Below are 43,649 nucleotides of genomic sequence, written 5' to 3'. Positions count from 1 at the left end.
ACCGTATCTCGATTGCGGTAGCGGGCTTTGCCCAGAACGATCTCGACATCACCTTCCAATCCAATCTGCTGACCGTCACCGGCAAGAAGCAGGAATCCCCGACAGAGGGCTACCTGCATCGCGGTATCGCAGGTCGTCCGTTCGAGCATCGCTTCGAGCTGGCCGATCACGTGCGAGTGAATGGGGCGGACTTGAATAATGGTCTGCTGACGATCGAGCTTGTTCGCGAAATACCAGAAGCCCTAAAACCGAGGAAGATTTCGATCCAGAGGACGCCTTCATTGACGTCGGTAGGTCCAGCACAGATTGAAGCCCAAAAAGCGGCTTGATCCTGAAGTTCGGTCATTGGCTCAGGGCGCCATTGCGATGGCGCCCGTCAACATTCCGGGTAGGGAAGGAGAGAATGATGAAACCCGATATGTTCAGAGAACCCGTCAACATTCTGGTCGGCTTGGGCTTTCCTGCCGAGGTTCGCAACGTGATGGACGCTTACCGGCACCTGACTGAGTGGCCGTCCTCGCTTAGGGACACGGCACACTCTGTTGCTCTGAAGGCATGTCAGCCGGCGCTTCAAGGAGACATCGAAGCAGAGACGGCCCGTGGCCTCTTTGCAGCATTCGCCGCCAAGCATGATCTGCTGGCTCCTGAAACACCGGCGATTGCTGCCTCGCGCGCGCGAGCCGACCGCGACCCCCATGTGCAGTGAGGTGATGTCATGGAAAACGCCATATTGAAGGAGGCGGTCGACCGTGCATTTACCTTGGGGCCGGCGGTATTGATGCAGGGCATGCACTTTCGACGCCCGAGCGATGTTGTGGCTGCGCGATCTCTTTCGCAGGACGACAAACGAGCGATCCTGGCCGCGTGGGCGTCCGATCTTTATGCGGTAGACTCGAAGCCGGCTCTTCGCTGTTTGCCCGGGACGAGCGAAACCGTTTCAATCGACGAAGTTCAGGCAGCACTTCGCGAACTTGATCGGCGGGGCCTGTCGTAGCGGTCCGGGTGCGCTGGGATGGGGCGAGAACCGGCTAAGGAAATCTAGCTTCATCGCCATGACGTCCATGATGCAATCAGGTGGGCGTTGTCCAAGAGGACTTTCGAGGGGAGCGGCGTTGTTGCACGTAAAGCGGGTCTTTGCGGTCGCGCATTATATCCTTTATTTGAAAGCCGACGAGCGAAGAGCGCGCTGAGATATTTGAGCTCTTCTAGTCTGATCGGCTTACTCCAACCAGTTGTACAGGGCCGGAGTTTTGGAGCTCCTGTCCCGGCAAGGTGGTGCCTGTTCCGATATTGTTACTCATTTTGCTTGCGAGACCCGACTTGCCGATCAAGATTCCCGATACGCTTCCAGCGTTTACTACCCTCGTTTCCGAGGGCGTGCGCGTCATGACCGAAACGGTCGCCGTGCGCCAGGACATTCGTCCGCTGCAGATCGGGCTTCTCAACCTCATGCCGAACAAGATCAAGACCGAGGTGCAGATGGCCCGCCTTGTCGGCGCTTCGCCGCTGCAGGTGGAGTTTTCGCTGATCCGGCTCGGCACGCACAAGGCGAAGAATACATCCGAGGAGCACCTCCTCTCCTTCTATCACACCTGGGAAGAGGTGAAGGACCGCAAGTTCGACGGGTTCATAATCACCGGCGCGCCGGTGGAGCAGATGGACTACGAGGATGTGAGCTATTGGGACGAGATGCGTCAGATCTTCGACTGGACGCAGACCAATGTGCATTCGACGATGAATGTCTGCTGGGGCGCGATGGCGGCGATCTATCATTTTCACGACGTGCCGAAACATGCGCTCACCGAAAAGGCCTTTGGTGTCTATCGTCACCGCAATCTTGCGCCGGCCTCGGTTTATCTCAATGGCTTTTCCGATGATTTCCAGGTGCCGGTCTCACGTTGGACGGAGGTGCGTCGCGAGGATGTTGAGAAGAAATCCGATCTGGAAATTCTGATGGAGTCCGACGAGATGGGTCTCTGCCTCGTGCACGAGAAGAAGGGCAACCGTCTCTACATGTTCAACCATGTCGAATATGATTCCACCTCGCTGGCGGACGAATATTTTCGCGATGTGAATGCCGGTATCCCGATCAAGATGCCGCATGACTATTTTCCGCATAACGACGATACGCTGACGCCCCAGAACCGCTGGCGCAGCCATGCTCATCTTCTGTTCGGCAACTGGATCAACGAGATTTATCAGACTACGCCTTACGAAATCAGTAAAATCGGTACTCTGTAGTTGCCGCAGGAGCTTGCCCGGCTTGCTTTCTGGGCTAAGGTGTTGGTTTCTGCGCGGAACTGACGGTCCTTGTGATGGCGGCGGCGGCATTTGTACTCCGCGTAAGCTTGTCTGTCTTCAGACGATTCATCTAGGCGCGTTCTCCGGAAAGTGACTGCTTCCACAATCGCTTTCTCCGTCCGGCTCATGGCCAACGGCTCGATTGATTGTGCGTAGCTGACGAAAGACGGTGTACAACAAAACTAAGCGGGTTGCGACATACCTGCTAAAGAGGCGTGACGCTGACATTGGTCATCGTTATGTAACTTGTGATGCAGCCGACAGGGGGGATTACTGCGTGGACTTCATGAAGCTGCTGAAATCGCTTGATGAACTACTCTACGAGCTCGTGTCGTGGCTGTTATTTTATCCCGTGACGATGTGGCGCTCCCTGATGAGGCCACTTAGAATGATGCGCTACGCAGACACCGAATTGGCGGACCGTCCGGAAGACCAGTACGAGGATAGCCTAAGTCCGCCGCTCTTCCTCCTGATTACCCTATTGCTGTCCCAAGGACTTTCTAGCGCTATTCCCTCGGTCATCGATCCCTCAGCAGCCATGAAGCAGCTTGGATCGGCTTCCAACCTTCTTATTGCCCGAGGTGTGATTTTCGGGATATTCCCGCTGTGCATGGCGGGAACGATTCTGCGGTGGAAAGCGGTCAAGATGACACGTAACTCCCTCCGACCGCCATTCTTCAGTCAGTGTTATGTCGCTGCCCCTTTTGCCTTTCTGTTGGTGCTGGGCATCGACCTCATAGGTGTCCCTGACGAGAAGGGAGTGACTGCGGGTATGTTAGCGATGGGGGGTGCCTTAACCTGGTATATTCAGGCGCAGGTCAGATGGTTCATGCACGATCTCGAAGTCGGGGTTTTGAAAGCTTTGATCGCGGTCATTTTTGCAATGCTGGTCGCCGTCGTCTCAGCTCTCCTGGTTGCAGTCGCGATCACCATGACTGCTAAGGACATCGCCCCACAATAGTTTTGCAGTCCGCTGGGACGCAGCGCGCAAATAAATGCCGACTTCGTGGTCCATTTCGCGCACAGCTAGATGTGGAACCTCAATAGGTTGTCCCGGTTGAGACCGAGGCGACTGATTGGTGTTTTTGATTTTAACCCGCCGTGTCCAGTTTAGCAGATGTGTTTTGCGTATCACTGATGATGGATTTGCGCGTGCATACGCTGAATAGCCCCGAGTTTCGTAGACACCCCGGGTTAGATTTTCTGCTGCCTCTCGAACTCGACGGGCGACAGCATTCCGTTCCTGACGTGCTTGCGTTTCGGGTTGTAGAACATCTCGATGTAGTCGAACACATCCTGGCGCGCTTCATCGCGTGAACGGTAGACCCTGCGACGTATCCTCTCTCGCTTCAGAAGATTGAAGAAGCTCTCAACCACGGCATTGTCATGGCAGTTGCCGCGACGGCTCATCGAGTGAACCAGATTGTGGTGCTTGAGGAACGAGGCCCAGTCCATGCTGGTGAACTGCGAGCCCTGGTCCGAGTGTATCAGCACCTTTTCCTTGGGCTTGCGTCGCCACACGGCCATAAGCAGAGCCTGGAGAACGACATCGGTGGTTTGGCGGCTCTGCAGTGCCCAACCGATCACACGACGCGAATAGAGATCGATGACAACGGCGAGATAGGCGAAGCCCTCGCAGGTTCGAATGTAGGTGATGTCCGTCACCCAGGCAGTGTCTGGAGCCGTCACGTCGAATTGCCGGTCGAGCGTATTATCGACGACGACAGACGGTCTGCCACCATAGATGCCGGGACGGCGTTTGTAGCCGATCTGCGCCTTGATCCCGGCGAGACGCGTCAGACGCGCAACCCGGTTCGGGCAGCACATCTCGCCCTGATCGAGAAGATCGTCGTGCAGCTTGCGATAATCGTAGACCTTGCCGCTTTCTTCCCATACCTTCAGGAGCAGCTCGGTCTGTCGCTTGTCCTCGTTGGCTCGCCTGCTCAGCGGGTTCTTCAGCCAAGCGTAAAATCCACTCGGCTGAACCCGCAGGACACGGCACATCGTCCGCACCGAAAACTGCAAGCGATGCAGGGCAATGAACGCGTACTTCACTTTGCATCCCTGGCGAAATACGCGGCCGCTTTTTTTAGGATGTCTCGCTCTTCGGTGACGCGAGCCAGTTCCTTCTTCAGCCGCCTGATGTCCTCGGCCTCGTCGTTGCCTTTGGCGTTCGACGCGGCAAACTTCTTCTTCCACTCATACAGGGAATGCTGGCTCACGCCGAGGCGCTGAGAAACCTCCGCAACCGGATAGCCTCGCTCCGTGATCTGACGCACAGCGTCGCGCTTAAAATCTTCGCTGAAATTCGATTTGCTCATGATGCTCTTCCTGCCTCAAAATTAGGAAAGAAGGTGTCTACAAATCTAGGGGCTATTCAGGGTCTTGGTCTGTCCATGGTATACGGCTTCGTCAAGCAGACCGGGGGTCATGTGAAAATCTACAGCGAAGTTGGGCAGGGAACCACGATCAGGATGTACCTGCCGCGTTCTTCCGGCCAGGAGGATGTGCAAGTCGCGATAATCGACGGTCCCGTCGAAGGCGGCCCGGAGACGATTCTGGTGACTGAAGACGACGAGGGCGTTCGCGCGACTGTCGTCGAAATGCTGCAGGAGTTGGGCTACCGCGTCCTGAAGGCTCCCGATGCCAGCGCTGCCCTAACAATCCTGGAAAGCGGCATGCCCATCGACATGTTGTTCACCGATGTGGTTATGCCGGGACCCTTGAAGAGCGCTGAACTCGCTCGCAAGGCTAAGGAGCGGCTTCCTAGCATCGCTGTCCTCTTCACGTCCGCCTATACCGAAAACTCGATCGTCCACGGTGGCCGGCTCGATCCCGGTGTTCAGCTTCTCTCAAAACCCTATACCCGAGAGGCTCTGGCGCGGAAGATCCGCCATTTGCTGAATAACGAGAAGCAGGTGGCGCTGTCTGCCGAGAAATCGGAAAACATTGACCCCGACCCCCGTGACAACACTGGCGATGCGTCAAGTGAGCAGGCTGCAAGCCGGCGCGTGCTATTGGTGGAAGACAATGCGCTCATTCGCATGTCAGACGCAGATATGCTCGCCGATCTGGGATATGAAGTGCTGGAAGCGGAATCGGCCGAAGAAGGGTTGCAGATCTTGGAACAGGCTGGGGTCGAAATCCTGGTGACTGACCTCGGTCTTCCCGTCATGTCCGGTGAAGAGCTGGCTCGTGAAGTGCGCCGCCGCTGGCCGCATATCGGGATCGTCTTTGCGACCGGCATGAACGAAGCGCCTTCTCTGGAAGACGGACCGGCTGCCGTGTTGCTCCGAAAGCCGCACGGACCGGACGAGCTCAAAACTGCGCTAGACGCCGTCTTGCCATTGACTTGAATGATGGACGCGATGCTTGGCATTGCGCTTGCGGGTGGCCGCCGCTTTCTTTGCGAACGCCAATCTCTTGACCGCGGCGCATGACGCGGCCGTCAAAATCCACCCATGTCGCCGACCTTTCGCTGTCTGGCACCCGCATCTGGCAGGAATGTCTTTAAGGGACAAAATTATTGAACCTGGGTTATCGCGCCGTTCGTGTGCGACAGCGTTAATCAGTCTGTCGATGATTTTCGACGACTACGACGAGGAGAATGCGGCGCCTCAAAATTTCCGCGGGCGTCTGGAACTAATAATCCGACAGCCTATTTGGTACGGTATCAGACAAATGTGTTTGAGGGCTTGAAGCAGGGCCATTTCTCTCCAACCGAAAAGAGACAGCCCGTGCATTCTGAACCCGTCACCGTTCTCGTCGTCGAGGATGAGGCCCTAATCCGTCTTGCTATCGTCGACGAACTGGAAGTAGCCGGCTTTCAGGTCTTCGAAGCTGATAGTGCGGCAGCAGCAATCGCCATCATCGAACACCATACTGATATCCGGATGATCTTCACCGATATCGATATGCCAGGTACGATGGACGGCTTAAAGCTTGCGGCATTCGTTCGCGATCGTTGGCCACCAAACAAAATCATTGTCACGTCCGGCAGGGTCATCCCGGGCACTGGTGAGTTGCCGCCCGACGTCCCCTTTCTTGCCAAGCCCTACGACTTTGATCTCGTCATTCGGTCGATACACGCGGCAATGAACGAGTAAGGTAGTGCCTGCACCGTTCACTAATTGCTCATGTAGCGGCCCGTCGCCTGGTTAGCGGATGGAGGCACGACACGCGTGGGATGAGGTCGACGTCTGGATATTCGTCTGAAACCTTTGGTACACATAGGACATTGGGTCGGCCGCCTTCGTTTTCCTCTAAACGCCTCGGACTACATGTGCTTGAGTTTACAGCAACCTAAAGTGGCGCGTGCGCTCATCAAAAAACTAAACGTTGACGTCAATCGGTTTGCACCCTATATCTGCTGCATCGATCTTTTGCTTGCCGAGCTTGTCTACGGCGTGATTGGCACCGCGTTTTAAGCGAACTTCTCTTTCAAAAATAGTCGGTTCATACCCGCGCGGCATCTCCTTCGCGGTCCCTCAATCTATGCTTTGAAAGGGTTCATCATGACCACTGGCACAGTAAAATGGTTCAATTCCACCAAGGGTTTTGGTTTTATCCAGCCCGACAACGGCGGCGCTGACGCCTTCGTTCACATCTCGGCCGTCGAGCGCGCAGGAATGCGCGAGCTCGTTGAAGGTCAAAAGATCGGCTTCGAACTTGAGCGCGACATGAAGTCGGGCAAGATGTCGGCCTGCAATCTGCAGTCCGCTTAATGATATCTGCTTCCCGTTGACCACGGATGTACTGGCATCGCCGGAAGCACTTATCAGTCTGAGGCCAGGCGGCTTGCCTGGCCTTTTTAATTTGGTCGAACGACCGACGATGGAGGAATCCATGACGGAAACATACAGCAAATCTCGCCAGCAAGCCGAACTCGCCTTCGGCAACGTTCAATCCCGATTCTTTTCCAAGAATAACGCACTGGAAGAGTTGCAGTCGGAAGAACACGCGCGCGAGGCGAAAACGTTACGGCTCAGAGAGGCGAGGCTTGCGAAAGAGCAGGCTGAACGGATGTCGGCAACCGCCGCGCTTGTCAACAAACACGCCAAGGCGCGCTGACCGCGCCATCGGCGCTTAAGGACAAACTGTTTGAGAAACTTTGGAACACTGAACTCGCTGACCGACGATCCGCTGCTGCTACGGCGAAAGCGGCGCTCCTCGGCGCTTACCAGGCAGCCAAGACCGCCAACGACCCAGCGCGGGCTGCAAAGCGGGCTGAGCGCACCGCGCTTGTTCAAGCGCGCGACTTACGCCGTATGGAACGAGACCGTCTCAAAGTTGAGGAGCGTAATCGACGCGACGCCGATGCGGCCGAAAAGCAGGCCGCTATCGAGGCTGCTGCCTTAGCTGAGACCGAAGAACGCGCGATCGCTGAGAGCGCAAGAATCCGACGTGTCGTTGAGGATGATGCTGCCCGGAAGGCCGAGCGTGATCGCCGCTATGCAAACCGCAAGGCTCGGCAGAGCCTAAATCGCCAGCAGATTAAACTGGGTCACGTCCCGGCTTGACGAAGCGACCGCTCCCGTGAGGGCACGCATCAGGGGTATACTATGTCACCAGACAAAAACGAACTGCAGGCGATCAATACGGCCTGGCAGATTGCGATCCAGGAAATCCTGCGGATGGTGATACGCGATATGTACCATGGAAGCGGCGAAGAAGCTTTCAAAACGCATATCAAACGGATCGAAGAAGCCGCGGTCGATAGCATTCGGACGGACTTGCGGCTTCGTGGCACCGACGAGTGGACTGAGGTTTTGGTCAAAGAGCGGGCGAGCAACTTTGTTACGACGCTGCTGACATCCTTTACCTACGATCGGGCCTGATCGCTAACCCTTAAGGTAGCAAGTAATCAACGCGTCCAGGTGCAGCCATCACGCCGGAACAAAAAACGGCTTGCGATCGAGCTGTGGTTGCGGGAACGCACTTAGAACAACGCCACGCGTGGCTCGTTTGGGTGCCGGGGCTATGAGTATCAGACCTTTCGTATCAAGCAGATCGTAAGCGCTTTCGCGTGTCGATCAGCAACCGTAAGGAACCACATTCAGTGATCGAAAAACAAGATTTCTCCGTTAGTTCAAATGGCGACCGGTGGTCGCTTAAGAAGCATCAGGTCTCGGGTGAAACGGTGGGGCTGCACGAAGCGAACGCGCCTTCAGGCGGACAGGTATAACCCGCATTCCTGTGGCGGATTTCCTCAATTGCAATGTTGGCAAGCCCGGATATGAAGCCCTGCTACAAATATTGGGTCAATCGCACCCGAGGCAGGAAAGCCAGCTCAGCCAGGATCAGGGTGAAACATCCTCGTATGCGACCGGGATGCGTTACCTTAATCTCGGTGGAAGACGCCGGGCGAAAGTAGACGACAATATCGTCAACACGCGCTCTTGGGAGAGTGATCCTTCCGAAGCAGAAGCTTTTTGGCAATCCAATGTTGAGACACTCGACGAAAGAGGTCGACGCGACGTTGCACTGCACCTGCCGAGCATCAGCGAACGATAATCGTTCAAGGGATGGACTGACGCAGAGCCGAGAGCAACCTCTTTCCCTGGAGCCTAAGCCTTAGCGGCGATCGAGCTTCAATCTGTAATCTGCGTAGGCCGCGATAAAAGAAAATCTGGCAATCTCGGCATCGCAGCGATATCTGAGCGCACTGTTGCAGTCAGCAATCGCAGCTCGGAAGGGTGCTCCGGTTTGATGGCGAAAATTTTCATGAAGAAATTTGAGAGCCGCTCTTGGCCCAGTGATGGGCTTATCGAGCAGGCCATCTTGAACGAAGACAGCAAACTCCCACTCGAGACCGAAACCTACGGGGATTACGGAGTTCAAGAGCTTCCCTTTCCTGCGGGTTCGAATGGCCGAGAGTTGCAAACGTTCAAAGCGCTGAACGCTGCTGTTTAAGCTGCAATCGAATATGGCGCCGGGATTTCTGGGCTGTTTCGAATAATTCCCGCGCGAAATCAGGAGATACGCGACCGTTCAGACGTCATTGATGCTGTTTGCTGCAGCAGCAAACGAGCGATCTCTGATCGTGACCCAGCTCGCGCCCATCATCGACCTGTGCGCTTCCATCGGTCCGAAGATCAGGCGGCCATCAAAATCCACCGGCTTATCCCAGTAAACGGTTCGCATTTTTGTGCTCCCAAAAATACCTATGTAGCGCGCCAATGAGCTAAGGCGAAAATTAAGGCAAAGACCTAACTTTACACGACCGTCCTGGTAAAATTTCTAGCGCAAGCGACTGCCGACGATGAGGTACAGGACTTCCGGCCGGCGGTTGCCTAAGGCCGGTTCGACTATCCAAACGCACTGCGCGTCCGGTCGAGGTGCAGTATGTGCCAAGAACAGATCATTGCCGTCACGACATGATGAAAAACCCCTACGACGTCACGCTTGTCGTGGCAGGTGACTTATGGCTGATCGATCGTACCACGGCCGCCAATACCCGGCTTTCGGGTGGTCTGGCCGTTTTGCCGTCGCCTTGAAGAAAAGCTGGTAGTGCAGACGGGGTTCTGCTCACCTTTCGATTCATGCTAAATGCCAGGTGAAAGCGGTCGATTGATCGTGTGCGCATTGAGGGACAGCGAATGGGATGGAAAACACCAAAATTCGTGTGAATGGCTATAAAGTCATCGAAACCGATGGTCCCACGTTCAAAGTTTACGATGGATCTGACCAAGTGGGTGAGGATTTCCCATACTCTGGTGAAGCTGCGGCTTTTGCTAAGTCTCTTCCCGCGCGTGATGTCCCGGCACCAAGAAACCCTATTCCAGGATTTTGAATCTCCCCGCATGATCCCGCAAAACGTCGACATTTGTTTCTTGCGTGTCGAAGAACCGCCAAGCAAATGAACTTGATTTCCGCAGACTCATTGCAAGGGTCCTAAGTGATTGAATTCCAAGTACCTAGCGAAGTTGATGAGTAGGTCGATCGTTCGATTCCGCTCAAGGCGTTAATGACACCCCGCAGTCAAAGGATTGACAGATCCAATATATCCGTTATTCTGGATATATGGAAAGCAACAGCGCAATAGCGGCCCTTGCTGCCTTGGCACAAAACACTCGCCTCGAGACATTCCGCCTGCTCGTGCGGCACGAGCCGGAAGGCATTCCGGCTGGCGAGCTCGCCCGGCTCCTAGATGTCCCGCAAAACACGATGTCGGCGCATCTTGCGACGCTGTCCCGTGCAGGGTTGGTCATGAGCGAGCGCCAGAGCCGATCGGTCATCTACCGAGCCGACCTCGACGGCCTGCGCGACCTGACGCTTTTCCTGCTGAAGGATTGCTGCGGCGGTGCGACGGAGCTTTGCGCTCCCCTGATCGCAGAGCTGACACCATGCTGCGCGCCGGAAGCGAAGCCATGTCGAACGTGATCACATTGCGCGAAGTGGCCGGTGGCGACGCATGTCTGCACGAGGCGCTCCGTGCCGCGGATCTCCCGACCGATGACATTGAAGACGATGGGCGCGCCTTCTTCGAAGCAGTCTCTGGCGATGGCCAAATGATCGGATATGCCGGCCTCGAGCCCTGCGCCGGAGATTACCTGCTGCGGTCTGTTGTCGTTCTTCAGGCACATCGGTGTCATGGGTTCGGCCGCTCCATCGTCGAGGCAACACTGCGAGACGTCGAAGGCGATGTCTTTCTAGCGACGACGAGTGCCGCGCCGTTTTTCTCCACCATGGGGTTTGCCGAGGTGCGGCGGGCTGAACTGCCGGCCGCCGTGCTCGCGACCCGTCAGCTTTCCTCCATCTGCCCCGCGTCGGCGACCATCATGAAGCTCACCAGGCCTCCGACCTAACACGGACCACGACCATGACTGACAAGACTTATAACGTGCTGTTACTCTGCACGGGCAATTCGGCACGCTCTATTCTCGCCGAATCCATCCTCAACAAGGAGGGCGGCGGCCGTTTCAAGGCCTATTCGGCCGGGAGTCAGCCGAAGGGCGAGGTCAATCCTCACGTTCTGAAGGAACTGGAGACGCTCGGGTACCAATCGACCGGCTTCTCGTCAAAAAGCTGGGATGTGTTCGCCGAGCCGAGCGCACCGGAGATGGATTGCATCTTCACGGTTTGCGACAGCGCCGCCGGCGAAGCCTGCCCCGTCTGGATCGGCCATCCGATGACAGCTCACTGGGGCGTCGAGGATCCGGCCGCTGTCTCTGGCCTCGATATCGACAAGCAGCGCGCGTTCGCGCAGGCGGCCCGCTTCCTCAAGAACCGGATCCTCGCATTTGTAAACCTGCCGCTATCGTCAATCGATCGGCTAGCGCTGGAGACAAAGCTCCGCCAGATCGGTGCGATGGAAGGTTCGACCTCGCCACAGGGAAAGTCGGCCTGATGTCCACTTTCGAACGATACCTGACCATCTGGGTCTTTCTCTGTATTGCCGTCGGCGTTGCCCTCGGCCACCTGATGCCCGGCGCTTTCCAGATCATCGGCGGCGCCGAGATCGCCAAGGTCAACATCGCCGTCGCGATTCTGATGTGGCTGATGATCATCCCGATGCTGCTGAAGATCGATTTCCGATCGTTGGCGCAGGTTGGCTCCTACTGGCGCGGGATCGGCGTCACGCTGATCATCAACTGGGCGATCAAACCGTTTTCCATGGCATTGCTGGGATGGCTGTTTGTCGGCTGGCTCTTCCGGCCCTATCTGCCTGCAGACCAGATCGACTCCTATATTGCGGGGCTGATCATCCTGGCGGCGGCGCCTTGCACGGCCATGGTCTTCGTCTGGTCGAACCTGACACGGGGCGATCCGCTGTTCACCCTGTCGCAGGTCGCTTTGAACGACGCGATCATGGTAGTCGCCTTCGCCCCGATCGTCGGTCTGCTGCTCGGTCTCTCAGCCATCACCGTTCCTTGGGCGACGCTCGTCCTGTCGGTTGCGCTCTATATCGTCGTGCCCGTCATCATCGCCCAAATACTGCGCAGCCGCCTGACGGTCGACGGTACAACAGGGGCGCTCGACCGTTTACTTGCGAAGCTACAGCCTTTGTCGCTCGTCGCGCTGCTCGCCACCCTCGTGCTTCTGTTCGCCTTCCAGGGCGAGCAAATCATCGCCCAACCGGGCATCATCGCGTTGCTGGCCGTGCCGATCCTGATCCAGGTCTATCTGAACTCCGGAGTGGCCTATCTTTTGAACCGCATGGCAGGCGAGCGCCATTGCGTCGCTGGACCATCGGCACTCATCGGTGCCAGCAACTTCTTCGAACTTGCGGTTGCCGCTGCCATCAGTCTCTTCGGATTTCAGTCGGGCGCTGCACTCGCCACCGTCGTCGGCGTCCTGATCGAGGTGCCGGTCATGCTGTCCGTCGTCTGGATCGTGAACCGCTCCAAGGGTTGGTACGAGGCATCGCCCGCCGTTTCCCGCAACACCATCATCGAAAGGCCCTGACCATGGACGCCACCATCTATCACAATCCGGCGTGCGGCACGTCTCGCAACACTCTGGCCCTGATCCGCGCCGCCGGGATCGAGCCCACCGTCATCGAATACCTGCAGAACCCACCATCGCGCGAACAGCTGGCGACGATGATCGTAGACGCTGGCCTGACTGTTCGCGAAGCCATCCGCGAGAAGGGCACGCCTTATGCCGAACTTGGCCTCGATAATCCGGACCTCACCGACGATCAGCTGCTGGATGCTATGGTCGCCACCCCGATCCTGATCAACCGGCCGCTCGTCGTTACGCCGCTCGGCACCAGGCTCGCGCGCCCATCAGAACTCGTTCTCGACATTCTGCCGGCAGATGCCTTCAAGGGGGCATTCACCAAGGAAGACGGCGAACAGGTCCTCGACCAGGAAGGAAAGCGTATTGTCTGAGACATTTCCAGCTCTGCACGACGACTTTCTTCAGCCTATTTCGCCAGAATCGCTGCGGCCGGCATTCTCGACACACAAGCCCAGAATCCTGATCCTGTATGGATCGCTCCGGGAAGTATCCTATAGCCGTCTTCTCGCCTTCGAAGTGCGTCGTCTGCTTGAACGGTTGGGATGCGAGGTTCAGATATTTGATCCAGCGGGGTTACCGCTCCCGGATGAAGCGCCTGTCAGTCACCCAAAGGTCCAGGAACTCCGTGATCTTTCCCAATGGTCGGAGGGCCAGGTCTGGATCAGTCCGGAACGCCACGGCGCGAAGACCGGCATCATGAAGTCGCAGATCGACTGGATCCCGCTGTCGCTCGGCTCCGTCCGCCCCACCCAAGGCAAGACGCTGGCGGTTATGGAGGTTTCGGGCGGCAGCCAGTCCTTTAACGCCGTGAACCAGTTGCGCATCCTCGGCCGCTGGATGCGGATGATCACCATCCCCAATCAGAGCAGTGTGGCGAAGGCGTATCAGGAATTCGACACCGACGGCCGGATGAAGCCGTCTTCCTACTATGACCGCGTCGTCGATGTCTGCGAGGAACTGGTGAAGTTCACCATCATGACCCGCGATGCTTCGTCCTACCTGACCGATCGCTACAGCGAGCGGAAGGAAGGGGCGGCCGAGCTGGAAAAGCGGGTTTCGCTCAAGTCGATCTGACGGATCAGGCCGTCGCGGCGGCAGGCTGCCGGCAGGACGCTGCCACCGCGACGAATGCCACGATGTTGACGGCACCGAGACATGCATTTCCAATGAGCGACAGGCTCAGGCCCAGGTTCTCCATCGCCGCCGCGAACGCGAAGGGCGCTCCGGCTCCGAGCGCCAATCGAGCCGCCGCCATCTTGCCTGTGATCGTGCCATACCCATCCGATCCAAACAGATAGAGCGGCAGGCTTCCCTGCGCGATGCTGTTGATGCCGGAACCGAGCCCGAGGCAGATTGCGAACGCGACAGCGCCCGGCAACCAGTCACCCGTCGCCAGCAGGATCAGAATGCCGAAAACGATCAGCACCGCCGACAGGACAGCGAGTGCCGGCGGCGACAGGTTCTTTCCGAAGACCATGTTGATAAGGCGGCTCGCGACCTGTGCCGGACCGAACAGGGATCCGATCACCACTGCCGCGGCACCCAGCCCGATCGACCCAAGCATCGGCACCATATGCGCGAGGATTGCGGCAAGCGTGAATCCGAGAAGCGCGAAGGCAAATGACACCATGGGCATCGTGGGGGATTGCCCCGATGACCGCCTCGCGAGGCCGGGCGGCCGTATCCGCATTCGATCCGGTCTTGCCGACGCGCATGATCCAGAAATGCAGAGGCATGCAGAGGAACAGGTTCAGCGCTGCGAAAACCAGATAGATCTCACGCCACGACATCCATCCGGAAAGTGCGGCCGAGATCGGCCAGAAGATGGTTGATGCGAAGCCGCCGATCAGGGTGAGATAGGTGATGCTCCGGGAGGCCGAACGGGGATCGCTCTCGACCAATGTCGCGAATGCCGCCTGATACTGCACCATCCCTGATGACACCTCGAGCAGGATGATGGCTATGGCGAATACGGCGACCGAGGGCGACCAGGCGCACAGAGCGAGCGTCAACGCGGCAAGAACCGAGCCTAGCGTCATCATGGTGGCGGCGCCGTTCCGATCCATCTGCTTGCCCAGGAAAGTGGCCGACAGACCGCCGATGAACAGCGAAACGGAGAAGACCCCGAACACCTGGGAAAGCGAAAGGCCCAGATCTACGGCCATGCCAGGAGCGAGAATGCTGAAGCTGTAATAGAGAGTGCCGTAGCCAATGATCTGAGTGATGCCGAGAGCCGAGACGATACCCGCGCGAACCTGTCGACTATGCACTTGCTACCTCGTCATCCGGGCTGCAGCATCCGTCACTCTTCTCGACATTCTCCCGGATCGCAGGGTGTCCGGCGCAGCAGTCTTCCATCAGGAACTTCACAAGACCGGCAAGCGCGTCGTAGCTGGCGCTGTAGATTATCGAGCGGGATTCCCTTCGCTGGGAGATCAACCCCGACCGCTCCAGCTCTTTCAGATGGAAGGAAACATTCGTGGCTGAAACGCCCATGCGCTCGGCGATCACGCCTGCGGCCAGCCCTTCAGGCCCGGCCACGACCAGCGCTCGGACAATGGCAAGGCGCGTCTCTTGTGATAGCGCCGCGAATGAGGAAAGGGCTTGACGTTCATCCATAGTTCAATATTCCTTGAATTATTGGATGGAGGGATAACCTACATGAACGCGATCGACAAGACTGTTTCTACAGACATCAACCTTGGCGATCTTCTCGCGGTGCTCGCGGTGGCGCCTGACGCCCCGTTGGTCTTCAGTTATGAAGGCCGTCCGGTCCGCCCTGGCTATCACGTCACCGAGGTGAAGGCGGGGCAGTTCTCGGCGCTCGACTGCGGCGCCAATCCGGAAGCCTGGTCGGAGATCTTCGTCCAGCTCTGGGATATCGACGAAGACGGTCGGACCCACATGCCGGCCGGCAAATTCTCGGCGATCATCCGCAAGGTAGCAGACCATGTGCGGCTCGAGCCGACGGCAAAGTTGACGTTCGAGGTTAGCGATAGGGAGAGGCCGATGGCGCTCTACTGCGCTGCCGCGCCACGGCTCGTCGCTGGCACCTTCGAGGTTTTCCTTTTCGCTCGGCCGGCGAGCTGCAAGCCGCGCGATCGCTGGCTGGCCGAGGAACAGGCGAAGTCAGCCTGCTGCGGGTCGACAGCCAGTGCATCAACGTGCTGCACGTAACTATGGTCGTTGATTGATGACGTGATCTTCTTTTCGATCCGCAGCGGATTCAGCTGCCGAGTTTTATCAGATTTCTCTCGTCGTAATAACAAGTCGATGGTTAGATCCCGCTCAATAGCATACCACCCTTGATGATTCGGCTTACATGAACGAAAGAACGGTCACCCTATTCGGTCTCACGAAGCTGCCGCTGGAGTTTCTCTAGAGGCGCGCGAAGCTTAACGACTAAACCTGTTTCCAGGTAGTCGACAAAGAGTTCACCAAAACTCGCGAGGCTCACCTGATCAGCCTTGACCCAAAACCTATTTTCCTTGGCGGGACGACTTTTGGTCCACCGCTTTCTGCCCATGTCGCCTCGATGAAGGGCTCGCCGGCATCCTTTATTACAGTCCAACGCATCGTGATAAGACCGTCAGCATTCGACAGGGCGCCATATTTTCGAGCGTTGGTGCCGAGCTCGTGTAGAACTAGCGATATTGCCAACGCTGCTTGTGGATCGAGTTCGACGTGGGGTCCACTCGACAGGAAACGTGGGCTCCCTTCCAATCCAAGACTGGAAATCGCACTCTCGACAATTGACTTGAGATCTGTGCTGGACCAGTTTTCGTGCATCAAAATGTCATGCGCGCGCGAGTATGCAGAAATGCGGTCCTGCAGCGTCGAGGCCACTTCAGCCACCGATTTTGCACCACGCAGCGACTGTGTGACAATCGACTGAAGCACGGAGAGAGTGTTCTTCAGGCGGTGGTTGAGCTCGTGCATCAGCAGCTTCTGACGCTCCTGACTGTGCCGCTCTTCCGTGCGGTCCCGTAAGATCTTCAGGAAGCCCTCGGGCTTACCGCCGTCGGAGCGCAGCACCATCATTTCGCCGGAGGCCCAAAACTTCGAACCGTCTTTCCGCAGATGCCAGCGCTCGTCATTTCCGCGGCCATGCTCCAGAGCGTCGCGCATCTCCCGCTGGGGAATGGCGTTCTGCTGGTCCTCTTCTGTAAAGAACACCCCTGCCGGTTGGCCCAGCATCTCTTCTTCGCTCCAACCCAGAATTCGGACAGCTCCCTCGTTCCAGATTGTCACCAGACCATTGAGATCCATCGAGACGATTGCATAGTCGATAGCGCTGTAGTACCGCCTCGAGAAACCGCTCGCGCGACGTGGAGTGACGCTTGGTCGTGTCCATGATTTCCCCCGAAATGCTCGTGTCGACGTGCTTATATGAGCAAGACTGGTCGCATCACAAGACAATATGTAACGGATTATCGCGTTCTAGCGGCCGCAAACCGATATGCGGGCGCTTGTGTCGGCTATGTTCAAAAGACAGATGTACGAGGCCTACACAAACGCTTTACGTCCAGGATATTCGCGAAAACCATTATCGGGGTCCACCCTTCACTCTATCCCGATTTTGATGCGGGGCAGGGGGGCGATCAGCGTCCAGATGATTGCGTCCTCAGTCGCGTTCCATGTGCTTGTCCCGCCGAGAGCGGCCGCAACGATGCGTTTCAAAACGAGGGAACCGAATCCATTGCCGCGGGCCAGGAGATCTGGCTCTCTGACACCAGTCTCGCGCCAGATCAATTTGAACTGCTCCCCGTCTGGATCACCCGAGACTGTCCATGACAATTCGACATCGGATAGCTCCGTTCCGGAGAACTGCACGTGGTTGATGACCAACTCATGGAGGGCCATGCCAATGTTCAACACCGCATTTGCGTCGAGCAAGATTTCGGGTCCGGAGCATGAGAACGCGCCACTTGTGTCGAATGGTCGGACCTGATGCGATATCAGCGCCTTTAGGTCTACGCCTGCCCAATCGACCGAAGACAGCAAGTCCTGAGAGTGCGAAAGCGCCATAATGCGTTCCCGAACGCGTCGCTCAAACGCTTTGATGTCCAGTTCGCGCGCCGCGGACTGAGCAATCACCGAAAGAATGACGGCATACTGATTTTTAATGCGATGATTGATCTCGCGCATCAACAGCTTCAATCGACGCTCGTTTTCCTTGCTTTCGGAAATATCGCGGGCAATCTTTGAGGCACCAATAATCCTGCCGCGCTTGTCTCTGATCGGCGAAATGGTAATGGATACAGGGACGAGCGGCCCGGCTCTGGTGTTGCGGAGTGTCTCAAAGGTCTCTATCTGTTCGCCCAGCTTTATGCGTCGGATGATCTCGACTTCCTCGTCGTGACGATCGTCGGGTTAGGATGTAGATCGAACGTCCTATGGCTTGTGCGGCTGTAAAACCGAAAAGTCTCTCGGCAGCCTTATTCCAACTAACGATCGTCCCGGACAAATCTTTGCTGATGATGGCATCGAAAGAGCTGTCCACAATGGCTGCGAGGCGAGCTTCGCTGTGATTTTTACGGCGCCGCCTATTGGTCTTCTGCTCAAACATGTGCATTCCCGCGTCACGCCAAAACAATAGTGGTGCAGGTCATTGGGTCAAGGGTCGGTCGATTTCAGATTTGACTGGACGCAAAACTACTCAAGTCCGCTTCCGTTCAATCCAGGCAGAAATTTTCTTCCGACGTCATCTTAGCTCGGTCCAACATGGCGCCGTTGGACCAGCGCGAGCGTGAAGCATTAAGCGTCCGTACAAGATCTTACCGCGCTGCGCTTGGGTTTGAAGGACCAAGCCCTTAGCCACGTTCGGTCGTCGGAGGGAGCGATTACCCAGCCGGTAGCTGAGAGTAGACGTGTTTGCGAGCAGTGCGATGTGGCGAATGTCCTATACGGGCGAACCAGACAGGGGGACTTGGACATGCTTGGCCGAAAACTGCGCCAGTTTGCGTGCGTCTGTGGCATTGAGCGGTTTCGAGATTTGATAACCTTGCACAAAGCGCCCGCCCAGATCGTGGATCGTCGCCAATTCCGTATCGTTTTCAACACCCTCAACGATGCATTCGAGGTCCATATCGTGTGCCATCCGTATGAGCGATTTGACGATTTTCGCGCTCGCCAGGTCACCATCAATGCCTGTGACAAAACTCCGGTCTATTTTGATCTTCGTCAGTGGCATAAGATGAAGGTGGGTCAAGCTCGAATACCCTGTCCCAAAGTCGTCTAAAGACACGCCTACACCAATAGCTATGAACGCTTGCGCTGTTGCCTGAGCTCGCGCAAGATCGGTCATCAAGGCTGTCTCAGTAATTTCCAGATCGAGCCGATGCGGCTCGATCCCGCTGCTGCCTATGATCGCAAGCAGCCTCATCGCGTTGTCACTCGATGTAAGGTCTCTAGCTGAAAGGTTGAAAGACAGGCGGATGTTGCTTGGCCATGTTCGGGCCTCGCGTAGGGCCATCGTCAGGAGGAGGCGACTAAGGTGGTTAATAGATCCGAGCCGCTCCGCTGCGGGAATGAATTCCGCAGGTGATACAATCCCAAGTGTCGGATGCGTCCAGCGCGCCAAAGCCTCAAAGGCTACGACCATGTTGAGATGGATATCGAAGATCGGCTGAAAATAGACCGTAATGTCATTATCAATTGATCCGTCGCGCAGGGCCTGCTCTATGACAGTCATTCGTGACAGGCTTTCGTAGTGCGCCTGTGAAAAAATGACGACACTGCCCGGTACTTCACGCTCGGCTTGGTAGAGAGCAAAGTCAGCCTGTTCGTATAGGTAACTTTCCGCATCGATACACAGATCACTGCGTGCCATGCCGATTGAGCCACCGATCTGAATAATCGTATTCGAAATTGAAAATGGCTCTCGACAACAATTGCAGATTTTCTCCGCGAGTTTCTTCGCAGCCTGCGCCTCGATCTGCGTCAAAAAAGCAAATTCATCGCCGCCAACACGCGCGATTAGTGCCTCGCCGCGGCAAGCAAACGAAAGACGAGAGGCTAGCTGAACCAGGAGTTCATCACCGAAGCGGTGGCCGTAAACGTCATTGACCAGCTTGAAGCCATCAAGATCGATTATACCGACATGGGTGGGACTGAGTTGTTCTTTGGGCTGGCAAATCGCTTCGTCTAATTTGGCGAAAAAGAAACGTCTGTTGGCAAGCCCGGTAAGGCTGTCCAAGTTGGCAAGCTTTCTGTTCTCGTCGCTCAGTGCTTGTGTTTGCTTCTGCTCTTCGATTAGATCCAACTCACGCTTTTCCAGGACGTTCTTTTTCGTCTTCAGCTCCTCGCGTGAGACAACCAGATTGGTGAAATCCCGATACTGAACCCAAAGAACCATCAGCATCGCCATCGAAACAAGGCCCACATCTATCGCCATCGCTATAAAGATGTAGTTTCCGGTGAGACCGAAATAGGCGATGAACACCACGTTGACGACTAGGGTCACGGCCATAGCCGCAGACACAAGATGGGTCAGACAGAAGATGCAGCCAATGACAGTGATGCCCATGTAGAATGCAACATGGCTCTGCATGAAATTGTCGCCGTAAGGAGCAAGAGCAATCCCCCAGGTGGCAAAGACTGCAGCCAGTATCCAGGCGAGCCGGTTTGTCCGGCGGAGGTCAGCGATGATCCGTATGGGGTCTGTATCGGTTTGACCGATACCTTGCCACCATCTTAAAACACGTAGCACACAAACCAGCGTCATCAACGATGGGACACCGATAGTAAGAAACGCGGGTGCTGCATTGAGATGGGTGATCGCAACGCCCCATGTGTTCACCAGCAGGATGAAATACATAAGGGGAACCTGCTTGGAAAGCGCTGCCTTCTGGGCTATCGCAAGCGTTGGATCGTCTCCACGTACTCGAAAGAGGGGCAAATTCGAAAAAATCATGTTGGGCACACTGTCTGATATGCGAAGCAGTTTTAACTTAGAACGACTTCATGCCCCTCCATTATGACGGACAGCCTTTCATGAAGCGCTTAATTTTCCGGCAGCCCACAGTGTGAACGGGCGGTAAATGCTGCTTCATCGCCGGCCTGTCAGCGCAGATGCCAGGTGTTTAATTGGTTTGGCTAAGCTTAGTCGCCGACTGATTGGACAGCCTCGCCCTGCTTCTGAAAGCATCGCCTTGTCGGCCATGCTACGTCACGCGGCAGGCTAATCACTAAGCGAACTTGCTTCCCGGGCAACGGGTGGTCCAAGTGTCTACTTGTAACGCCATGATAGCGGGCTTAACCCCGCCACCATGGCGAATTTCTGTAGATCGTCAGAACTCTTCCCAATTGTCGGTGGCGACTGCCGCTGCCCCACTGCCGCGGCCGGTGAAGGCTTTGGCGATCTTGCCAACCATGCCGCGAGCCGGCGAAGGCGCCGGGGTGGAGCGTGGAGAGGCTGCCATCACGGCTGCAGTCTGGCGCGGGCCGGCGGAATGGTTTGCCGTGCTGCTCACCTGACCAAGCTGGAACTGGCTGATCAGCTCACGCAGACGGCTGGCTTCCGTGGCCAGTGTAGCGCCGGCGGCATTGGCTTCTTCCACCATCGCGGCGTTCTGCTGGGTCACCTGATCCATCTGGTTGACGGCGGTGTTGACTTCCGAGAGTCCTACCGACTGCTCGCGCGAGGAGGTGGCAATCGAATCCATGTGCTGGTTGATTGTGACGATATGCGCCTCGATGGCGCGCAGGGATGCGCCGGTCTCGCTCACCAGCCTCACGCCGCTGGCAACCTCGATCGAGGATTTGCCGATGAGATCCTTGATTTCCTTTGCGGCACTCGCCGAACGCTGAGCCAGCTCACGGACTTCCTGCGCCACGACGGCAAAACCCTTGCCGGCTTCACCGGCGCGTGCGGCTTCAACGCCGGCGTTCAGTGCCAGAAGATTGGTCTGGAAGGCGATGTCGTCGATCACGCCGATAATGTTGGAAATCTGGCCGGACGATTCCTCGATACGACCCATTGCCTGCACGGCATTGGCAACGACGTTGCCCGACTGACGAGCGCTTTCATTGGCCTGGATCGCGACCGAGCGGGCTTCTTCGGCACGCTTGGAGGAGTTGCTGACGTTAGCCGTAATCTGATCGAGTGCGGCAGCGGTTTCCTCCAGTGAGGCAGCCTGCTGTTCGGTCCGCTTGGAAAGATCGTCGGCGCTTTGGCTGACTTCACGCGAACCGCTGTCGATCGAGTTGGTGGCCTGTGCCACCGAACCGAGCGTTCCGCGCAACTGACTAACCGTGGCGTTGAAATCGGCCCGCAGGCTTTCGAAGTCTGGTGCGAACTGGCGGTCGAGCTGAAAAGTCAGGTCGCCGGAAGAGAGATGCTTCAGGCCGGTTGCGAGACCATTGGTGGCCTCGGCCATCTGTTCGGCGCGAATGCGCGCCTCCTCGGCGTTCTGTCGACGCTGTTCTTCGGTCATGTTGCGCTGTTCGTCGGCCTGGCGCTCCAGTTCCTTCGTCTTCAGCGCATTGTCCTTGAAGACCTGTACGGCGCGCGCCATGGCGCCGGTTTCGTCCGGGCGGTTTTCGCCTTCGATCGTGGCATTCAGGTCGCCGGCGGCCAGGCGTCCCATCGTGGATGTGAGACGGCCGATGGCGTTGCCCAGCGACTTGGCGAACAGGAAAAAAGCCGTCAGCGCGATGATCGATGTCAGAAGCGTCACACCGAGCATGGTCCAGAGTGCAGATCGGGCCGCTGCGGCGATTTCAGTCGTATCTGTGCCGATTTCGAAGACGCCGATCTTGTCACCGGAAAACGAGGTGAACGGCACTGCCTTGATGAGCATGTCGCGCCCATCAAGAGTCGCCGGCTCAAAGACGGATTTGCCGTCGAAAGCTGCCTGGATTGCGCCAGCATCCAGAAGTGCGCCGCCCCCCTCCGTTGAGGACTGGTTCACCATTTTGCCTTCGGAGAGGACATTAACAGAGATCTCTGCACCGAGGCGGTCAGCAAGCGGCGAAAAATATGCGTTTGAAAGCTCGGTTCCGACGTCGACGACACCGACGACCGTACCGTTAACAAGAACAGGCGCAACGGCGTAGATGCCAATTCCTGTTCGTCCCGGCTCTATGCCAGCCGCCACTCTCCCGGTCGATATGGATGATGCAACCGTCTTACGACGAGCCAGATAGTTGTCACCAAATTTCTCTGGTGCGTGGGCTCGGACGATGACATTGCCTTGCGCGTCGGCGACAGTGATGTTCTGTAAGCCACCTAGCTGGGCAACCGCTTTGATGTTGGTTGAAAATTTGTCGAGCAGGTGCTGGCGATCGTTTGCACGTATGTATCCCGCGATATCGGGTTCCCCTGCGAACGCCAGAGCAAGCGCTGAGGCGGACCGTTGGATGGCTGCCATGTCAGTCTGAATGACGTTGAGATCACTTTCCGCTTTACTGTAGAGCGCCTTTTCGTTCATGTCACCTTGGCGGTACCATGCCAGGCCGCCGATCGCGGCACTCGCGAAAAGTACGGTGGCGAATCCGTATCCTGTGATCTTGATCCAAAGCGGTTTTCTTACAGCGTCTGCAGTCAATCCATTCCCCTCCGCGAGATGCGTTCCCATCTGTCGGGACACTGTCTGAAAAGGATCAACATTTAATAAATCATCGCCTAAGTACGAATACGGTATGAGATGTCGCTTATGCCGCCGCAAACCAACGCTGCCGCTTCGATCGTGTCGGTCGGGAGCATTTGCGGGCTCAGCAGGGCCTCGCGTCGTAGAAAGAAAAGCGACGTTACTTCTTCCCGTCTCTTGGCCTAGCTGGCGTGCAAAAATCGAGATTTATCAAGATCCAGCCGAAGAAGACAGACCGACAGCTGCATGTGCCGTTAAACTCGCCCGTTGGGAAGGGCTCTATGCCGGCGCGCGAGTGTCGGATAAACATGGATGCGCGTGGTGAACGCTAATGCCATTTATTATCTGGTTGATTGATCTGTCGCAGTAGAAATTTTACTCCTAACAGTTCGAACAGTGCTACCACGACCTGCCCCAAGTTGTAGACAATGATGCAGGTAAACCACAATTAACGTGCATCAGTGGCGATCCATACGCAATCGAACAGAAATCCTCGGATTTGAGCGAATTCATTAACGCGGTATTTCATGCCCGCGGGTTGCTCTCGGCGCTCCTCCGAAAAAAGGGGCCGGTATGCCAGATTTTTTCACACTCTATCTCGTCGTGCTGCTTCTTAATCTCTCCCACTGTATCATCTGGGGGCTTATCGTTTTCCGCTACCCTGATCTGCGCGCCGCGCGTTACTGGCTCGCGGGAAGTGCGCTTAATGCCGCAGGTGGAGTACTTCTCTCAGTACAAGGCGAAGTGGCGCACATTGCGTTGACGGTGGGCGCAAACACTCTGGTCGTATTGGGCTTCTACCTCAATATGTGTGGTGTCCGGCGCTTCCACGGCGCGGCCATGAGATGGAAATTGGTCGTTACTCTGATCTGTATCAGCAGCCTGGTCATGGTGGGGACGTTCAACACCTGGTACGGACGAAACCCGATGTACACCACCGCTCAAGCGCTGCCCCTTTTCTTAACAGCCATTTTTTTAGTGCGGAATTACCGACGAGAACTTGGTGCGATTGTGTCGAGCTCGGCGCTGATAGCGGGAGGGTTGGCCCACGGAACTATAGCCGTCGGCAACACCCTGATCCTCACCGGGCTGGCGCCTGAGATGAATATGCGCAGTGCTGCATCGATTGATTTGCTTGTTTTCCTCTTTGCGGGTGTCGTTTGGAATTTCGGGTTCCTGCTTTCGAGCGTCGACGAACTGCGGGCCGAGGTGGAACGGCTGGTCAATGAAGACGACCTCACAGGGCTTGCCAGCCGGCGTCTATTTCTGAACCGCCTCTCGACGGAGTGCGCGGCAGTCGGGCAAAACTCTGTATTCAGCCTGATGTTGTTCGATCTTGATCGGTTCAAATCGATTAACGACAAGCATGGTCATGCAGCAGGGGATGCGGCGCTAAAGCATGCTGCCGAGATTATCCGTCTTCAATTGCAGCAGAAAGACGTTTTTGCGCGGCTAGGGGGCGATGAGTTCGCCCTCCTACTACCTCGCACAGATGTGGAACGGGCGTCGGCGGTAGCCAGAAACATTGTCTCAGCGTTGATGGAAGCCCCCTTACTCTGGCGCGGCATTCAAATTCCCGTGGCTGCCAGTATAGGAATTGCTCCGGCCCAAGGGCCCGCTGTGAATGCCGAAACGTTGATGGAAGCAGCGGACAACGCGCTTTACGAAACTAAACGGCGGGGACGGAATGGCTACACTTTTGCCAATAGTGCGCACCGCGGGCGGCTACCCCCAGCACAACATTTCGTCATCGAGATTCCACACACAGAAGTGGCACTGGCAGCGGGCTGACGACCAACCGCTACGACCTGGGTGGAGATCAGGGAATGAAGTTCAGGAGACCCAGGTGCCTCGCCATAGAATACTCATGACCCGATGTGAGTTCGCCCCCACATCTTGGCTCATTGCGATACCGGAAGCTGAGGCCGTCCATAACATCAGGTCAAAAGATCCAAAGTTCATATTGGGTCAAGAGCGTAATTCAGAGCGTCAGCTTTCCGCCCTCCGCCCATGATCGCACGGTGATCACGGCATCGGCGAAATCATCAGACGCCTCCCACGGCAGGTTATGCCCGCAATCGACCGCCCTGTGCTCATGCCGGGCGGCGAACATGATTGAATGATCTGCCGTGCCCCCGGGTTTCAGGGGATCTTGCGTACCATCGATCGTAATCGTAGGAACCTCTATGGCCGGTTTCTGGGCCAATCGTTCCTCGGACAGTGTAGGATCGCCTGGAGCGAGGCCGAAGTCGAAGCGATAGGAATGGATCACGACATCGACGAAGTCAGGATTATCAAACGAGAGGGCAGTAGGATCGAAGTTCTCGTTTTCGAACGCCCAGTTTGGCGACCATTGCCGCCACAGCATCTTGCACAACTCGCGTCGGTGTGACTGCCTCTTGGGCCTGACATATCCGTTGATAACCCTGGTCCTACAGCGACGTGGCGAGCCGGACGCGCATTCGGCCTGAACGCGTATTTGTACGCGGCAGGCTTTGCGTTCGCCCCTCTTTATGAAAGTCGTGAGGGGGCGTGACAGTTTCCGGCAAGCAAGGCGGCCCCTTCTTGATCGGCTCGAGGTTGCCAATCCTGACGTGGCTCTGTCCTTGAGTATTGCGAGACCTGACGCGCGACTTCCTTTAGAAAATTCGAACCCTTATGCGAATTATCTGGACACTAAGGAACATCTGTCTCGATCGAAGATTGGTAGAGATGTGGGCTGAGCGCTTTGCTTTTGGCGGAGGGAAGTTTGATGACACGCTCGGAGCTGGACAAAGCCGCCCGCAAGGCTGGAATTGCCCTTCACTATCTCGGGGTTGACGGCTCGACCACCGAAGTGCCGTTTCAGACGATTAAAGAGTTGGTTGCGGCAATTGGCCCCGCGATCTTCGACGAAGCAACGGCTACGCCGAGATTTGATCTCGATGGTGTCATCGCATCCGTCACCCACACTTGCTTCTCTCCTGACTGGCTACGCGATACCCGAGTGTGGGGGATCGCATTACAGATGTACGAGCTGCGATCCGAACGTGATTGGGGCATCGGTGATTTCGAGGATTTGGCGGCCGTCTGCGGCATAGCGGCGTCTGCGGGTGCGGATTTTGTGGGGATTAGTCCCCTTCATGCGCTTTTCACAGCTGACCCGAACCGCTGTTCACCTTACTCCCCGTCGAGCAGGACGTTTTTAAATCCAATATACATCGCGGTCGATCGCGCTCCAGGATACTCTTATGCCTCGGAAGATGGCGAGGCAAAAACGAGTGTGAGGTTGAGCGAAAACGTTGATTACGACGCTGTCCAGAGATTGAAGATCGAAACGCTGAGGGTCGCATGGTCAAACTGGCGTCGGGATTTCAGTCGCAATGACGAGTTCAGCCGTAGATCCTTTAACGCATTTCTATCGGGAGAAGGTGAAGCGCTGCGCCGGCATGCGTTGTTTGAAGCGTTATCTCATGAAATGGCCGCCAAGGGCCTAGGCGCTGGCTGGCGTAGCTGGCCCGAGAAGTTTCAGCATCCGGGCAGCGTAGAGGTAACAGCGTTTGCCGCAAATCATAAGTCCGAAATTGAATTCCATCAGTGGATGCAATGGATAGCACATCTTCAGTTGAAAGACGTCGCAGCTCGAGCCGTCGCTAGTGGGCTACGTCTCGGCCTCTATCTTGATTTTGCCGTCGGACTTGCGCCTGATGGCTCCGCAACGTGGAGTAACCCTGACGCCTATCTCCATGGCTTTTCGATCGGAGCGCCGCCTGACCCGTTCAGCATTCACGGACAGAATTGGGGCCTTGCCGTCCCCTCGCCAGCGCCTCATCAGCAGGAAAGTGGCGCAGTAGCCGACATCCGACGGGTTATGCAGTACGCTGGGCTGGTTCGGTTCGACCACGTCATGGGTCTCTGGCGCTTGTTTGCGGTCCCGGAGGGGCGGTCGACATCTACTGGCACCTATCTGCACTACCCATTTGCCGAGGCGCTCAACGCAATCGCGATGGAATCCCAGCAAAGCCAGACGGTGGTTGTTGGGGAAGACCTTGGCAATGTGCCCGGTGGTTTCCGTGAGGTCCTGTCGCATGTCGGCATGCACAGCTACAGGGTGATGTACTTTGAACCAGAGATCTCTACCGAGCGATTGGAACCGATGCACCCTCAATCGCTGTTCTGCATTTCAACCCATGATCTTGTACCGCTGGGTGGGTGGTGGAAACATGACGACATAGCGCTGCGTCACTCCCTGGGCCTACTGGATGAAAGCGGGATAGCGATCGAGAGCTCTTATCGCGAAGCGCTGAGATCCGCGCTCTGGCTTCATCTGTTTGGGGAGAAGATGCAAAGCACGAATGTTGCGAAAACTGAAGCCCTTCAGCAGGCCATCCATAGCTATGCCGCGGGGCTGGACAGCAAACTATTTGCCGTGCGGCTCGCCGACCTCCTTGGTGACGAACGGCCAACAAATGTCCCGGGGACGGATACGAGTTATCCTAACTGGCGTCTAAAGGCGCTCTGCCCAATCGAGCGGTGGCGAACATTACCCACGTTCACTGCAATCTTAGAGAGCGTCTCGGCAAAGAGACCAAGAAGCGATAGGGCTGGATCGCTTGACGGACGTTTGTGAACCACACGCAGATCGGCCATGATCAAGCGGGTGGTTAGCTGTACAGCCATCAATTACCTGCACCAGCGCCTTTGCTTTCTCAACATTGCTGCGGAGATCAAGGGAGACATTTCGACAATGGATAGCTGGTGGCCTGATGCATACGGTGGGTCTGACAGGCATCGGGCTTCTGATCGCTCGTCGCGTGGTAGCCCTTGGCGCTCGTTCCGCTATCGTTGCCGATCGTCTGCATGCTCATCGGCGGCCTAGCGTATCTCGCGCCATATGTCGAGGTCGACACTTCGCCCCAAGCCCGCCCGTATATCACGGAACGCTTGACCGAATTCGTGGTGATCGTGCCTTGATGGGTGCAGGTCTGAAGATCGATCGCCGCTTTTCATTCAAGGGATGGGCGATCGCATGGAGGCTGTTGCTGATCACCATTCCGCTCAGTATTCGGGGCACTATTTTCAAAGGCAAAGGTATCCTAGGCGTGAGCACGATGTCAGCGCTCCTTCTGGCAGCCAGCCTCACTCCCACAGATCCGGTTCTTGCGGCGGATATCCAGGTCAGCGCTCCGCTGGAAGGCGGTGAGGACGCTATTCGTTTTGCCCTGACTGCAGAAGCAGGCTTAAACGACGATTTGCGTTTCTCTTTGTCCATCTGGCGATCATCCCCAGCATAACTACGGCTGCTGAAGAGCCTTGCCTCTTGCACTGGCTTTCGCTGAACGTGTTCTCCCGTCAGATGAGCGCGCAACACCGGCTTTTGCGACCCCCGGTCGAGTGACTTCCACGGGAACCAAGGAGCTGCGCGTAGACAGTTCAGACAGGATCAGGCCGAGTGTACGCGCAATGAGGCCGCAGGCAAAAGTGAGAGGGCTGCTCTCCATATCATCACCTTCGCCCATAGAGAAATGCGACGACGGCACCACCTTGGACAATCGCCGCAAAGATAAAGATATAGACGTCAGAATATGACCTGACGGCGCCAAACGCCGCAGGCGCAAGTGCGTAGGTCGCTTGGCTTACAGCGACGATCAGAGGGACCACCCGGGAGACATCTGCCTTATCAAATTCCACTTGGGCAATGAGAGGTGGCAGGGATGTCGCGTTGCCGATCCCGAGGCCGAACAGAAGCACCCCGACGATTATAGCAGTCGCGTAGTCTCGCCCGCTCAACAGCAATGTCAAAGAGCCAATAATCTGGACTCCGTAACTCGCCGAAGCGATCAGGCGCCGATCGGCATTTGCAGGCATGAACCAGCCTAACCCTGTCCGGCCGGCAATGGCAGCAACGGTCGCTCCACCCATAATCAGGCCAGCGCTCTTCGATCCGAAGACCGGAACAATGATCGAGAACATGTGCGCCAGCAGGCCGATTTGAGCAAACAGGCCTGCGGCCATTGCTAACGCCAGCGTAACGAAGCGGCGGTCACGCCAAAGCGATCTTCGTCGTGAAGAGGCAGTAGGCGCAGCTGGCGTTTCCTCCGGTGCTATGGCTCCATCGGGAAATTGACCAACACCTGCAGGGGACTTCGAAAACACCAAAACCGATAAAGCGGCGACGACGACCACCATCAGGATGCCGACAGTGCACGCTGCCTGGGCAAATCCAATCGAGGCGATAAGCATGACCCATAACGGAGAGAAAAGGACACCGCCGACGCTCGCCCCGTTGTATGCCATGGACAGCGCTGCGGGACGGCGGAGAATAAACCACGGAGCAATGAGGGCGTTGACTGCAGCAGCGCCCATGGCGACCCATCCTGTTCCACTTAGGAGGGCAGCAATAAACAGATGCCATGGCTCGTAGGCCGCGGACCAGCCAACAATACCGACGGCGAGAAGAACTGAACCGATTGAGGTTACAAGCGGAACGCTGTAAATCCGATAAAGGCGAGGAAGGTTTGCAACAACAGCTGCACCCACCAGAAAATGCAGTGTGACTGCGGTCGAAACCAGCGCCAGGGACCATCCCGTCCTCTGGACCACCATCTGCAGATAGATTGGCGGTCCGTAAAAACCGACCCCCCAGCCGAAAATTGCCAGAACAAAGGTCGCCGCGACGACGTGCCAGCCGAAAAAACGAGGAGTTTTAGATATCGATGCAAATGTCATGATGAGGTCCTGAGAGTGATTGGTCCTCATTGCATTTTTCCGACTGAAGAAGCTTCGGTCGCGATCGAAGTGTTCGTGTTTATCTTAGGTGGGGCGAGTGCTTTCAGAGGCGGCTACTGTTTGTCGGCAAAAATCTTGCGAAAAAAGAGTCTTTGCGTCTTGGCGTCGGGATAGTGCTCCAACGTCGCAAACTTTGAATATCCCTGCTTCTCGTAAAAGCCCGGCGCTTGAAATGTGAACGTATCAAGCCAAACTCCGACGCAACCTCGTTCTTTGGCCCATTCCTCTGCTCGCGCGAGAAGTTCCTTTCCGAGACTTGCCCCCCTTAGAATTTTCGGAACGAACAGGAGGTCGATGAAAAGCCAGCGATAATAGCATTTCGCCGTCAGCCCGCCTTGAACCTCGCCGTCTTCACTTCGAAGCAGGATGGCCAGTGGTTCATAGCCATCATCACCTATCTTCGATTCATTGAAGGCCAGCAGCGCATCAACAATCGCCTTCCGATCGTCCTCATGCAATTCTGACTTAATTTCCATATGGACCATGGGTCGCTTCTCATTTCGATTAAGTGCGGGAGCTCTGTGACGGTCGTGCCGTCTAACAATGTCTGAGCGGCCGCGCAATACACGCGCTTTGACGGTCACCGCCGGCCTGATGATCAATAAGGTGGGGCCGTGGCTCAATATCTGGCGGTTGCGGCCTTGCCTGCTCCTGTGTGAATGTCGTCTACAATATTTTTCTCTCGTAGGTCAGGAACTGCGAGCGGCGCCTCGGGTCATGACAATGCGAGGACTCTTATGAACAACCCCTTTGGTTTCATTTGCGAAATACTTCTCCGGCCCAGCGTTGCTCGACCAACCGGGGTGGTGATGGAGATGCGCGAGGGTTTGGCCCAGACGCGACCTTTTCCATCATGGCCCCCGTTCATTGGGTGGACCAGTTGCAGGCGGAAAGGCTCGTGATCAATGCGCCGGGAGATGGGCCATCGCTGATTGGAAGCGGTTGGCGTGTAAACGAGGAGGTCTCGCTACGCAGTTTCGCTGACGCGCGGTTTGCCGGCGTCAAAGATATGCGTATCTACCGTCAGGTTGGAAAGGAGATTGTCCTCGCGCAGAACAACAGTCTTGTTCGCGAATATGAAGGGCGATGGCCAGACGATAGTAAGAAGACATCCTATCTGGCGTGTCTCGGCGCCGGTTCCATTCGCGTGTCAGTGACGCTGACCACGGATCAGGGTTGTTTTCAGAAGGACCGCCCCTTCTTTTTGAAGATGCTCGCAAGCGCGCGGATACACTCTACGGTCGCGAACAATTGAGACTTGCGCAACAATTCAAACTACGCGGCCTGGCGCCAAGGGGCTTGCGGATTGCTGGGATAGCTTCGTGCTGATCCGGCGACAGGGTCTGCGCGGGCTCGCCGCCGGCCACCCATGCCGATCGGTACGGTCAAGCCGGTCCGCAGGTGCACGGCTCCGTTAATGTGGACTCCCGTCTCTTGTCCGATATGCGCCCCCTGAACCACGACGGCTCCGTTGGCAGCAAAAACTTCGGCATCGACTTGGACGTCGACCACATGGCTGTTCGGACCCACGATACCCCAAGTCCCTATGGAGCAGCCATGTCTCCTCGTAGTGCAAATGACCGTATGCTCAGCCACCATCGCACCCGACGAGATTGACGAGGTGACTGAACCTGAAGGCACATAAACCTGAGGCTTCGGTTTGGTCTATGTTACGATCTGCAGCTTCGTGACTTGCCGCGACCGTTTTGCCTAACTGCCGGTAAGTCACCAGATCCCCTCAAATGCACTGTTGAAATTTCTCCAGTTTGATCGAAGAGAATGTCGTTGGGCGGCCACACGTCTCAGGCCCCAATCAACGCTCCGCCGCTATGGGGTCCAACGGTCGCTTCCGACGAGGCCGCCGGGGATAGCTGTGCTGCCACTTTTGGCGGCGGCATGCGCATGCCAAGAGCGAACAAAATGGCGCTGAAAATCGCGAAAGCGGTAAACAGCAGGAACATGCCAGCTCCGCCAAAAGCACCAAGCATCGCACCTCCGAGGCTCGGCCCGATGAAGTTGCCGACGGTCGAGAACGAATGAGCACCAAAATAGCTGCCTCTGTTTCGGTCGTTCGCAATTCCGTCGACCAGCACGTATTCGCAGGGCACGACGAGAATCTCTCCGATTGTGAAGACCACCATTGAGACCGCGAGGCCCCAAAACCCGGCAGCGCTCATGAAGCCAATTTCGCCCAGGGCAAAAAAAATGCAGCCGATCACGAGGCCGTTGAGAGCTCCGGCGCGCTCGATGAACCTGCGGGCGAACGGATTTCCGATCAGGACTGCCGCGCCGTTGATTGAAACGAGGTATGCGTAAATCTCCATGCCTCCAGCAACGTGGCCGGTGAGGTAGGGAGCGAGCGTGGCTGACCACTGACCATAAACCGCCATCACCAAAGTGCCGCCGCCGACAAAGAAAGCCAACCGGGGATCGCGAACAGCAGCCCTCAGGCTCTCCAGCAATGGGACAGGTGCGGTCGCCTGAGAAACGTCATCACGCCGGAGGATGGGTACGTGCAACAGGTGCAAGGCGAGGGCGAACGCCACATAGACAGCGCCCGCGACGATGAAAAGAGTGGTGGAGGCCGCACCCGCGGCGATGCCGATCAGCGGTCCGATGGCCCAGCCGGCATTCGTGGCGGTGTATCGCCATGAGAAATATTTCAGGCGTAGTGGTTGCGGGCAAACATCGCTCATCAGCGCGCGCGATACCGGCTCGTAGATTGCAAGCGCGACTGCAGAAACGATTTGAGCAATACAAAAGGCCATAACGGTTTTCGCCAATCCCATACCGATCAACGCAAGCGCCATGGAAAGCAGGCTGAGCGTCAGCATGGTCCTTCGGCCAACCCTGTCCGAAAAAGAGCCTGCGATAGGCGCTGCGACAGCGCCCAGAAGCGGGCCAATACCAAGCAGCGCACCGATCGTGGCAGGACCGAGCCCGAACGACTGTTGCAGCTTGATGGCCAGGAACGAGAGCGTCATTGCGCGTGCAATGGTTACCAGTCCTGATCCCGCAACCAGAAACAGAACGTAGTTCGGTCGTTGTCTTTTCTGCTTCATGGACCCTCATCAACATTGTCGTCGATGCGATATAACCGGATCGCGAAATCTCTGGTCTCTTAATTCGAATGAAACAGGGACTTTTGCAATATAGAGCGCCGCGGTTTTGTTTTCCCGAACACAGCTTGACGATGCTCCCTTCGGCAGAGAACACAGCGCGAGGACCGATCCCGATAGACGATTGTGACCCAACTAGGTCTTCCAAAGGGAACACCTGAAGAGCTGGCCGCCTATCTCGGCGGGTAAGGATCGGACGCTTTAAGCCGCGGCAGCAGCCGCGCGTGAGTAGGCGCCTGGCGGCATTCCCACGTGCCGATTAAAGGCAACGCTGAAGGCGCTTGTCGAACCATAACCGACGCGCTGTGCAATGTCCGCCATGGCTACGTCCTCGCGGAGATACTCTTTTGCGAGTGCCATGCGCCATCCTGTCGCGTATTCCATCGGTGCGACACCAACTTCCTTGCGGAAACGATCGAAGAAGGTTGAACGAGACATGGCCGCCTCCTGCGCGAGCGTCTCTACTGTCATGCTGCGACCCGGATCTGCGTGGATCCGGCGCAAGATCGGCGCCAGTAGCGGATCGGCCATGCCCCGCAGGAGGCCCGGCGGCGCCTTGGCATTGGCTGCCGATCGTATTGCGTCGATGAATAAAACTTCGAGCAACCGGTGAAGCACCATTTCGCGCGCGGCACGATCAGCCCTCGTCTCCTCGTTGATCATGCGGACTAGAGCCATCAGTCGCTCTTCACCATGAACATGAATGACCTCCGGCAGCAGCGATACGAGAAGAGCTTTGTCATCCGAGCCGAACGCACAATGCCCGACCAGCGCCTTGATTCCCGACGGCGCTTCAGGGTCACCCAGGCGAAAGACGCCAGGGCTGGTTTCGAGACGCTGGGCAAGTGCGCCGCGTGGCGGCGGCTCCATGCTGCTCATCGTGAACGAGAAGATCTTTGGGACCAGGACGAAGTTACCGGCGGTCAGCACCATGGGCTCACGCCCGCCAATCGTCATCAGGCAGCGGCCTTCGACGACGGCGCAGTAGAAGGGGCTTCCAAGCTCCGTCCGCTCGACCAGCCACCGACCACCGCCCGTGACAAGCTTGGATATCGATGGGCTTGGGTTGAGCAGTGAAACAACTTCGGCGACGGGATCGGCCATGCTTCGGACTTCCGCTAAACAATATCGGACATACGAATATAGCAAGTCCGGGTGATCAAGTCCATCCTCAGCTCAGTTAAATGTCAGGAGACGGAACATGCCAAAGATCCTCATCACCGGTTGCTCATCAGGGTTCGGCCTCGCCATCGCACAGAAATTCGTAGATGCCGGGTGGCACGTCGTCGCGACCATGCGCACGCCGCGAACCGACTTGCTTCCGTCGAACGACCGGCTCGAAATCCTGCCGCTCGATGTCACGAACCCGGATAGCATCGCGAAGGCTATCGAAGCCGCCGGCTCGATCGATGCGCTGGTCAACAATGCCGGCGTCGGCATGCTCAATGTGTTCGAAGGCTCGGAGATGTCGAAGGTTCGCGAATTGTTCGAGACAAACGTCTTCGGCGCCATGGCGATGACGAAAGCCGTTCTCCCGCAGATGCGGGCCCGTCGCTCAGGCGTCATCGTCAACGTCAGCTCCGCCGTCACGATACGGCCATTGCCCGCGCTCTCGGTCTACAGCGCCAGTAAGGCGGCCCTCAATGCTTTCACGGAGAGCCTCGCGCTCGAAGCCGCGCTGTTCGGCGTCCGCGCCAAACTTGTCTTGCCTGGCTCGGCGCCGACGACCGGCTTCGGTAAAAATGCTGTCTCGCGCATGGGCATGGAAATTCCCGAGCCATATGCCGCCTTCGTCCACGACTACATGACGAAGCTGCGCTCCAGCACTGAGGTTACGACGGCGGAGGCGGTTGCAGAGGCCGTCTGGCGGTCTGTGACAGAAATCGACGCGCCGATGAAGATCCCCGCCGGCGCCGACGCGGAAACCTCGTACCGCGAAGCGGGTCATTTGCTCGCCTAAACATCACCATCCGAAATCTATGTTTGAAGGTCCAGACCCATGAACAATCTGATCAATCTCGCGAAACAGATTCCGACGCCTGAATCTACTCTCACCGTGGCCTACACGCCGATCCGTCTTTCGATGCCGGGCCGCCAGCCGCTGGAACTGCGTCTCACCGCTCCCGCTACGGGAAGTAACCTGCCGATCCTGCTCCTGTCGCATGGCTACGGCCCCTCCAACTATATCCCGTCAAAGGACGGTTATGCCCCCCTTGTTCAGTACTGGGCGGAGAGGGGATTCGTCGTCATTCAGCCGACGCATGCGAGTTCGCGGGTTGGTGGGCTTTCGTCGGACACACCGGGCGCGCCGTTCTTCTGGCGCAAACGTGTCGAGGAGATGAAGGCTATCCTTGACCAGTTGGCGGAGATCGAACGGCAAGCGTCGGCGGTTGCAGGACGAATGGATCATGCACGCATCGCCGCGGTGGGCCACTCCTTTGGTGGCCACACCGTCGGGCTCCTTCTTGGCGCGCAGGTGGATGGCGAGGACTTTTCCGATCCGCGCATCGCGGCCGGCGTTCTCCTGACAACACCGGGCCGGGGCGGCAAGGACATGACACCTGAGAGTGCCGCGCGGTTTCCGTTCTTCGACGTCGATTTCTCGAACATGAGGACACGCAGCCTTGTCGTTTGCGGTGATATGGATAACCCGCATTTTACAACGCGCGGCCCTGACTGGCATGCGGATGCCTTCCATGATGCGCCGGGCGGGGTCGTCATGCTGACGATGCATGGGGTCGGGCACGGCCTTGGAGGGATCGCCGCGCTTGACGCCAAGGAAACAGAGACAGAAGCGCCAGACGTGCTGGAGGCGACACGACGTCTCACACTCGCCTGGCTTCAGACCGCGCTCGGCGCGGACGAAGGCGCTTGGCCGAAAGCGCGGCTGGCACTTGAAAGAGACGCCGCCCCGCTTGCGACAATCACGGAGAAGCGCTGAACTGCCGAGGACCTTGCGGCGCCGACGCTCGACGCCGGGCCATGGCGTCCGTAGAACGCGGCAGGGCGAGCGCTGGGTAGGCAAGTCCAGGCTTGTTATCCACACCAACAGTGCGCGTACTGGTATCTGACAGATAGTACAGCGCTCGCCGGCTTAGTCCTCACCTGACTGGCATGTCGTGCGGCTGAACCGATCGCGACTGGACAGAAGGGCCGGTTAGGGGCTTGCGCATAGCTGACCGAAATGACGAATTGCAAATATTGCAGGAACCATTCCGCCCCTTTGTGCCGTTAGCAGCCCAAAGGCAGTTCAGCAGGAAAGACGATCCTGTATCAGCGTTTGAAAGTGAAGGAAATGGTCATGCAGATGCACGAGAAGAACCTTGTGCTGATGAACATTCTTCGCGATATCGCCGAAAACGAGACTTTGGGAGACTTCGCCTCCGGCGCGACCGAGGCGGAGATCGATCGACGCCTTAAGGACAGGGCAGTACGGCGGGCCGAAATTCGTCACATCCTGCGTCAGCAAGACCTGGCCCAACGCGCTCAGGCATGAGCCGCAATTCGGTAGATGCAGCCGACGGGGGGCAGTGGCATTTGATGATTGAGTTAGCACCTTCGGGCGCTTAGGGGCGGTGCGGTAAACCACTGTTGACATGAGGCGCCGCCGACAGCGGGTCTTTCGTGAATCCGCAACCAAAGGGTGAATTTAACGACCTTCAAAAACTAAACGTTGACGAACCTACTGCCGCACCTTATGTTGTGGTTATCGATCTTTTGCTTGCCGAGCTTTGTCTATGCGCGATTGGCACCGCGCTCTAAGCGAACTTCTCTTTCAAAAATAGTCGGTTTATAGCTGCGCGGCATTCGCCTCGCGGCGGAACCACTTTTGGCCCACCACTCTCGGCCCATATCGCCTCAATGAAGGGTTCCGCAGCATCCTTCGTTACAGTCCAGCGCATCGTGATGAGACCGTCAGTATTCGACAGGGCGCCATATTTTCGAGCGTTGGTGCCGAGCTCGTGGAGAACCAGCGATATCGCCAAGGCTGCTTGTGGATCGAGTTCGACGTGGGGTCCACTCGACAGGAAACGTGGGCTCCCCTCCAATCCGAGGCTGGAAATCGCACTCTCGACAATCGACTTGAGATCTGTGCTGGACCAGTTTTCGTGCATCAAAATGTCATGCGCGCGCGAGTATGCAGAGATACGATCCTGCAGCGTCGAGGCCACTTCAGCCACCGATTTTGCACCACGTAGCGACTGCGTGACAATCGACTGAATCACGGAGAGAGTGTTCTTCAGGCGGTGGTTGAGCTCGTGCATCAGCAGCTTCTGGCGCTCCTGACTGTGCCGCTCTTCCGTGCGGTCGCGTAAGATCTTCAGGAACCCCTCGGGCTTACCGCCATCGGAGCGCAGCACCATCATTTCGCCTTCCGAAGGTCGTCAGTTGAAGGGGAATACTCTGCATCTGCCGTAAATCGATACAGCGGCGTCAGGTTGGACCTCAGGACGAGCGCCGCGTCATGGCCGAAATAGCTGTGCATCCATGAACCGAGGTTCGTTTTAATCCATTCAAGATTTCCGCTTTGCGTGTTCTTGACGGCGTCGTCCCAGACGGTAGCGCTCTCCTGGTCATGAGCAATGCCTGCCTTGAGTTTCACGACGGTCAGCGTGACAAGATCGCGTTGCCTTGCAACTGCGACTTCGTCGCTACGGGCTGCTGCCCAACTCAGGCTCAGAAAAAGCAGACCGCACAGGAGCATAGAGGCAAAGGCCGGAAGAATACATCTTAGAACGAACTGAGATTGAAGCTGCATTGTCATTCGCGATACGCCATTCTTATTTGACGGAAGCGTAAAACAGCGGATGTTAAAACGGCCGCAAGCAAACTGGTTAGAGGGTGGTTAACCCCGACTGCGTACGCTAACGTACCGTCTCTGTTGTCATTATGAACTGCGGGCTCGCATCGATCTCGGGTAAGCTTCACGCACGCTTCGATTCGCAGAAGTCGCGGAGCCTGAAGCGGCAACTGCGTAGCGATCATGAGGATCGGCAATGGATTTCGAGATTAGCGCGATGTTAGATTGGCAACAGCGGGGAATGAATGCTCGGGTGCTCGGTCTCTCAGCATGCAAAAACCCTGTCGCCCCTTATCTTGAAAAAGCGAGCTGCCCTCGGGAGAAAGATAGCTGGTCGCAAAAAGCAGAGGCTTGGCTATTCGGCTGGAATATCGAGGATGCTGCGCGCGCATCTTAACGGTCTCTTCTGCCCGGCACTGCATGATGACACGGCGCGCAGGGCGCTTTCCGATTAATGGCCGGCAAGCGTAAGTGGCGGTGGTCCACATCCCAGCTCAGCGCGTGGAGCCCATTTTAGGCCTGCACTTCTATGAACGTCATTAGTAGCCAGCTTCCAAGTCCGGTGATCCTGTAGCGGTGCTCCATTCGGAGAGGATGGCGGCGTGTTGTGAGTACCCAATCTTATCGCGGCGACGGTGTCGCTACCGAGCGGTGGCCGGACCGGCGGATGGGGTGCATCGATTATCCGATGCGGTATAGTCTTCCCTGCGTTGCGAGTTGGAATATTACGCTGAGGGGCTGAGAGGAGTTTGGCGACTACGCCGCCCCCGATCCCCAGCTTAGAAAATGTAGCCCGCGACGGCGAAGATGAGCGCCGCGAACAGTCGGTTGAGGATGTTTTTGTACGCGCTCAGCCGTGTCGCGAGCATCATGCCGAGGAGGCCGCCAGCAACGCCTCCGCCGATGAACTCGGCTGCGAGCCACCAGTCCACCAGCCCGGACGCTGCATAGTTCAGCGAGGTCGCCAGCCCGAACGCCCCGACGGACAGGAGCGACGTGCCGATCGCGTTGATCATTGGCATGCCGGTCGCAAGCATGAGACCTGGCACGATCAGAAAACCTCCGCCGATCCCGAAGAAGCCGGAAGCCGCGCCGGCGGCGAGCGCCACGGCTGCGGTGACAAGGCACATCCTGAGGTCGACGGGACGATTTTCGACCGATGTCGGCTTCCTGGGCTTGAGCATCAGGGCGCCAACCACGACCATCAGAATGCCGAACAGGAAGATCAGCCGGTCTCCGTCCATCGCCTTGCCGAGGCTGGAGCCGACCAACGCGCCGAGGACGCCTAGCGCGGAGAAGACGGCTGCGCAGCGCCACTAGACGTGCCCCTTGATGGCGTGGCTCGTGAAGTTGGCGAAGGCGTTCACCGAGACCGCCAGCGCGCCGGTCCCGATCGCGATATGCGGCTGGGTGACACCGACGACGTAGAGGAGAAGCGGGGTCGCCAGGATTGAGCCACCGCCGCCGAGAAGGCCAAGCATGAAGCCCACAATCCCGCCGGAACCGATTGCTGCTAGGATGGAGCCAGTCATGTCCCTCTGCCCCACACCCGGTCGTAAAGGGTCATGCCGACCATCATAGCCACGACGAACAGTGCCGTCTGTGGGATGCCAACCGACAGGGAAGCGATCGCCGGGCCGGGACAGAGGCCGCCGATGCCCCATCCCAGGCCGAAAAGAGCCGAACCAATGACCAGCGGCCCGTCGATCTTTCGGTTCGCGGGCACATGGAAGCTGTCGTCGAAGGCGGGGTGCCGCAGCTTCTTCATCACCTGCACGCCGATGAAGGCGACGGCGACAGCGCCGCCGAGGACGAAGGCAAGACTTGGATCCCAGTTGCCGAAGACATCGAGGAAGCCCTGGACCCGAACAGGGTTCAGCATGCCGGAGAGCGACAGGCCGAAGCCGAAGACCATGCCTGAGGCAAGGGCGGCGCCGAACTGGTGGATATTTCTGTTCATAACCCGAGACCTCGAAGAACTGTGACGGCGATCACCCCGGCCGACAGGAATGTGGCGACGGCCACGATGGATCGCGGCGACAGTCTGGCGAGCCCGAGCACGCCGTGTCCGCTGGTGCAGCCGGATCCCATGCGAGAACCAAAGCCGACGAGCAGCCCAGGCACGATGATCAGCGGCCAGCCCGCTGTGATCTCGACGGTTGGCCAACCACCGACCACCAGCAGATAGACGACTGGCCCGAGCAGGAGGCCAAGCACAAACGCAAGATTGGTGGTCACGCCGACGCCTTGCGCCAGACGCCCGACGATGCCGCTGATGCCGGCTATGCGGCCGTTCAGAAGCAGGAGCATGACCGCGGATGCGCCGATCAGCATGCCGCCGGCCGAAGATTGGAGATAGGGAGTCATTTCTCTTCCTTTGCGCAGAAGATATCGTAAAGGGCGCCGACGAGCTGAGCCGCCTTCTTCTCCGTCAAGCGGTAGAAGATCTGCTTTCCGTCCCGCCGGGTTTCGACAATTCCGGAGCTTCGCAATACCGTTAGATACTGGGAGAGATGCGGCTGATGGATGTCGAGCTTTTCCTCGAGTTCGCTGACCGAGAATTCGCCCTCGACCAGCGTGCACACGATCATCAGACGCGCCTGGTGGGACAACGTCTTGAGGAGATCGGCAACCTCTCCGGCCCGGCCGGCCATCTCGGCGGGAGAGAGCCGTGCTTTCGATACGGTACTCATTCCCATGCGGCTCCCTGCAATGCGTCGAGCGGAAACTTGAGGTAGCGCTTGCCGTTTGCTTCCGGCTCCGGCAGACGTCCGCCGCGAATGTTCACCTGCAGGGCGTGCAGGATCACCTTCGGCATCGGCAGCGTCTTGTCACGCTTCGTCCGCAGCGCCACGAACTGTTCTTCGGTCACGTCGGCAAGATGCTGGTTGGACTTCTTCTGCTCGGCCACGGTGCTTTCCCAGCGTGGCGCACGACCGTCCGGCTGGTAGTCGTGTCCGGTGAAGATGCGGGTTTCGTCCGGGAGGGCGAAGATGTCCTGGATCGACTTCCAAAGGATGCGGGCGTCGCCGCCGGGGAAGTCGGCGCGCGCGGTACCGCTGTCGGGCATGAAGAGGGTGTCATGGACAAAGGCCGAATCGCCGACCACATAGGTGATCGAGGCAAGCGTATGTCCGGGCGAGAACATGACCTTGGCGTCGATGGAGCCGACCTTGAACGTCTTGCCGTGAGCGAAGAGCCGATCCCATTGCGAGCCGTCGGTGGCGAGCTCGGGCCAGTTGTAGATCCCCTTCCACAGCTTCTGCACATCGACGACGCGTTCGCCGATCGCAGTGCGTGCACCAGTCTTCTCCTTGAGATAGTTGGCAGCGGAAAAGTGGTCGGCATGCGGATGAGTGTCGAGGATCCACTCGACCGTCAGGCCATTCTCCCTGATATAGTCGAGGATCGCGTCGGCACTGATGGTCGCGGTCGCTCCAGACTTTTCGTCGAAATCAAGAACCGGATCGATGATAGCGCACTTGCCCGTATCGGGATCGGACACGACATACTGGATGCTCCAGGTGCGCTTGTCGAAGAAGCCCTTCACCTGCGGGCGGCGTGCCGCGTGCTGCTTGAGCCAGGCGGCAGCAGCGCTGGTGTCGAAGCCGTGTGCACGGCCGAACTCGTCGACGTCTTCGGCTGCCATCCGCCCGTCCAGAACCTCGCCAATCAGATATAGGCTGAGGGATCTCGTGCCCGACTTGCAGTGGGCGAACACCGAGCCGTCGGACGCGTCGAGCGCATTCTGGAACGAGCGCACGTCGGCTTCGGTAATCGTGCCGAGCGTGACCGGAACGAAGGAGTAGGAGAGGCCGCAATGTTCGGCCGCCTGGCGTTCGGCGTCCGTTCCCGGTTGGACGGCGTCCTCGGCTTCAGGACGGTTGTTGATGAGCGTCGCATATCCCTGCTCACGCAGGGTGTTGATGTCGTCGACGCTCGGCTGCGGCGAGACCGAGAGCTTTTCGGAAATCTTGATGACAGACATGACTGGCTCCGTAGTCCAATTCAATATACATTTAAATATAACGTATAATGTTCACGTTTCAAGCGCACTCGATGACCAGATTGTCGCAGCTGACTGCAGGTTCCTCGTTTTGATTTTTCTTGACCTGAGCCGGACGCGAGAAGACCGCAACGTGACGTTGTGACCTCTCGCAGAAAAGAGAAGCGCCGTAGGGCAGAAAGCAAAGGGGCGGAATATTGGACTTCATGAAACTGTTGAAGTCGCTCGAAGAGTTGCTCTACGAGTTGGTGTCGTGGCTGCTGTTTTATCCGATCACCATGTGGCGCTCGGTCGTAAGCCCGCTTATTATGATGCGCTACGCGGACGCCGAGCTCGCCGACAGGTTGTCATTGCCGATCCGGCTCGGTTCACCGAGCCATCAAAAAGTTTTATCTCCCGACGCTTGGTCTTGTGCGCAAGTCGGCTCATCGACCTAGATGAAGGCGTCTCGTTGCCTCATATTGTTCGATATGCAGTGCTCCTGGCAGGATCGGATGCTATCTGACCTAGCTGAAAACAACATTCATTGGGACGTCGGCTGCAAAGTGAAAACGCTTCCAGCCATGCTTTCGGCACTGCGGGCAGGTCTGGGGTTCGGAATACTGTTTTCCGAGGCTGTCCCAATGGATTGTGAGTCGATTGACTGGAGTCATGGCATTGCTCAATGCCCCAGCTGCCGAATTTGGTGTGTTTTTTGGTAAGGACGCGTCGCAGCACGTTCAGGAGTTGGCGTTGTTTTTACAGCAGGATTAGTGATCGATCAGTTCTACGAGATAATGGGGCGCCGGTTCACATCTCTTCAAGACCTCAGCACCCGCTGTGGCCGGTTTGACAAACTTTGCCATCAGCGAGTAACTAGGCACATCAAGGAGGCCCAGATGGCGACGATGAATGTATCCCTGCCAGACCCCATGAAAGATTGGGTTGAAGCTCAAGCCAAGACGGGTAGGTACTCGAACGCGAGCGATTACGTCAGAGATCTGATCCGCAGAGACCAAGCCCGTACAGACAAGATTGCCGCGATGCAGCGCTTTGTCGACGACGGAATTGCAAGCGGCATTGGGAGCCGTTCAGATGACGAGTTGTTTGCCGAAGCCACCGCGCTAGCGGGGATCAGCCGCGGACGGGTTTGATGCCGTTCAGCCTTTCGGTCCAAGCGGAAGAGGATATTATCTCCATTGCCGAAGAGGGAATTCGCCTCTTCGGAGCAGTGGTAGCCAAAAGATACCACGATGAGCTCTATGCCCTTTTCGAACTCATCGCCGCCAACCCACGAATGGCGCGCGAGCGCCTTGAGATTTGTCCGCCCGTCAGAATCCATCCCTTCAAGGCCCACCTGGTTGTGTATCGCGTTGAGGAGAACGAAAGCATCTTCGTGATCCGTATCCGGCACGGCCATGAAGATTGGGCAGGCGATCCCTTCTGATCGATTTCATAACCTGCTGGTCGTGGGTTCGAATTGTATCAAGGCGCCCCATTCAGATGGGCTTGACACCCCCTTCGTTAGGAAAGACCGTACCAGGCGCCGCGGCCGGCACCGTGCAGGACGAGGTGCCCTTGATCCACGAGTGCCTTGAGATGATCCTTAATGGTGTGAC

At 57.2% G+C, this 43,649-nt stretch carries 50 protein-coding genes and 6 pseudogenes; 33 read left to right on the top strand and 23 right to left on the bottom strand.

The window, feature by feature from the left end; all coding sequences use genetic code 11:
* The 5 genes from HNQ72_RS30010 to HNQ72_RS29990 form a co-directional block, all read left to right on the top strand.
* The coding region (locus tag HNQ72_RS30010) for an Hsp20 family protein (protein ID WP_183998281.1) at positions 1-329 on the top strand (329 nt) is incomplete at its 5' end.
* 77 nt (positions 330-406) lie between these two features.
* Positions 407-706, top strand: a complete 300-nt coding sequence (locus HNQ72_RS30005) for a DUF982 domain-containing protein (RefSeq protein WP_183998280.1) — start codon at positions 407-409, stop codon at positions 704-706.
* Between the two features lie 9 nt (positions 707-715).
* A complete protein-coding gene (locus HNQ72_RS30000; RefSeq protein WP_183998278.1) occupies positions 716-994 on the top strand; it encodes a hypothetical protein in 279 nt (92 codons plus the stop codon).
* A gap of 326 nt (positions 995-1,320) precedes the next feature.
* Entirely contained in the window at positions 1,321-2,241 is a 921-nt protein-coding gene (gene metA, locus HNQ72_RS29995; RefSeq protein WP_183998276.1) for a homoserine O-acetyltransferase MetA, read from the top strand.
* A gap of 346 nt (positions 2,242-2,587) precedes the next feature.
* Positions 2,588-3,262 (top strand): permease, encoded by a 675-nt coding sequence (locus HNQ72_RS29990; RefSeq protein ID WP_210319765.1) that lies wholly within the window; start codon positions 2,588-2,590, stop codon positions 3,260-3,262.
* 65 nt (positions 3,263-3,327) lie between these two features.
* Here the strand turns inward: HNQ72_RS29990 and HNQ72_RS29985 are convergent.
* Both HNQ72_RS29985 and HNQ72_RS29980 read right to left on the bottom strand, forming a co-directional pair.
* Positions 3,328-3,463 (bottom strand): annotated as a pseudogene (locus HNQ72_RS29985) (IS481 family transposase); the annotation flags it as partial.
* A gap of 32 nt (positions 3,464-3,495) precedes the next feature.
* Positions 3,496-4,622, bottom strand: a protein-coding gene (locus HNQ72_RS29980; protein WP_373289525.1) for an IS3 family transposase whose coding sequence is annotated in 2 segments (ribosomal slippage) — positions 3,496-4,394 and positions 4,394-4,622 — 1,128 coding nt in all. Because the reading frame shifts where the segments join, the coding sequence is not laid out codon by codon here.
* 33 nt (positions 4,623-4,655) lie between these two features.
* Here HNQ72_RS29980 and HNQ72_RS29975 point away from each other — a divergent pair.
* The 6 genes from HNQ72_RS29975 (at position 4,656) to HNQ72_RS29955 (ending at position 8,138) form a co-directional block, all read left to right on the top strand.
* Entirely contained in the window at positions 4,656-5,657 is a 1,002-nt protein-coding gene (locus HNQ72_RS29975) for a response regulator (protein ID WP_373289524.1), read from the top strand.
* Between the two features lie 381 nt (positions 5,658-6,038).
* The gene (locus HNQ72_RS29970) at positions 6,039-6,407 is read left to right on the top strand and encodes a response regulator (protein ID WP_183998272.1); all 369 of its coding nucleotides are present in this window, start codon (positions 6,039-6,041) and stop codon (positions 6,405-6,407) included.
* 408 nt (positions 6,408-6,815) lie between these two features.
* The gene (locus HNQ72_RS29965; RefSeq protein ID WP_018902430.1) at positions 6,816-7,025 is read left to right on the top strand and encodes a cold-shock protein; all 210 of its coding nucleotides are present in this window, start codon (positions 6,816-6,818) and stop codon (positions 7,023-7,025) included.
* A 121-nt stretch (positions 7,026-7,146) separates the two neighbouring features.
* Positions 7,147-7,371, top strand: a complete 225-nt coding sequence (locus HNQ72_RS29960; protein WP_183998285.1) for a hypothetical protein — start codon at positions 7,147-7,149, stop codon at positions 7,369-7,371.
* 26 nt (positions 7,372-7,397) lie between these two features.
* Complete coding sequence (locus HNQ72_RS30870) at positions 7,398-7,820, top strand: DUF6481 family protein (protein ID WP_244654658.1); 423 nt, start codon at positions 7,398-7,400, stop codon at positions 7,818-7,820.
* Between the two features lie 42 nt (positions 7,821-7,862).
* Complete coding sequence (locus HNQ72_RS29955) at positions 7,863-8,138, top strand: hypothetical protein (protein WP_183998271.1); 276 nt, start codon at positions 7,863-7,865, stop codon at positions 8,136-8,138.
* A 736-nt stretch (positions 8,139-8,874) separates the two neighbouring features.
* Here HNQ72_RS29955 and HNQ72_RS31425 read toward each other — a convergent pair.
* Positions 8,875-9,060, bottom strand: coding sequence for a DUF982 domain-containing protein (locus HNQ72_RS31425; RefSeq protein ID WP_373289526.1), 186 nt, complete (start codon positions 9,058-9,060; stop codon positions 8,875-8,877).
* On the opposite strand from HNQ72_RS31425, the gene HNQ72_RS30865 reads away from it, so the two are divergent.
* Positions 9,010-9,213: a hypothetical protein gene (locus HNQ72_RS30865; protein ID WP_244654654.1), complete on the top strand. Its 204-nt coding sequence runs from the start codon at positions 9,010-9,012 to the stop codon at positions 9,211-9,213. The genes HNQ72_RS31425 and HNQ72_RS30865 overlap by 51 nt on opposite strands.
* A gap of 78 nt (positions 9,214-9,291) precedes the next feature.
* Here the strand turns inward: HNQ72_RS30865 and HNQ72_RS29945 are convergent, their stop codons facing one another.
* Positions 9,292-9,444 carry a hypothetical protein gene (locus HNQ72_RS29945; RefSeq protein WP_183998269.1) on the bottom strand — a complete coding sequence of 51 codons (153 nt, stop codon included), beginning with the start codon at positions 9,442-9,444 and terminating at the stop codon, positions 9,292-9,294.
* Positions 9,445-9,647: 203 nt separating this feature from the next.
* Here HNQ72_RS29945 and HNQ72_RS29940 point away from each other — a divergent pair, with 203 nt between their 5' ends.
* The 8 genes and pseudogenes from HNQ72_RS29940 to arsH all read left to right on the top strand — a co-directional run bounded on the left by HNQ72_RS29940 (position 9,648) and on the right by arsH (position 13,839).
* Positions 9,648-9,797 carry a hypothetical protein gene (locus tag HNQ72_RS29940; protein ID WP_183998267.1) on the top strand — a complete coding sequence of 50 codons (150 nt, stop codon included), beginning with the start codon at positions 9,648-9,650 and terminating at the stop codon, positions 9,795-9,797.
* A 102-nt stretch (positions 9,798-9,899) separates the two neighbouring features.
* Positions 9,900-10,093 (top strand): annotated as a pseudogene (locus HNQ72_RS29935) (hypothetical protein).
* Positions 10,094-10,323: 230 nt separating this feature from the next.
* The gene (locus tag HNQ72_RS29930; RefSeq protein WP_183998265.1) at positions 10,324-10,683 is read left to right on the top strand and encodes an ArsR/SmtB family transcription factor; all 360 of its coding nucleotides are present in this window, start codon (positions 10,324-10,326) and stop codon (positions 10,681-10,683) included.
* Entirely contained in the window at positions 10,671-11,108 is a 438-nt protein-coding gene (gene arsN2 / locus HNQ72_RS29925; protein ID WP_183998264.1) for an arsenic resistance N-acetyltransferase ArsN2, read from the top strand. The genes HNQ72_RS29930 and arsN2 overlap by 13 nt, the downstream gene beginning before the upstream one ends.
* Before the next feature lie 14 nt (positions 11,109-11,122).
* Positions 11,123-11,650, top strand: a complete 528-nt coding sequence (locus HNQ72_RS29920) for an arsenate reductase ArsC (protein WP_183998263.1) — start codon at positions 11,123-11,125, stop codon at positions 11,648-11,650.
* Positions 11,650-12,708 carry an ACR3 family arsenite efflux transporter gene (gene arsB, locus HNQ72_RS29915; RefSeq protein ID WP_183998262.1) on the top strand — a complete coding sequence of 353 codons (1,059 nt, stop codon included), beginning with the start codon at positions 11,650-11,652 and terminating at the stop codon, positions 12,706-12,708. The genes HNQ72_RS29920 and arsB overlap by 1 nt, the downstream gene beginning before the upstream one ends.
* A 2-nt stretch (positions 12,709-12,710) precedes the next feature.
* The gene (arsC, locus tag HNQ72_RS29910; protein WP_183998261.1) at positions 12,711-13,136 is read left to right on the top strand and encodes an arsenate reductase (glutaredoxin); all 426 of its coding nucleotides are present in this window, start codon (positions 12,711-12,713) and stop codon (positions 13,134-13,136) included.
* The gene (gene arsH, locus HNQ72_RS29905) at positions 13,063-13,839 is read left to right on the top strand and encodes an arsenical resistance protein ArsH (protein ID WP_183998260.1); all 777 of its coding nucleotides are present in this window, start codon (positions 13,063-13,065) and stop codon (positions 13,837-13,839) included. Before arsC ends, arsH begins: the two co-directional genes overlap by 74 nt.
* Before the next feature lie 4 nt (positions 13,840-13,843).
* On the opposite strand, the pseudogene arsK reads toward arsH, so the two are convergent.
* Positions 13,844-15,035: pseudogene (gene arsK / locus HNQ72_RS29900) on the bottom strand (arsenite efflux MFS transporter ArsK).
* Complete coding sequence (locus tag HNQ72_RS29895; RefSeq protein WP_183998258.1) at positions 15,028-15,384, bottom strand: ArsR/SmtB family transcription factor; 357 nt, start codon at positions 15,382-15,384, stop codon at positions 15,028-15,030. The pseudogene arsK and the gene HNQ72_RS29895 overlap by 8 nt, the downstream one beginning before the upstream one ends.
* A gap of 42 nt (positions 15,385-15,426) precedes the next feature.
* On the opposite strand from HNQ72_RS29895, the gene HNQ72_RS29890 reads away from it, so the two are divergent.
* On the top strand, positions 15,427-15,942 hold the full coding sequence (locus HNQ72_RS29890) for a DUF6428 family protein (RefSeq protein ID WP_183998256.1): 516 nt from the start codon (positions 15,427-15,429) through the stop codon (positions 15,940-15,942).
* A 166-nt stretch (positions 15,943-16,108) separates the two neighbouring features.
* Here HNQ72_RS29890 and HNQ72_RS29885 read toward each other — a convergent pair.
* The 5 genes and pseudogenes from HNQ72_RS29885 to HNQ72_RS29870 form a co-directional block, all read right to left on the bottom strand.
* Positions 16,109-17,119, bottom strand: a pseudogene (locus tag HNQ72_RS29885) (sensor histidine kinase).
* A gap of 209 nt (positions 17,120-17,328) precedes the next feature.
* Positions 17,329-17,913, bottom strand: coding sequence for a sensor histidine kinase (locus HNQ72_RS30860; protein ID WP_246450665.1), 585 nt, complete (start codon positions 17,911-17,913; stop codon positions 17,329-17,331).
* Between the two features lie 21 nt (positions 17,914-17,934).
* A pseudogene (locus HNQ72_RS30855) lies at positions 17,935-18,334 on the bottom strand (PAS domain-containing protein); the annotation flags it as partial.
* 333 nt (positions 18,335-18,667) lie between these two features.
* Complete coding sequence (locus HNQ72_RS29875) at positions 18,668-20,680, bottom strand: putative bifunctional diguanylate cyclase/phosphodiesterase (protein ID WP_210319763.1); 2,013 nt, start codon at positions 20,678-20,680, stop codon at positions 18,668-18,670.
* Positions 20,681-21,056: 376 nt separating this feature from the next.
* Complete coding sequence (locus HNQ72_RS29870; protein WP_244654653.1) at positions 21,057-23,315, bottom strand: methyl-accepting chemotaxis protein; 2,259 nt, start codon at positions 23,313-23,315, stop codon at positions 21,057-21,059.
* Between the two features lie 615 nt (positions 23,316-23,930).
* Between HNQ72_RS29870 and HNQ72_RS29865 the strand changes: the two genes are divergently transcribed.
* A complete protein-coding gene (locus HNQ72_RS29865; protein ID WP_183998252.1) occupies positions 23,931-25,148 on the top strand; it encodes a GGDEF domain-containing protein in 1,218 nt (405 codons plus the stop codon).
* A 190-nt stretch (positions 25,149-25,338) separates the two neighbouring features.
* Here the strand turns inward: HNQ72_RS29865 and HNQ72_RS29860 are convergent, their stop codons facing one another.
* The gene (locus tag HNQ72_RS29860) at positions 25,339-25,725 is read right to left on the bottom strand and encodes an alpha/beta fold hydrolase (RefSeq protein ID WP_244654652.1); all 387 of its coding nucleotides are present in this window, start codon (positions 25,723-25,725) and stop codon (positions 25,339-25,341) included.
* A 384-nt stretch (positions 25,726-26,109) separates the two neighbouring features.
* Between HNQ72_RS29860 and malQ the strand changes: the two genes are divergently transcribed.
* Together malQ and HNQ72_RS29850 are read left to right on the top strand one after the other, a co-directional pair.
* A complete protein-coding gene (gene malQ / locus HNQ72_RS29855) occupies positions 26,110-27,966 on the top strand; it encodes a 4-alpha-glucanotransferase (RefSeq protein ID WP_183998250.1) in 1,857 nt (618 codons plus the stop codon).
* 343 nt (positions 27,967-28,309) lie between these two features.
* Positions 28,310-28,630, top strand: a complete 321-nt coding sequence (locus tag HNQ72_RS29850) for a hypothetical protein (protein WP_183998249.1) — start codon at positions 28,310-28,312, stop codon at positions 28,628-28,630.
* 211 nt (positions 28,631-28,841) lie between these two features.
* Here the strand turns inward: HNQ72_RS29850 and HNQ72_RS29845 are convergent, their stop codons facing one another.
* Together HNQ72_RS29845 and HNQ72_RS29840 are read right to left on the bottom strand one after the other, a co-directional pair.
* Entirely contained in the window at positions 28,842-30,065 is a 1,224-nt protein-coding gene (locus tag HNQ72_RS29845) for an MFS transporter (protein WP_183998247.1), read from the bottom strand.
* Between the two features lie 113 nt (positions 30,066-30,178).
* Positions 30,179-30,610, bottom strand: a complete 432-nt coding sequence (locus HNQ72_RS29840; protein WP_183998245.1) for a GNAT family N-acetyltransferase — start codon at positions 30,608-30,610, stop codon at positions 30,179-30,181.
* A gap of 413 nt (positions 30,611-31,023) precedes the next feature.
* On the opposite strand from HNQ72_RS29840, the gene HNQ72_RS29835 reads away from it, so the two are divergent.
* Positions 31,024-31,380 carry a hypothetical protein gene (locus HNQ72_RS29835; RefSeq protein WP_183998243.1) on the top strand — a complete coding sequence of 119 codons (357 nt, stop codon included), beginning with the start codon at positions 31,024-31,026 and terminating at the stop codon, positions 31,378-31,380.
* Between the two features lie 547 nt (positions 31,381-31,927).
* On the opposite strand, the gene HNQ72_RS29830 is transcribed toward HNQ72_RS29835, so the two are convergent.
* Positions 31,928-33,187: an MFS transporter gene (locus tag HNQ72_RS29830; RefSeq protein WP_183998240.1), complete on the bottom strand. Its 1,260-nt coding sequence runs from the start codon at positions 33,185-33,187 to the stop codon at positions 31,928-31,930.
* Between the two features lie 258 nt (positions 33,188-33,445).
* Positions 33,446-34,348, bottom strand: coding sequence for an AraC family transcriptional regulator (locus tag HNQ72_RS29825; RefSeq protein WP_183998238.1), 903 nt, complete (start codon positions 34,346-34,348; stop codon positions 33,446-33,448).
* Positions 34,349-34,445: 97 nt separating this feature from the next.
* Between HNQ72_RS29825 and HNQ72_RS29820 the strand changes: the two genes are divergently transcribed.
* The 3 genes from HNQ72_RS29820 to HNQ72_RS29810 all read left to right on the top strand — a co-directional run bounded on the left by HNQ72_RS29820 (position 34,446) and on the right by HNQ72_RS29810 (position 36,740).
* Positions 34,446-35,204: an SDR family oxidoreductase gene (locus tag HNQ72_RS29820; protein ID WP_183998237.1), complete on the top strand. Its 759-nt coding sequence runs from the start codon at positions 34,446-34,448 to the stop codon at positions 35,202-35,204.
* Between the two features lie 39 nt (positions 35,205-35,243).
* Positions 35,244-36,185 carry an alpha/beta hydrolase family protein gene (locus HNQ72_RS29815; RefSeq protein ID WP_183998235.1) on the top strand — a complete coding sequence of 314 codons (942 nt, stop codon included), beginning with the start codon at positions 35,244-35,246 and terminating at the stop codon, positions 36,183-36,185.
* A 360-nt stretch (positions 36,186-36,545) separates the two neighbouring features.
* Complete coding sequence (locus HNQ72_RS29810; protein WP_183998233.1) at positions 36,546-36,740, top strand: hypothetical protein; 195 nt, start codon at positions 36,546-36,548, stop codon at positions 36,738-36,740.
* A gap of 262 nt (positions 36,741-37,002) precedes the next feature.
* On the opposite strand, the gene HNQ72_RS29805 is transcribed toward HNQ72_RS29810, so the two are convergent.
* Positions 37,003-37,611: a sensor histidine kinase gene (locus tag HNQ72_RS29805; RefSeq protein ID WP_183998231.1), complete on the bottom strand. Its 609-nt coding sequence runs from the start codon at positions 37,609-37,611 to the stop codon at positions 37,003-37,005.
* Positions 37,608-38,003, bottom strand: coding sequence for a CHASE4 domain-containing protein (locus tag HNQ72_RS29800; RefSeq protein WP_244654650.1), 396 nt, complete (start codon positions 38,001-38,003; stop codon positions 37,608-37,610). The genes HNQ72_RS29805 and HNQ72_RS29800 overlap by 4 nt, the downstream gene beginning before the upstream one ends.
* 238 nt (positions 38,004-38,241) lie before the next feature.
* On the opposite strand from HNQ72_RS29800, the gene HNQ72_RS29795 reads away from it, so the two are divergent.
* The gene (locus tag HNQ72_RS29795) at positions 38,242-38,442 is read left to right on the top strand and encodes a CrpP-related protein (protein ID WP_183998228.1); all 201 of its coding nucleotides are present in this window, start codon (positions 38,242-38,244) and stop codon (positions 38,440-38,442) included.
* A 382-nt stretch (positions 38,443-38,824) separates the two neighbouring features.
* Here the strand turns inward: HNQ72_RS29795 and HNQ72_RS29790 are convergent.
* The 5 genes and pseudogenes from HNQ72_RS29790 to blh all read right to left on the bottom strand — a co-directional run bounded on the left by HNQ72_RS29790 (position 38,825) and on the right by blh (position 42,033).
* Positions 38,825-39,577, bottom strand: a pseudogene (locus HNQ72_RS29790) (sulfite exporter TauE/SafE family protein).
* A complete protein-coding gene (locus HNQ72_RS29785) occupies positions 39,574-40,005 on the bottom strand; it encodes a YeeE/YedE family protein (protein WP_183998227.1) in 432 nt (143 codons plus the stop codon). The pseudogene HNQ72_RS29790 and the gene HNQ72_RS29785 overlap by 4 nt, the downstream one beginning before the upstream one ends.
* The gene (locus HNQ72_RS29780) at positions 40,002-40,412 is read right to left on the bottom strand and encodes a YeeE/YedE family protein (RefSeq protein WP_183998225.1); all 411 of its coding nucleotides are present in this window, start codon (positions 40,410-40,412) and stop codon (positions 40,002-40,004) included. Before HNQ72_RS29780 ends, HNQ72_RS29785 begins: the two co-directional genes overlap by 4 nt.
* Positions 40,409-40,744, bottom strand: coding sequence for a sulfite-sensing transcriptional repressor BigR (gene bigR / locus HNQ72_RS29775; RefSeq protein ID WP_183998222.1), 336 nt, complete (start codon positions 40,742-40,744; stop codon positions 40,409-40,411). Before bigR ends, HNQ72_RS29780 begins: the two co-directional genes overlap by 4 nt.
* On the bottom strand, positions 40,735-42,033 hold the full coding sequence (gene blh, locus HNQ72_RS29770) for a bifunctional sulfur transferase/dioxygenase Blh (RefSeq protein WP_183998220.1): 1,299 nt from the start codon (positions 42,031-42,033) through the stop codon (positions 40,735-40,737). Before blh ends, bigR begins: the two co-directional genes overlap by 10 nt.
* A 224-nt stretch (positions 42,034-42,257) precedes the next feature.
* Here blh and HNQ72_RS30850 point away from each other — a divergent pair, with 224 nt between their 5' ends.
* The 4 genes from HNQ72_RS30850 (at position 42,258) to HNQ72_RS29750 (ending at position 43,477) form a co-directional block, all read left to right on the top strand.
* Positions 42,258-42,488 (top strand): hypothetical protein, encoded by a 231-nt coding sequence (locus HNQ72_RS30850; protein ID WP_244654649.1) that lies wholly within the window; start codon positions 42,258-42,260, stop codon positions 42,486-42,488.
* A complete protein-coding gene (locus tag HNQ72_RS31420) occupies positions 42,489-42,752 on the top strand; it encodes a LysR substrate-binding domain-containing protein (protein ID WP_373289523.1) in 264 nt (87 codons plus the stop codon).
* Positions 42,753-42,929: 177 nt separating this feature from the next.
* The gene (locus HNQ72_RS29755) at positions 42,930-43,184 is read left to right on the top strand and encodes a type II toxin-antitoxin system ParD family antitoxin (RefSeq protein WP_183998216.1); all 255 of its coding nucleotides are present in this window, start codon (positions 42,930-42,932) and stop codon (positions 43,182-43,184) included.
* Positions 43,184-43,477 (top strand): type II toxin-antitoxin system RelE/ParE family toxin, encoded by a 294-nt coding sequence (locus HNQ72_RS29750; protein WP_183998214.1) that lies wholly within the window; start codon positions 43,184-43,186, stop codon positions 43,475-43,477. Before HNQ72_RS29755 ends, HNQ72_RS29750 begins: the two co-directional genes overlap by 1 nt.
* Positions 43,478-43,649 lie beyond the last annotated feature (172 nt).

This window comes from Aliirhizobium wenxiniae, from assembly GCF_014201355.1.
Classification (GTDB): Bacteria; Pseudomonadota; Alphaproteobacteria; order Rhizobiales; family Rhizobiaceae; genus Neorhizobium; species Neorhizobium wenxiniae.
Note: the sequence above shows the minus strand (reverse complement) of the source record. Positions and strands in the feature narration are given on the sequence as shown.

Excerpts from the sequence above, each read along its gene's own strand:
- HNQ72_RS30005 (WP_183998280.1), top strand. The coding sequence starts at position 407 with ATGAAACCCGATATGTTCAGAGAACCCGTCAACATTCTGGTCGGCTTG.
- HNQ72_RS30000 (WP_183998278.1), top strand. The coding sequence starts at position 716 with ATGGAAAACGCCATATTGAAGGAGGCGGTCGACCGTGCATTTACCTTG.
- HNQ72_RS29990 (WP_210319765.1), top strand. The coding sequence starts at position 2,588 with ATGAAGCTGCTGAAATCGCTTGATGAACTACTCTACGAGCTCGTGTCG.
- HNQ72_RS29965 (WP_018902430.1), top strand. The coding sequence starts at position 6,816 with ATGACCACTGGCACAGTAAAATGGTTCAATTCCACCAAGGGTTTTGGT.
- HNQ72_RS29960 (WP_183998285.1), top strand. The coding sequence starts at position 7,147 with ATGACGGAAACATACAGCAAATCTCGCCAGCAAGCCGAACTCGCCTTC.
- HNQ72_RS29955 (WP_183998271.1), top strand. The coding sequence starts at position 7,863 with ATGTCACCAGACAAAAACGAACTGCAGGCGATCAATACGGCCTGGCAG.
- HNQ72_RS30865 (WP_244654654.1), top strand. The coding sequence starts at position 9,010 with ATGGCGAAAATTTTCATGAAGAAATTTGAGAGCCGCTCTTGGCCCAGT.
- HNQ72_RS29945 (WP_183998269.1), bottom strand. The coding sequence starts at position 9,444 with ATGCGAACCGTTTACTGGGATAAGCCGGTGGATTTTGATGGCCGCCTG.
- HNQ72_RS29930 (WP_183998265.1), top strand. The coding sequence starts at position 10,324 with ATGGAAAGCAACAGCGCAATAGCGGCCCTTGCTGCCTTGGCACAAAAC.
- arsN2 (WP_183998264.1), top strand. The coding sequence starts at position 10,671 with ATGTCGAACGTGATCACATTGCGCGAAGTGGCCGGTGGCGACGCATGT.
- HNQ72_RS29920 (WP_183998263.1), top strand. The coding sequence starts at position 11,123 with ATGACTGACAAGACTTATAACGTGCTGTTACTCTGCACGGGCAATTCG.
- arsB (WP_183998262.1), top strand. The coding sequence starts at position 11,650 with ATGTCCACTTTCGAACGATACCTGACCATCTGGGTCTTTCTCTGTATT.
- arsC (WP_183998261.1), top strand. The coding sequence starts at position 12,711 with ATGGACGCCACCATCTATCACAATCCGGCGTGCGGCACGTCTCGCAAC.
- arsH (WP_183998260.1), top strand. The coding sequence starts at position 13,063 with ATGCCTTCAAGGGGGCATTCACCAAGGAAGACGGCGAACAGGTCCTCG.
- HNQ72_RS29895 (WP_183998258.1), bottom strand. The coding sequence starts at position 15,384 with ATGGATGAACGTCAAGCCCTTTCCTCATTCGCGGCGCTATCACAAGAG.
- HNQ72_RS29890 (WP_183998256.1), top strand. The coding sequence starts at position 15,427 with ATGAACGCGATCGACAAGACTGTTTCTACAGACATCAACCTTGGCGAT.
- HNQ72_RS30860 (WP_246450665.1), bottom strand. The coding sequence starts at position 17,913 with ATGCGCGAGATCAATCATCGCATTAAAAATCAGTATGCCGTCATTCTT.
- HNQ72_RS29875 (WP_210319763.1), bottom strand. The coding sequence starts at position 20,680 with ATGATTTTTTCGAATTTGCCCCTCTTTCGAGTACGTGGAGACGATCCA.
- HNQ72_RS29865 (WP_183998252.1), top strand. The coding sequence starts at position 23,931 with ATGCCAGATTTTTTCACACTCTATCTCGTCGTGCTGCTTCTTAATCTC.
- HNQ72_RS29860 (WP_244654652.1), bottom strand. The coding sequence starts at position 25,725 with ATGCTGTGGCGGCAATGGTCGCCAAACTGGGCGTTCGAAAACGAGAAC.
- malQ (WP_183998250.1), top strand. The coding sequence starts at position 26,110 with ATGACACGCTCGGAGCTGGACAAAGCCGCCCGCAAGGCTGGAATTGCC.
- HNQ72_RS29850 (WP_183998249.1), top strand. The coding sequence starts at position 28,310 with ATGGGTGCAGGTCTGAAGATCGATCGCCGCTTTTCATTCAAGGGATGG.
- HNQ72_RS29845 (WP_183998247.1), bottom strand. The coding sequence starts at position 30,065 with ATGACATTTGCATCGATATCTAAAACTCCTCGTTTTTTCGGCTGGCAC.
- HNQ72_RS29840 (WP_183998245.1), bottom strand. The coding sequence starts at position 30,610 with ATGGTCCATATGGAAATTAAGTCAGAATTGCATGAGGACGATCGGAAG.
- HNQ72_RS29830 (WP_183998240.1), bottom strand. The coding sequence starts at position 33,187 with ATGAAGCAGAAAAGACAACGACCGAACTACGTTCTGTTTCTGGTTGCG.
- HNQ72_RS29825 (WP_183998238.1), bottom strand. The coding sequence starts at position 34,348 with ATGGCCGATCCCGTCGCCGAAGTTGTTTCACTGCTCAACCCAAGCCCA.
- HNQ72_RS29820 (WP_183998237.1), top strand. The coding sequence starts at position 34,446 with ATGCCAAAGATCCTCATCACCGGTTGCTCATCAGGGTTCGGCCTCGCC.
- HNQ72_RS29815 (WP_183998235.1), top strand. The coding sequence starts at position 35,244 with ATGAACAATCTGATCAATCTCGCGAAACAGATTCCGACGCCTGAATCT.
- HNQ72_RS29810 (WP_183998233.1), top strand. The coding sequence starts at position 36,546 with ATGCAGATGCACGAGAAGAACCTTGTGCTGATGAACATTCTTCGCGAT.
- HNQ72_RS29805 (WP_183998231.1), bottom strand. The coding sequence starts at position 37,611 with ATGATGGTGCTGCGCTCCGATGGCGGTAAGCCCGAGGGGTTCCTGAAG.
- HNQ72_RS29800 (WP_244654650.1), bottom strand. The coding sequence starts at position 38,003 with ATGCAGCTTCAATCTCAGTTCGTTCTAAGATGTATTCTTCCGGCCTTT.
- HNQ72_RS29795 (WP_183998228.1), top strand. The coding sequence starts at position 38,242 with ATGGATTTCGAGATTAGCGCGATGTTAGATTGGCAACAGCGGGGAATG.
- HNQ72_RS29785 (WP_183998227.1), bottom strand. The coding sequence starts at position 40,005 with ATGAACAGAAATATCCACCAGTTCGGCGCCGCCCTTGCCTCAGGCATG.
- HNQ72_RS29780 (WP_183998225.1), bottom strand. The coding sequence starts at position 40,412 with ATGACTCCCTATCTCCAATCTTCGGCCGGCGGCATGCTGATCGGCGCA.
- bigR (WP_183998222.1), bottom strand. The coding sequence starts at position 40,744 with ATGGGAATGAGTACCGTATCGAAAGCACGGCTCTCTCCCGCCGAGATG.
- blh (WP_183998220.1), bottom strand. The coding sequence starts at position 42,033 with ATGTCTGTCATCAAGATTTCCGAAAAGCTCTCGGTCTCGCCGCAGCCG.
- HNQ72_RS30850 (WP_244654649.1), top strand. The coding sequence starts at position 42,258 with ATGAAACTGTTGAAGTCGCTCGAAGAGTTGCTCTACGAGTTGGTGTCG.
- HNQ72_RS31420 (WP_373289523.1), top strand. The coding sequence starts at position 42,489 with ATGAAGGCGTCTCGTTGCCTCATATTGTTCGATATGCAGTGCTCCTGG.
- HNQ72_RS29755 (WP_183998216.1), top strand. The coding sequence starts at position 42,930 with ATGGCGACGATGAATGTATCCCTGCCAGACCCCATGAAAGATTGGGTT.
- HNQ72_RS29750 (WP_183998214.1), top strand. The coding sequence starts at position 43,184 with ATGCCGTTCAGCCTTTCGGTCCAAGCGGAAGAGGATATTATCTCCATT.